This is a genomic window from Cylindrospermopsis sp. CR12, assembly GCF_001432185.1.
GTDB lineage: Bacteria > Cyanobacteriota > Cyanobacteriia > Cyanobacteriales > Nostocaceae > Raphidiopsis > Raphidiopsis raciborskii.
In genome coordinates this window covers 1-57,671 of the sequence record NZ_LMVE01000043.1, presented here as the reverse complement: position 1 = coordinate 57,671, position 57,671 = coordinate 1, and the positions used below count along the sequence as shown (strand labels likewise).

Annotated in this window: 50 protein-coding genes, 1 tRNA gene and 1 pseudogene (1 of these 52 running past the window's edge); 18 read left to right on the top strand and 34 right to left on the bottom strand. The window is 40.0% G+C overall.

Translation table 11 applies throughout. The features are described 5' to 3' along the window. The 3 genes in view from ASL19_RS06060 to ASL19_RS06050 are tightly spaced (at most 46 nt apart) and all read right to left on the bottom strand, a layout consistent with a single transcriptional unit that may run on beyond the window. Positions 1–807, bottom strand: partial view of a beta-ketoacyl-ACP synthase gene (locus ASL19_RS06060; protein ID WP_057177647.1) — the 5' portion only. The gene continues 345 nt to the left of window position 1, outside the view; 807 of the gene's 1,152 nt are visible here — the first part of the coding sequence; it begins with the start codon at positions 805–807; its stop codon lies off the left edge, out of view. A 16-nt stretch (positions 808–823) separates the two neighbouring features. Then, positions 824–1,531: a peptidylprolyl isomerase gene (locus ASL19_RS06055; protein WP_057177646.1), complete on the bottom strand. Its 708-nt coding sequence runs from the start codon at positions 1,529–1,531 to the stop codon at positions 824–826. A gap of 46 nt (positions 1,532–1,577) precedes the next feature. Beyond that, positions 1,578–2,147, bottom strand: a complete 570-nt coding sequence (locus ASL19_RS06050) for a photosystem I assembly protein Ycf4 (RefSeq protein ID WP_057177645.1) — start codon at positions 2,145–2,147, stop codon at positions 1,578–1,580. A 386-nt stretch (positions 2,148–2,533) separates the two neighbouring features. On the opposite strand from ASL19_RS06050, the gene psbD reads away from it, so the two are divergent. Together psbD and psbC are read left to right on the top strand one after the other, a co-directional pair. Beyond that, positions 2,534–3,589, top strand: a complete 1,056-nt coding sequence (gene psbD / locus ASL19_RS06040; protein WP_006276274.1) for a photosystem II D2 protein (photosystem q(a) protein) — start codon at positions 2,534–2,536, stop codon at positions 3,587–3,589. Next, positions 3,573–4,958, top strand: coding sequence for a photosystem II reaction center protein CP43 (gene psbC / locus ASL19_RS06035; RefSeq protein WP_057177643.1), 1,386 nt, complete (start codon positions 3,573–3,575; stop codon positions 4,956–4,958). Before psbD ends, psbC begins: the two co-directional genes overlap by 17 nt. 99 nt (positions 4,959–5,057) lie before the next feature. On the opposite strand, the gene ASL19_RS06030 is transcribed toward psbC, so the two are convergent. Both ASL19_RS06030 and ASL19_RS06025 read right to left on the bottom strand, forming a co-directional pair. Beyond that, a complete protein-coding gene (locus ASL19_RS06030; protein WP_057177642.1) occupies positions 5,058–6,227 on the bottom strand; it encodes a cysteine desulfurase family protein in 1,170 nt (389 codons plus the stop codon). 46 nt (positions 6,228–6,273) lie between these two features. Further along, positions 6,274–6,747, bottom strand: coding sequence for a peroxiredoxin (locus tag ASL19_RS06025; RefSeq protein ID WP_057177641.1), 474 nt, complete (start codon positions 6,745–6,747; stop codon positions 6,274–6,276). Positions 6,748–6,782: 35 nt separating this feature from the next. Here ASL19_RS06025 and ASL19_RS06020 point away from each other — a divergent pair, with 35 nt between their 5' ends. Beyond that, positions 6,783–7,577 (top strand): FAD-binding domain-containing protein, encoded by a 795-nt coding sequence (locus ASL19_RS06020; RefSeq protein WP_057177640.1) that lies wholly within the window; start codon positions 6,783–6,785, stop codon positions 7,575–7,577. Between the two features lie 13 nt (positions 7,578–7,590). On the opposite strand, the gene ASL19_RS06015 is transcribed toward ASL19_RS06020, so the two are convergent. Together ASL19_RS06015 and ruvB are read right to left on the bottom strand one after the other, a co-directional pair. After that, on the bottom strand, positions 7,591–8,415 hold the full coding sequence (locus tag ASL19_RS06015) for a tetratricopeptide repeat protein (RefSeq protein WP_369806387.1): 825 nt from the start codon (positions 8,413–8,415) through the stop codon (positions 7,591–7,593). A 175-nt stretch (positions 8,416–8,590) separates the two neighbouring features. Then, positions 8,591–9,706 carry a Holliday junction branch migration DNA helicase RuvB gene (ruvB, locus tag ASL19_RS06010; protein WP_057177639.1) on the bottom strand — a complete coding sequence of 372 codons (1,116 nt, stop codon included), beginning with the start codon at positions 9,704–9,706 and terminating at the stop codon, positions 8,591–8,593. 532 nt (positions 9,707–10,238) lie between these two features. Here ruvB and hisF point away from each other — a divergent pair. Both hisF and ASL19_RS06000 read left to right on the top strand, forming a co-directional pair. Next, positions 10,239–11,012, top strand: a complete 774-nt coding sequence (gene hisF, locus ASL19_RS06005; protein ID WP_057177638.1) for an imidazole glycerol phosphate synthase subunit HisF — start codon at positions 10,239–10,241, stop codon at positions 11,010–11,012. A gap of 101 nt (positions 11,013–11,113) precedes the next feature. Next, positions 11,114–11,305, top strand: a complete 192-nt coding sequence (locus ASL19_RS06000) for a hypothetical protein (RefSeq protein ID WP_057177637.1) — start codon at positions 11,114–11,116, stop codon at positions 11,303–11,305. A 31-nt stretch (positions 11,306–11,336) separates the two neighbouring features. Here the strand turns inward: ASL19_RS06000 and ASL19_RS16655 are convergent, their stop codons facing one another. Next, positions 11,337–11,711, bottom strand: a complete 375-nt coding sequence (locus ASL19_RS16655; RefSeq protein WP_072149096.1) for a hypothetical protein — start codon at positions 11,709–11,711, stop codon at positions 11,337–11,339. A gap of 76 nt (positions 11,712–11,787) precedes the next feature. Here ASL19_RS16655 and ASL19_RS05995 point away from each other — a divergent pair, with 76 nt between their 5' ends. From ASL19_RS05995 to ASL19_RS05985, 3 genes are read left to right on the top strand one after another with little or no spacing between them, the layout of a single operon-like run. After that, positions 11,788–12,210: a DUF29 domain-containing protein gene (locus tag ASL19_RS05995; protein WP_006278230.1), complete on the top strand. Its 423-nt coding sequence runs from the start codon at positions 11,788–11,790 to the stop codon at positions 12,208–12,210. Between the two features lie 54 nt (positions 12,211–12,264). Then, positions 12,265–13,101, top strand: a complete 837-nt coding sequence (gene dapB, locus ASL19_RS05990; protein WP_057177636.1) for a 4-hydroxy-tetrahydrodipicolinate reductase — start codon at positions 12,265–12,267, stop codon at positions 13,099–13,101. A 41-nt stretch (positions 13,102–13,142) separates the two neighbouring features. Further along, a complete protein-coding gene (locus ASL19_RS05985) occupies positions 13,143–13,853 on the top strand; it encodes a hypothetical protein (RefSeq protein WP_057177635.1) in 711 nt (236 codons plus the stop codon). A gap of 286 nt (positions 13,854–14,139) precedes the next feature. Here the strand turns inward: ASL19_RS05985 and ASL19_RS05980 are convergent, their stop codons facing one another. From ASL19_RS05980 to ASL19_RS05970, 3 genes are read right to left on the bottom strand one after another with little or no spacing between them, the layout of a single operon-like run. Then, positions 14,140–14,916 carry an ABC transporter ATP-binding protein gene (locus ASL19_RS05980; protein WP_057177634.1) on the bottom strand — a complete coding sequence of 259 codons (777 nt, stop codon included), beginning with the start codon at positions 14,914–14,916 and terminating at the stop codon, positions 14,140–14,142. A gap of 24 nt (positions 14,917–14,940) precedes the next feature. Continuing rightward, the gene (locus ASL19_RS05975; protein WP_057177633.1) at positions 14,941–16,158 is read right to left on the bottom strand and encodes an ABC transporter permease; all 1,218 of its coding nucleotides are present in this window, start codon (positions 16,156–16,158) and stop codon (positions 14,941–14,943) included. 17 nt (positions 16,159–16,175) lie between these two features. Beyond that, on the bottom strand, positions 16,176–17,642 hold the full coding sequence (locus ASL19_RS05970; protein ID WP_057177632.1) for an efflux RND transporter periplasmic adaptor subunit: 1,467 nt from the start codon (positions 17,640–17,642) through the stop codon (positions 16,176–16,178). A 313-nt stretch (positions 17,643–17,955) separates the two neighbouring features. On the opposite strand from ASL19_RS05970, the gene ASL19_RS05960 reads away from it, so the two are divergent. Then, entirely contained in the window at positions 17,956–18,834 is an 879-nt protein-coding gene (locus ASL19_RS05960; RefSeq protein ID WP_057177630.1) for a tetratricopeptide repeat protein, read from the top strand. 7 nt (positions 18,835–18,841) lie between these two features. Here ASL19_RS05960 and ASL19_RS05955 read toward each other — a convergent pair whose 3' ends face one another. Further along, entirely contained in the window at positions 18,842–19,252 is a 411-nt protein-coding gene (locus ASL19_RS05955) for a response regulator (RefSeq protein WP_057177629.1), read from the bottom strand. A gap of 337 nt (positions 19,253–19,589) precedes the next feature. Between ASL19_RS05955 and gyrA the strand changes: the two genes are divergently transcribed. From gyrA to ASL19_RS05940, 3 genes are all read left to right on the top strand, one after another. Continuing rightward, positions 19,590–22,106, top strand: coding sequence for a DNA gyrase subunit A (gyrA, locus tag ASL19_RS05950; protein ID WP_057177628.1), 2,517 nt, complete (start codon positions 19,590–19,592; stop codon positions 22,104–22,106). A gap of 210 nt (positions 22,107–22,316) precedes the next feature. Continuing rightward, positions 22,317–22,496, top strand: a complete 180-nt coding sequence (locus ASL19_RS05945) for a chlorophyll a/b-binding protein (RefSeq protein ID WP_057177627.1) — start codon at positions 22,317–22,319, stop codon at positions 22,494–22,496. Between the two features lie 327 nt (positions 22,497–22,823). Continuing rightward, positions 22,824–23,243 carry a DUF29 domain-containing protein gene (locus tag ASL19_RS05940; RefSeq protein WP_057177626.1) on the top strand — a complete coding sequence of 140 codons (420 nt, stop codon included), beginning with the start codon at positions 22,824–22,826 and terminating at the stop codon, positions 23,241–23,243. A gap of 176 nt (positions 23,244–23,419) precedes the next feature. Here ASL19_RS05940 and ASL19_RS05935 read toward each other — a convergent pair whose 3' ends face one another. The 11 genes from ASL19_RS05935 to ASL19_RS05885 all read right to left on the bottom strand — a co-directional run bounded on the left by ASL19_RS05935 (position 23,420) and on the right by ASL19_RS05885 (position 36,939). Then, positions 23,420–25,951 (bottom strand): type I secretion system permease/ATPase, encoded by a 2,532-nt coding sequence (locus tag ASL19_RS05935; protein WP_057177625.1) that lies wholly within the window; start codon positions 25,949–25,951, stop codon positions 23,420–23,422. A 115-nt stretch (positions 25,952–26,066) separates the two neighbouring features. After that, complete coding sequence (locus tag ASL19_RS05930; protein WP_057177624.1) at positions 26,067–26,825, bottom strand: peptidylprolyl isomerase; 759 nt, start codon at positions 26,823–26,825, stop codon at positions 26,067–26,069. A 178-nt stretch (positions 26,826–27,003) separates the two neighbouring features. Further along, positions 27,004–27,762: a TIGR00297 family protein gene (locus tag ASL19_RS05925; protein WP_057177623.1), complete on the bottom strand. Its 759-nt coding sequence runs from the start codon at positions 27,760–27,762 to the stop codon at positions 27,004–27,006. A 36-nt stretch (positions 27,763–27,798) separates the two neighbouring features. Beyond that, positions 27,799–28,842 (bottom strand): agmatinase family protein, encoded by a 1,044-nt coding sequence (locus ASL19_RS05920; protein ID WP_057177622.1) that lies wholly within the window; start codon positions 28,840–28,842, stop codon positions 27,799–27,801. A gap of 198 nt (positions 28,843–29,040) precedes the next feature. Further along, positions 29,041–29,523 (bottom strand): hypothetical protein, encoded by a 483-nt coding sequence (locus tag ASL19_RS05915; protein WP_057177621.1) that lies wholly within the window; start codon positions 29,521–29,523, stop codon positions 29,041–29,043. Between the two features lie 86 nt (positions 29,524–29,609). Further along, a complete protein-coding gene (gene alaS / locus ASL19_RS05910; protein WP_057177620.1) occupies positions 29,610–32,246 on the bottom strand; it encodes an alanine--tRNA ligase in 2,637 nt (878 codons plus the stop codon). A gap of 198 nt (positions 32,247–32,444) precedes the next feature. After that, positions 32,445–33,113: a hypothetical protein gene (locus tag ASL19_RS05905; RefSeq protein ID WP_057177619.1), complete on the bottom strand. Its 669-nt coding sequence runs from the start codon at positions 33,111–33,113 to the stop codon at positions 32,445–32,447. Positions 33,114–33,304: 191 nt separating this feature from the next. Further along, on the bottom strand, positions 33,305–34,093 hold the full coding sequence (locus ASL19_RS05900; protein WP_057177618.1) for a Nif3-like dinuclear metal center hexameric protein: 789 nt from the start codon (positions 34,091–34,093) through the stop codon (positions 33,305–33,307). A 143-nt stretch (positions 34,094–34,236) separates the two neighbouring features. Then, complete coding sequence (locus ASL19_RS05895; protein ID WP_057177617.1) at positions 34,237–34,650, bottom strand: secondary thiamine-phosphate synthase enzyme YjbQ; 414 nt, start codon at positions 34,648–34,650, stop codon at positions 34,237–34,239. After that, on the bottom strand, positions 34,647–35,735 hold the full coding sequence (locus tag ASL19_RS05890; protein WP_057177616.1) for a glycosyl transferase: 1,089 nt from the start codon (positions 35,733–35,735) through the stop codon (positions 34,647–34,649). The genes ASL19_RS05895 and ASL19_RS05890 overlap by 4 nt, the downstream gene beginning before the upstream one ends. Before the next feature lie 10 nt (positions 35,736–35,745). Beyond that, positions 35,746–36,939 (bottom strand): aminotransferase class V-fold PLP-dependent enzyme, encoded by a 1,194-nt coding sequence (locus ASL19_RS05885; RefSeq protein WP_057177615.1) that lies wholly within the window; start codon positions 36,937–36,939, stop codon positions 35,746–35,748. Between the two features lie 69 nt (positions 36,940–37,008). Here ASL19_RS05885 and ASL19_RS05880 point away from each other — a divergent pair, with 69 nt between their 5' ends. Beyond that, positions 37,009–38,457 carry a TM0106 family RecB-like putative nuclease gene (locus ASL19_RS05880; RefSeq protein WP_040008294.1) on the top strand — a complete coding sequence of 483 codons (1,449 nt, stop codon included), beginning with the start codon at positions 37,009–37,011 and terminating at the stop codon, positions 38,455–38,457. On the opposite strand, the gene ASL19_RS05875 is transcribed toward ASL19_RS05880, so the two are convergent. The 3 genes and pseudogenes from ASL19_RS05875 to ASL19_RS05865 form a co-directional block, all read right to left on the bottom strand. Next, a complete protein-coding gene (locus ASL19_RS05875; RefSeq protein ID WP_057177614.1) occupies positions 38,425–41,199 on the bottom strand; it encodes a KGGVGR-motif variant AAA ATPase in 2,775 nt (924 codons plus the stop codon). The two genes, ASL19_RS05880 and ASL19_RS05875, sit on opposite strands and share 33 nt — an antisense overlap. A 16-nt stretch (positions 41,200–41,215) precedes the next feature. Continuing rightward, the gene (locus ASL19_RS05870) at positions 41,216–41,683 is read right to left on the bottom strand and encodes a hypothetical protein (protein ID WP_057177613.1); all 468 of its coding nucleotides are present in this window, start codon (positions 41,681–41,683) and stop codon (positions 41,216–41,218) included. 126 nt (positions 41,684–41,809) lie between these two features. Then, positions 41,810–42,013: pseudogene (locus ASL19_RS05865) on the bottom strand (IS4 family transposase); the annotation flags it as partial. A 152-nt stretch (positions 42,014–42,165) separates the two neighbouring features. Between ASL19_RS05865 and ASL19_RS05860 the strand changes: the two are divergent. Further along, entirely contained in the window at positions 42,166–43,185 is a 1,020-nt protein-coding gene (locus ASL19_RS05860) for a hypothetical protein (protein WP_057177611.1), read from the top strand. Further along, on the top strand, positions 43,185–44,453 hold the full coding sequence (locus ASL19_RS05855; protein WP_057177610.1) for a DNA cytosine methyltransferase: 1,269 nt from the start codon (positions 43,185–43,187) through the stop codon (positions 44,451–44,453). Before ASL19_RS05860 ends, ASL19_RS05855 begins: the two co-directional genes overlap by 1 nt. Before the next feature lie 125 nt (positions 44,454–44,578). Here ASL19_RS05855 and ftsH read toward each other — a convergent pair whose 3' ends face one another. Both ftsH and ASL19_RS05845 read right to left on the bottom strand, forming a co-directional pair. Then, positions 44,579–46,516, bottom strand: coding sequence for an ATP-dependent zinc metalloprotease FtsH (gene ftsH, locus ASL19_RS05850; RefSeq protein ID WP_006276244.1), 1,938 nt, complete (start codon positions 46,514–46,516; stop codon positions 44,579–44,581). Positions 46,517–46,586: 70 nt separating this feature from the next. Beyond that, positions 46,587–47,255: a DUF1614 domain-containing protein gene (locus ASL19_RS05845; RefSeq protein ID WP_006276245.1), complete on the bottom strand. Its 669-nt coding sequence runs from the start codon at positions 47,253–47,255 to the stop codon at positions 46,587–46,589. Positions 47,256–47,581: 326 nt separating this feature from the next. Here ASL19_RS05845 and ASL19_RS05840 point away from each other — a divergent pair, with 326 nt between their 5' ends. Beyond that, a complete protein-coding gene (locus ASL19_RS05840) occupies positions 47,582–48,661 on the top strand; it encodes an AI-2E family transporter (protein WP_057177609.1) in 1,080 nt (359 codons plus the stop codon). A 19-nt stretch (positions 48,662–48,680) separates the two neighbouring features. Here ASL19_RS05840 and ASL19_RS05835 read toward each other — a convergent pair whose 3' ends face one another. Next, positions 48,681–49,778, bottom strand: coding sequence for a peptidylprolyl isomerase (locus tag ASL19_RS05835; RefSeq protein ID WP_006276248.1), 1,098 nt, complete (start codon positions 49,776–49,778; stop codon positions 48,681–48,683). Between the two features lie 153 nt (positions 49,779–49,931). Between ASL19_RS05835 and efp the strand changes: the two genes are divergently transcribed. Further along, positions 49,932–50,504, top strand: a complete 573-nt coding sequence (gene efp, locus ASL19_RS05830; protein ID WP_006276249.1) for an elongation factor P — start codon at positions 49,932–49,934, stop codon at positions 50,502–50,504. A gap of 280 nt (positions 50,505–50,784) precedes the next feature. Further along, positions 50,785–51,267 carry an acetyl-CoA carboxylase biotin carboxyl carrier protein gene (gene accB, locus ASL19_RS05825; RefSeq protein ID WP_006276250.1) on the top strand — a complete coding sequence of 161 codons (483 nt, stop codon included), beginning with the start codon at positions 50,785–50,787 and terminating at the stop codon, positions 51,265–51,267. A 54-nt stretch (positions 51,268–51,321) separates the two neighbouring features. On the opposite strand, the gene ASL19_RS05820 is transcribed toward accB, so the two are convergent. From ASL19_RS05820 to glyQ, 5 genes are all read right to left on the bottom strand, one after another. Continuing rightward, positions 51,322–51,933 carry a GerMN domain-containing protein gene (locus ASL19_RS05820; RefSeq protein WP_006276251.1) on the bottom strand — a complete coding sequence of 204 codons (612 nt, stop codon included), beginning with the start codon at positions 51,931–51,933 and terminating at the stop codon, positions 51,322–51,324. A gap of 226 nt (positions 51,934–52,159) precedes the next feature. Next, positions 52,160–53,971: a proline--tRNA ligase gene (proS, locus tag ASL19_RS05815; protein WP_057177608.1), complete on the bottom strand. Its 1,812-nt coding sequence runs from the start codon at positions 53,969–53,971 to the stop codon at positions 52,160–52,162. 30 nt (positions 53,972–54,001) lie between these two features. Next, positions 54,002–54,086, bottom strand: a tRNA-Ser gene (locus ASL19_RS05810). Positions 54,087–54,232: 146 nt separating this feature from the next. Next, entirely contained in the window at positions 54,233–56,572 is a 2,340-nt protein-coding gene (locus ASL19_RS05805) for a ComEC/Rec2 family competence protein (protein WP_057177607.1), read from the bottom strand. Then, on the bottom strand, positions 56,569–57,456 hold the full coding sequence (glyQ, locus tag ASL19_RS05800; RefSeq protein WP_057177606.1) for a glycine--tRNA ligase subunit alpha: 888 nt from the start codon (positions 57,454–57,456) through the stop codon (positions 56,569–56,571). Before glyQ ends, ASL19_RS05805 begins: the two co-directional genes overlap by 4 nt. Between the last annotated feature and the right edge of the window lie 215 nt (positions 57,457–57,671).

The following is a 57,671-nucleotide window of genomic DNA, read 5'->3' as shown; positions in this document are numbered from 1 at the left end:
CAAATTACTACGTTCTAAACATTGCTTGATGGCTAACATCCCACTCTGAGCTTGTGGTTCTGGTTTGTTACCATGAAAAGCATCTGCTGTCAAGCCAAAACCTAGGATTTCTCCGTAAATATTTTCTGGGGTTAACTGACGCTGTTCTATTGACTCTTGAGATTCCAAGACAAACACTGCTCCCCCTTCGCCTAAAACTAAACCCTCTCGATTAATATCAAAGGGGTAAGCACCCGTCTTAGCCAAAGCTCCCATTTGCTGAAATCCACAAATAGTCAAAGGTGTAATTGGACACTCAATAGCACCGGCGATCGCCTGATGACATTGACCACTTTGAATCAACATTACAGCTTGAGCGATCGCCCAAATACCGGTAGAGCAGGCTGCCATTGGGGCTAAAACAGTTCCCAGACAGGAAATTTGTCTAGCAACTGTGATAGCATTCATCACTGGCAAACTATCCAACCAATGTTCCAGATTTGACCATGGCGGAGTGTCATTCATTTGTTGTGCCAACTTTTCCCAAGATGCTTGGTAACTGCGACTAGAACCGATAACCACCGCACAATCAGGTAAAGGGGGGGACAATTTAGCATCCTTGAGGGCCTGATCTACAACTTGGGGGGTCAAAATATTCAAAGATAGTGGTTGGTGATGGATTAAACCCAAGGGAACAGGTGCCAATTCTGGGAAGAGCTGGTGTAATTGAATGCCACTTTTACCCAAGAGTAGATTCTGCCAGCTTTCTTGCAAACTCATACCCAGAGAGGAAACTAAACCAATACCGGTAACAAAAACCCTAAGCAATTTGAGATATTAATAACTACTGTGGAAGTTTTAAATTTGCCAATCCCTTTGTAACCTCAGCCTGGTCAATTCTATCGCCTTGCTGAATTTGATTAACCACCTCAATACCATCAGTGACATAACCGAAAACTGCATAGGCACCATCTAAAAATCCTAAATCAGCCAAAGCAAAGTAGAATTGAGATGAAGCAGAATTAGGAGTTTGAGATCTAGCCATAGCTATGGCACCCAGTTTATGGGTCAAAACAGGTTTTTCGGAAATTGTTTTGCCATAGACTGGCTCTTTTTGGCCTCGGGGCTTAATTTCCAGGGGGATGAGACGTTCAATGTTCAGTTGGGGATCCATATACCCACCAGTTCCCAATCTAGCTTGGGGAAAGTTGGGATCTTTGCTTTGAGGATCACCACCTTGAGCTACAAAGGGTTGGGGGTCACGCACAACGCGATGAAACATTAGTCCATTGTAAACACCCTTTTGAACCAGGTCTAGGAAATTCCCAGCAGTAATAGGAGCGTTATCACCATCCACTTCAATAGTAATAGGTGAACCCTTAACCGTCATTACCACAGTGGCCTTACCCACCAAGCGAGGTAAATTTGTATAGTTTGGGGAAGCACTAGAAGCTATTTGACTGGGGGAACAACCCGTAAATAAGACACTGCTAAGGATGAGTGCTAACCACAGAAACTTGAAAGATTTAAATTGGGGGATTTGAAAGTGCATTGACACTAACTCAACTATATATAAGGTATGAGTATAGGACGAATAATTAGAGTCCTTCCAAGGGAACGCCCAGAAAACGAGCCAATTGAGCCCCTTGAGTTTCCAACTCTGATAAGGATAGGGGTTGACCAACACGAGTCAAGGGAATATCCCTTCTCGCCTTGACCTTGAGATAAAGTGCTCGTTGAGGATTGAGACCTTCTTTAATAGAAATGCGAACAGACTGTATATCTCGTATAGAGCTTTCAATGGCAATTTGGCGGTCTTTGCCAGGAAACCCCCAACGAAAGATTTTGAACTTACCAGTTTCCTGATTAAATTCATTATAACCACCACCTACATCCCACAAAATTACTAGCCATAAATATAAGGCTAAAAGTATACCCGCTATTCCATATATTCCCATCACTAGTCCTTGAGGGACAAATATTAGCTCAGTTGCATCAGTGACAATCAGTAGATTAACTTTTAAATAGCTAGAAATGCTGGCTAATGAAAAGCCGGATGCTCCTAAAGTAACAATAGTTGCCCAGGAGTAATTACTCAATCGTCGGGAACCGAGAACGTTTTGATGTAGGGAAATTTCACCTTTGTCAGTCACTGTTGATGATGTCATTTGAAATACTTAAAGCTAGTTGCTCACGTAGGTGCTCAGTTTCCAGAACTCACCAACAAAACATCTTAACACAACGACTGACAATAATTATGTATGTCCCACCTATTGCTCCAATATCAAAAACAAAATTTTCAACCCAAAATTTTCCATAATGTGATAAGTTAAGAATCATTAAGTTGTCATCACCTAAATAACCAGGTAGTGGCAACAGTCCTGGCATAATTTATGAGAAACACCCAAATTGAATGGTTCAATCTCATAATTTCTACCGTATACTGGTAGAGTCAAGACTCTAAAAAAACGTTTAATTCACCATGCTGAGGAAATAACCCTTCCCACAGCATCCTTAAAAACGTAGCAATTTTAGTAAACAAGAGGATTTTTCCATGACCATCGCAGTTGGACGCGCCCCCTCTAGAGGGTGGTTTGACGTACTAGACGACTGGTTAAAACGCGATCGCTTTGTATTTGTAGGTTGGTCAGGAGTATTACTATTTCCTTGTGCCTTCCTAGCATTAGGCGGTTGGTTAACCGGTACTACTTTTGTTACATCTTGGTACACCCATGGTTTAGCCTCCTCCTACTTAGAAGGAGCTAACTTCTTGACAGTAGCAGTATCCACCCCTGCAGACAGTATGGGACACTCCCTATTATTCCTGTGGGGTCCAGAAGCTCAGGGTGATTTTACCCGCTGGTGTCAACTAGGTGGTTTGTGGCCCTTTGTTGCTTTACATGGTGCCTTTGGATTAATTGGCTTCATGTTGCGTCAATTTGAAATTGCTAGACTAGTAGGTATTCGTCCTTATAACGCCCTGGCATTTTCCGGTCCGATTGCCGTATTTGTCAGCGTTTTCTTGATGTACCCATTGGGACAATCCAGCTGGTTCTTTGCACCCAGTTTTGGCGTAGCAGCCATATTCCGGTTCCTATTATTCCTCCAAGGTTTCCACAACTGGACCTTAAATCCCTTCCACATGATGGGTGTAGCAGGAATTTTAGGTGGAGCTTTACTATGTGCTATCCATGGTGCAACAGTAGAAAACACCCTATTTGAAGATGGCGAAGGTTCCAACACCTTCCCCGCATTCAATCCTACCCAATCGGAAGAAACCTACTCCATGGTGACAGCAAACCGTTTCTGGTCACAGATTTTCGGGATTGCTTTTTCCAACAAGCGCTGGTTACACTTCTTCATGTTGTTTGTACCCGTTACCGGATTGTGGATGAGTGCTGTAGGGATTGTAGGTTTAGCATTAAACCTGCGAGCTTATGACTTCGTATCCCAAGAACTACGGGCAGCAGAAGATCCAGAGTTTGAAACATTCTATACCAAGAACATTTTATTAAACGAGGGTATCCGAGCTTGGATGGCGCCTCAAGACCAACCCCACGAACAGTTCGTATTCCCAGAGGAGGTACTACCACGTGGTAACGCTCTCTAATAGATCCGTTGTAGGTGCTGGCCGTGACCAAGAAAGCAGCGGCTTTGCTTGGTGGTCAGGTAATGCACGTTTAATCAACCTTTCCGGTAAACTACTTGGTGCCCATGTGGCCCATGCTGGTTTGATTGTATTCTGGGCCGGAGCAATGACCTTATTTGAGGTTGCTCACTTTGTCCCAGAAAAGCCCATGTATGAACAAGGGCTAATTCTGTTACCTCACCTAGCTACCCTGGGTTGGGGTGTGACCACCGGTGGTGAAGTTATAGATACCTTCCCCTACTTTGTAGCTGGGGTATTGCACCTAATTTCTTCTGCTGTTTTGGGTTTTGGCGGTATTTACCACGCTGTACGCGGTCCTGAAACCTTAGAGGAGTATTCCTCCTTCTTTGGTTATGACTGGAAAGACAAGAACAAAATGACCAACATCATTGGTTTCCACCTGATCATCCTCGGATGTGGAGCGTTGTTGTTGGTACTGAAAGCCATGTTCTTTGGTGGAGTCTATGATACTTGGGCTCCCGGTGGTGGAGATGTACGCATAATTACTAACCCTACCCTTAATCCAGCGGTGATCTTTGGTTATTTAATCAAAGCTCCCTTTGGTGGTGAAGGTTGGATTATCAGCGTAGATAACATGGAAGATATCATTGGTGGTCATATCTGGATTGCCTTCATTTGTATTTCCGGTGGTATCTGGCACATTTTCACCAAACCTTTTGCCTGGGCACGTCGTGCTTTTATTTGGTCTGGTGAAGCTTACCTGTCTTACAGTTTGGGTGCTTTATCCATGATGGGCTTTATTGCTTCCGTTATGGTTTGGTATAACAACACTGCGTACCCCAGTGAGTTCTTCGGTCCTACAGGTCCTGAAGCTTCTCAAGCACAAGCTTTAACATTTCTAATTCGTGACCAACGGTTAGGTGCTAACGTAGGTTCTGCTCAAGGTCCTACAGGTTTAGGTAAGTACCTGATGCGTTCTCCCACTGGTGAAATCATCTTTGGTGGTGAAACCATGCGTTTCTGGGATTTCCGTGGTCCTTGGTTAGAACCCCTTCGTGGTCCCAATGGTCTTGACCTAGAGAAGATCAAGAATGATATTCAGCCTTGGCAAGCTCGTCGTGCTGCTGAATACATGACTCATGCTCCCCTGGGTTCTTTGAACTCTGTAGGTGGTGTAGCTACTGAAATCAACTCTTTTAACTATGTATCTCCTCGTGCATGGTTGGCTACTTCTCACTTTGTATTAGGTTTCTTCTTCCTCATTGGTCACCTGTGGCACGCAGGACGCGCTCGTGCAGCTGCTGGTGGTTTTGAGAAAGGACTGGACCGTGAAAACGAACCAGCATACTACATGAATGATCTTGACTAGAATTTCCTAGTTTTGTATTTGAAGTGTCAGCTGAAGTGTTAGCCCTTGTTGAAAAACAGGGGCTTTTATAATTTATGGGTCTACCCACCCACTTAAGTCTTAGCAAGTTACTACTGAGTTAAATCTTAAACTTTCCACAGTTTTCAAAAAATGAGCTGCTACTTCATCTATCTGTTCTGCCGTATTAAATCTACCAATACCAAATCGCACTGAAGCATGGGCTAATTCTTCCGGGTATCCTAAAGCGGTAAGAACATAAGAAGGTGCAACATGATGGGAAGAACAAGCAGAACCGGAAGAGACAGCTACTACTGGTTGGAGTCCTAAGGACAGTGCTGCTCCATCAATACCTTCCACACTAATATTCAAATTTCCTGCTAGTCTTTTGCTGGGGTGTCCATTCAGGTGAATTCCCCCCACTTTAGATATCTGTTTCCATAGTCTTTCTCTAAGGGTTTCCAGGCGAAAATTCTCTGTTTCCTGTTCTTCCAGGGCAATTTCTATAGCCTTGCCAAAACCCACTATTTGGGGTGTATAGAGGGTTCCTGAACGCATCCCCCTTTCATGACCTCCACCGTGCTGTTGGGGTGCTAGTTTTACCCTAGGATTCTTTCTGCGGACATATAAAGCTCCAATTCCCTTGGGACCATAAACCTTATGAGCGGTTAAAGACATTAAATCAATATTCAATGCTTCCACATCTAAGGAAATCTTGCCAATGGCTTGTGCAGCATCAGTATGAAATATCACTCCCTGTTGGTGACAAATCCTCCCAATCTCACTTAATGGTTGTAAAACCCCAATTTCATTATTGGCAGCCATAACAGACACTAATATAGTATCGGCACGTAAAGACTTTTCTAATTTTTCTAAATCAATTAGTCCATCTTTTTCGACGGGAAGAATAGTTAGTTCAAAACCTATGGTTTTTAAATATTCACAAGTGTCTAATACTGCTTTATGCTCTGTAGCAACGGTAACTATATGTTGACCTTTAGAAAAGTATGCTTCTGCTACACCCTTAATCGCTAAATTATTGGCTTCCGTTGCACCACTGGTGAAGACTATTTCTTCAGGAGTGCAGTTAATTGCGGTAGACAAAACTTCTCTGGTCCTTTTTACTGCTGCTTGACCTTCCCAACCGTAAACATGACTATTACTAGCAGGATTACCAAACTTTTCTGTAAAGTACGGAATCATAGCATTTAATACTCTTTCATCTAGGGGAGTAGTAGCATGGGAATCCAGGTAAATGGGACGAATGGACATATTTTCTCTCAACGATTAATTAAATCAAACTACATCAAATTGGGTCTTAGTTTTTGAGTTCTTGCAATTTTTTTAATACTGTTTGGGCATGACCCTTGCTCTTAGCATTTGGCCAGGAATAGGCAATGATTTTATCGGGTGCGATTAAGAAGGTGGAACGAGCAACCCCCATATATTCTTTTCCCATGAATTTCTTCATTCTCCACGCACCGTAGGTTTCTATTAACTGATGTTCAGGATCTGTTAACAGGGTAATTGCCAGGTTATGCTTGGTGATGAATTTACAATGGGACTTACTGGAGTCTGGACTGACTCCTATAACTTTCCCATCCAAATCAATAAATTCTGATGCCAATTCGGTAAACTCCTTGGCTTCCATAGTACATCCCGGGGTGTCATCTTTCGGGTAAAAATATAGAACCACCCACTGATTGATCTGGTATAAGCTAACTAGGTTCTCATCTTGGTCTAGCTTAGCAAAATCAGGTGCGGGTTTTCCAATTTGAGGAATATCACTCATGGTGGATAATTAAGCAAAATGAGTAGGCAAAAACTATGTTACGGGACTTCGCTAATCGAGAAGAGTTAGTAACTTATATACGGGAACAATTCCCTCAAGCTGCACAAACAGGCGATTATATCAGTGGAACTTCTGGGGGTAGAAAAGCAGCAGTGGAACAACTAGAAAAGGTAAATGCCGTATTGTACGCAAAAACACGCAATTACTTGACTGGAGCAGTAACTAGGTTATCACCCTATATTCGTCATGGTGTTTTGAGTTTGCGAGAAGTGAGGGAGTATATTCTTAACACAGTGGAAAATTCAGAAGATGGAAGCAAGTTAATTAATGAACTGGGATGGCGGGACTACTGGCAAAGATTATACATGAAGTTAGGCAAGGGTATTTGGGAAAATCAAGAAGAATACAAAACGGGTTATCACAGGGGAGATTACTCCCATACCCTCCCGGAAGATATTCAGGAAGGTAAAACTGGACTGGTCTGTATTGATAGTTTTAGTCAAGAATTACGAGTGACAGGTTATCTCCACAATCATATCAGAATGTGGTTGGCAAGTTATATTATTCACTGGAGAAAAATTCAATGGCAAGCGGGAGCTAAATGGTTTTTGCAGCATTTGTTAGATGGAGACCCAGCAAGTAATAATATGTCTTGGCAATGGGTGGCTAGTACTTTCAGTCACAAGCCCTATTTCTTTAATCGAGAAAATCTAGAACGCTATACAAAAGGAGTATATTGTTCTCGATGTCCATTATATGGTAAGTGCGTATTTGAAGGCAGTTATGAGGATTTGCAATCAACCCTTTTTCCCCATTCCCCCCTAACTTAAACTTAATCCAGCCCTAATCCAGTTTTAAAAACCTGTCCAACGCTGCTACTAAACTTGGTGGCCATCTGCGGATATTTCTCACCCAGTTAATATCCTTATATCTGGTGTCTAATCCGTAAGCTGCTACCCAGTTACTTTCTGCTTCCCCTTTTTTACCCCCTACCCAATAGGTGGCGGTTAAAGCGGCACGCATATCAGCAAATCGGGGATATTTACGAACTATATTTCTCATTTCTCTTTCCGCTTGCTCTTTTTTCCCAATTTCATACATGGCTAAAGCATAGTTTGCACGAGCAAAGGCAAAATTAGGTGCTATTTGTGTGGCTTTTTGATAATCGGCGATCGCCTCTTGCCATTTTCCTAGTCCTGTTTTAGCATTACCGCGATTATTATATGCCATAGCATCTTGGGGGTCTAATTCTAAAACATGATTATAATCAGCGATCGCCTCTTGCCATTTGCCCAATCCTTCTAAAGCTGTACCTCTATTTAGGTAAGGATCTGTCACATTGGGAGCTAATTTAATGGCCTGATTATAATCAGTTAATGCTGCTTCTAATTTATTTTGACTAACCCGGGAATTACCCCGATTACTCCATGCACCCGCATTGGTGGGGAATCTCTCAATAATTTCAGTCCAATATTTTTCAGCGGTGGCAAAATCACCCTTGTCAGTTGCAGCAAATGCTTGGGTTGCTAACTCATCTCCCAACTCTAACTCTTGTGCTGTAATGTGACTTGTTTCTGCTACTACTGGTAAGCAATTACTTAGAGTTAGTAATAAGCTTACCAACAAAATTGTTAACAGACTCAAAATAGTATTCTTTTTCTTAGTCATTTAATTTTCTGTCATATACAACACTGCCAATAAATCAATAATATGTTGACCGGGATCTAAGTGGGTGGGTGGAATTAAATATAAGATCAACGCAGGTTGAGTTTAATATGAAACCCAACGCCCCCATGGGTTACCCTACCCTCAACCCATCCTACAAATAATTGTGCCTCCCTAGTTATAAAAATGATAACTGTTCACTATTCAGCTGAAAACCAAGATGTTGATATGCAGCACTTGTAACCACCCTCCCCCGTGGTGTGCGACTTAAATACCCTATTTGCATTAAATATGGTTCATAAACCTCTTCTATAGTCTGTGTATCTTCCCCCGTAGCAGCGGCCAAGGTTTCTAAACCCACAGGACCACCATGGAAATTTTCAATAATTACAGTGAGCATTTTTCTATCGGTCCAGTCCAAACCACAGGGATCTACTTGAAATAGGGTTAATGCTTCTGCAGCAGTAGGTTGATCAATTTGAGGACGGGATTTAACTATAGCATAATCACGCACTCGCTTGAGTAATCTATTGGCTATTCTCGGTGTACCCCGGGAGCGTTTAGCAATTTCCGTGGCCCCTTCTAAATTCACTATAGTTTGTAAAACCTCTGCACTACGCAAAACAATTTGACTCAGTTCTTCTACCTGATAAAAGCGCAGTTTTTGCACCAGTCCAAACCGATCTCGCAGGGGAGAAGTTAAAGCTCCCACGCGAGTTGTGGCTCCCACCAAGGTAAATTTTGATAGCGGTATGGTTCGTACTTTGGCTCCGGATCCTTTACCAATGGTCACGTCTAAACGATAATCCTCCATGGCTGGGTACAAAATTTCTTCAGTCATACGAGAAAGTCTATGTATTTCGTCAATAAACAACACATCCCCTGCTTTCAGGTTCACCAATAACCCCACTATATCTCTGGGACGCTCTAAAGCTGGCGCACTAGTAATTTTATAGTTTACCCCCATCTCTGAAGCCAAAATCATAGCCATAGTGGTCTTACCTAAACCCGCAGGACCATACAATAGCAAGTGATCCATCACATCACCCCTAGATTTAGCCGCTTTAATGGCAATATCTAGTACATCTTTTAAATCCTGCTGTCCAATGTAATCTGCAAAACGTCGGGGACGAATGCTATCCTCCTGTTTATCATCTTCACCCACGGTTGCTTCCTGTTGCAGAATCTTTTCCTCGGAGGAAACTTTTTCTACCCTCGGTTTCGCTACTCCTCGGTGCTTTTTCGGCTTTCCCCCAGATTCGGAGGGCTCCTTTTTTGACGAGATTATGGCCATAATTAAGCTGTCTTAAGCTAGGGACTGGAATTTGGAAATTTAGCTTTCCTAAAGATTGCTTTTTCCTCTATAATAACTCAGTTGATTTTTTCACCTAAACAGTGGTCTCAAAGTTTAAACTAAAACGAGTAACCAATCAATATGGCATGACGAGCATAATTGGCTGGACTACCCACCCAAGCTCCTTCCTATTGGAAGGCTTTGTCTGTTTTTATACGAGGTTGTTGAGATGTATCTGTAAATAGCTAAGTATAAGCAGGCATTGTATTATTGTGATTTGTTTAAATTACAAATTTCCACTCTTGGTCAGGCAATAGTTCATTAGATCAAGGTAAATAGAACTAAAAATAAGCGACTAGCCAACCAGCATACAGGTGGGAAAATCTTTGTGAAGAATTGGTTTTTTACGTGAACTAGTACTACCAGTTAGCATTTACCGAAAAAATGGATACAGTAGAATGTCCAGTTTATAACCCAACAACAATTTTGCCAACGACTAGGCCAACAGTTATCAAAAGACAGAGAAATTACTATGCTATCTAAAAGAATTTTACCTTGTTTAGATGTCAAGGCTGGACGAGTTGTGAAAGGTGTCAATTTTGTTGACTTGAAGGATGCTGGAGATCCAGTAGAGCTGGCTAGGATTTACGATGAAGCTGGTGCTGATGAATTAGTATTTTTAGATATTACAGCTACTCACGAAGACCGTGATACTATTATTGATGTAGTTTACCGAACTGCTGACCAGGTTTTTATTCCCTTGACTGTGGGAGGAGGTGTTCAAACATTAGAAAATGTTAAAGATTTGTTACGAGCGGGAGCTGATAAAGTTAGTATTAATTCAGCAGCTGTCCGCAATCCACACTTGATTAATGAGGCGAGCGATCGCTTTGGAAATCAGTGTATTGTGGTAGCCATTGATGCGCGAAGGAGAGTTGAACCTAACTCTACGGGTTGGGATGTGTACGTGCGAGGTGGTAGGGAAAATACAGGCATAGATGCTTTATCCTGGGCACAGGAAGTTGAAAAAAGGGGGGCTGGTGAACTGTTAGTAACTAGTATGGATGCGGATGGTACTCAAGCTGGCTATGACCTGGAATTAACCAGAGCGATCGCCCAAGCTGTGGAAATTCCCGTCATTGCTTCTGGTGGAGCTGGCAATTGTCAGCATATTCACCAAGCTCTAACTCTAGGACAAGCCGAAGCCGCCTTATTAGCATCCATACTGCATTATGGACATTTAAGCATTGCGCAAATTAAAAATTATTTGCAAGAACAATCTGTTCCCATCCGCTTACCGTGTTAATCCCGCTCTTGGCAACCAGGTATATCTCTGACCAAAGTCAGACACAGTTCTCAAAAACAGTGTTAATATTAGTTGACTAGTATTAAGAAATATTAAGAATTATGTTGATTCCTATTCTAATTTTTGATGTAGCACTGGTAGCTTGGTCGCTCCACCTAATGGAGAAGGCCATAGAGAACAAGGAATTTTCCCTGATGTTAGCGGGTGCATTGGTTGCTGTAGCAGCAGCAGCCATGTTAGTGGTATATTTCCTCATGGGGAACTGTATGTCCTACCTGTTAAAAATCGGTTGATAGGGATCAACCGAATAGGGGAAAACATAGTTTAAAGCGGTCCAGGAGCTAATCCATGTAACTGACGTATAGCTCGAATACAAACGGGACAATCACAGCCAAATAGCTGAATAGCTTCATCACTTTCTGCATCAGTCAGAACAAACTCATCCGTTGCTGATTGGTCAGGCTGTGAGATGGCTATTACTATTGATTCAGACTTTGGAGGAGAGGTAGCTTCCGGGATCTGTATACATATTTGTTTGCCAGTAGTAGGTGAATGAGGCGATCGCACGCAGGAGAGACGAGTTTTACCGGAGGTGATAGTAGGACTAGCATGAACTGGTTGAGCGATCATCACCGTAGTGATAACAGATGTAAACAAGACTGGGCTAGACAGCAAAGTCAACAGGAATTTTTTGTTCATGAAGTTGAAAGAAAGTGAATAGAATTAAGATACTATTTTAGACTAGGAGTAAGGAACTGGAAACAGAAAAGCCGATATGCTGTATGAAACAGACTTTTATACATGGACTCAGGAACAGTCCCAAGCTCTATTAAATCGCCAAATCAATAGTTTAGATTGGCAACATCTAGCAGAGGAGATTGGCGATTTGGGAAACCGCCATTATGACCAACTAAGTTCCCGGTTGAGCATTCTGATCGGTCATTTGCTGAAATGGAAATATCAACCCGCTAATAGGAGCAACAGCTGGAAAGCCACCATTCGGGAACAGAGACGGAAAATCGACCGTTTACTGGAGCGAAATCCCGGTTTGAAAAATAAATGGAATGAAGCCTTAGAAGAAGCTTGGTTAGATGGTAAAGACCTAGCCATTAGAGAAACAGGATTAGACGACCAAGACTTTCCCGAGGAGTGTCCCTTCAGCAGTTTCCAAATCCAAGATTCCAATTATTGGGCATAATTGTAGAATGTGGAATGAGCAAAAACCAATTTTTGGAGACAAGATCAAAAAAATATGACCAATCAATCAACCATCCCAGTTATCGTCAATGGTGCTGGAGGAAAAATGGGTAGGGAAGTGATCAAAGCCATATCCCAAGCATCAGATATGACCCTGATGGGTGCTATTGATACCTCCCCAGAACACCAAGGAAAAGACGCTGGAGAATTAGCAGGTCTAAACATAGCCCTAGAAGTTCCCATCACCAATCAATTAGAGCCCATATTGGGCTATGTTGCAGGAGAAAGACAACTACAACCACCAGTAATGGTTGATTTTACCCATCCTGATGCAGTTTATGATAACGTTCGCAGTGCGATCGCCTATGGGATTCGTCCCGTGGTGGGAACCACCGGTTTAAGTCCCCAACAACTGGAAAATTTAGCTGACTTTGCCGAAAAAGCTAGTACAGGTTGTCTAATAATTCCCAACTTCTCCATAGGTATAGTATTGCTACAACAAGCAGCAATTACCGCATCCCAATACTTTGACCATGTAGAAATTATTGAACTTCACCACAATCAAAAAGCTGATGCACCCAGTGGTACAGCGATTCAAACTGCCCAATTATTAGCAGATATGGGTAAAACCTTCAACCCACCCCAGGTAACAGAAACGGAAAAAATTGCCGGTGCGAGGGGTTGTTTAGCAGATGAAGGAATAAGGATTCACAGCGTGCGTTTACCTGGACTTATTGCCCATCAGGAAGTAATTTTTGGTGCAGCTGGTCAAATTTACACCCTACGTCATGATACCAGTGATCGCTCTTGTTATATGCCAGGAGTTTTATTAGCCATTCGTAAGATTAATCAGTTAAAATCATTGGTATATGGATTAGAAAAAATCCTGTGATTGCGGATGGGGAATCAAGGTTTAGGGAGCAAGATTAGATTATGATTATTCCACTGACTCGGCAAAAACTAGAACAGATTATTCCTTTGATTGGTAGTGGCGACCAGTATAAATACTACTGGGGAAAATTCAATAATTTTCTCCAAAGACTGTTAATTTCTGTGGTGACAGTGGTGGTGATTTTGCTGATTAAAAACCTCCTGCAATTGGACTTTGGTTTGGTATTTGTTTTTGGTGTTTTCGGTGGTTTTTTTTGGTTATGGTATCCCGTTTATCAAGCGAGTATTCGTAATTTTAAATATCGTAGTTATAAATATGGTGGTTTTTTTCGAGGAAGGATTGTAGACTGGTGGATTACAGAAAAAGTAATTGGCAAACAGGAGACAGTCAATAATCGCGGAGAATTGGTCATTATCGAAAATCGGGAAAAGCGGATCAATTTAGAAATTGGCGATAACACAGGGTTCAGCATTGAATTTGATGCTCCCTTACGTTCCACCCATAAGGCGATCGCCCGTGGTCAGGTGGCAGAAATGTTAGTAATGTCTAACAGTGCTGATTTAAGCACAATTGAAGAGTTTAGCAATATTTACATCCCCAGTCGTAATTTGTGGGTAAGTGACTATCCTTATGTGCGGGAGGACTTATTTAATGAGGTCAGTCGTCGCATTAGAAGCTCCCCTCGTGGTCGCTCCCAAACACCAAAATATAGAGCAAAACCCCAAGATGATTACTATGATGATGAATCGTGACATACTCCACACACTCCCTTACAGGTGAGTGTGGGCTTCTCAACGACTCTTCTATGAAGACATTGATTGAGCTTTGAGGGCGTGTATCCCACGCGCCTTTATATTTATAGCCGTATTTAGATACCGGCACAAGCTAAGTTGGGTGGGTGGAATTAAATATATTAAATATAAGATGAATGTAGGTTGGGTTGAAGTATGAAACCCAACGCCCCCATGGGTTACCCTACCGCTAACCCCTCCATACCTAGAACCATAAAATGGTTTTTAAAAACAAAAGAAGAATAAATCAACTGCTCACCAAATGATGTAGTTCCTCGGGTGTGAGATGGGAATGAACCACTTCACCATCCCGAAACCAAACAATACGTTTAGTTTGACTAGCTACTTCCGTTTCATGAGTTACCATAATTACAGTAATTCCCGTACTATTTAACTCAGTAAAAATATCTAACACCTCTTGAGTAGTGCGAGAATCTAAAGCACCAGTTGGTTCATCTGCTAAAAGTACCACTGGAGCATTGACAATTGCACGAGCGATCGCCACTCGTTGTTGTTGTCCTCCCGATAGTTGATTGGGTTTATTGTGCAGGCGTTTTTCCAAACCCACTCTAATCAGAGCTTCTATAGCTCTGGCTTTTCTTTCTCCAGGTTTAACACCAGCATAAACCATGGGTAGCATGACGTTTTCTAGAGCTGTCAATTGAGTTAATAAATGAAATTGTTGAAAAACAAAACCCAATTTGAGATTGCGAATTTGTGCCAACTGTTGATCATTCATATCAGCAACATTCACATTATCTAAATAATAATTACCACCACTGGGGCGGTCTAAACAACCAATAATATTCATGGCGGTAGATTTACCGGAACCAGAAGGACCCATGATGGCACAATATTCTCCTTGATTAATTACTAGGTTAATATTATTCAGGGCCTTCACTTCTGTTTCCCCAGTTCCATAGACTTTAAATATGTTCTCCAAGCGGATAATCTCTGGTTGAGAGCAAGAATTACCATCCAGAGATTCATTTACCAAGTCACTAATCATCAAGGTTGTAGACATAAAAGTTTATCCTATATTCTTTTTCTAAGCACTTCTTAAAGCCACGATAGGATCTAGTTGAGCAGCACGACGAGCGGGGAAAACGCCGAAAAATAGACCGATTGCGCCAGAAATACCTACGGTCATAAAAATGGAACTAAGGGAAGTAGTAGCATCTATTATCCCTAGGGAAGACACTAAACTTAATCCACCAATTCCTATACCTGTACCAGCTAATCCACCAATTACGGAAACAATAATGGCTTCAATAATAAACTGAAGTAAAATGTCTTGTTGGGTAGCACCTATGGCCTTTCTCAAACCAATTTCTTGGGTTCTTTCAGTTACCGAAACCAACATGATATTCATGATTCCAATACCACCAACAAACAGAGAAATGCCAGCAATTCCCACCAACATCAAACTCAGAGCATTGGAAATTTGACCCACTATTTGTAAAGCATCCTTTTGGGTACGAATAGTAAAGTCATTTTCTCCCACCAGTTTATGGCGTCGTCTGAGTAAATTAGTAATTTGGAATTTTGCCGCATCTACGCTATCAGCATCTTGAGCAGAAGCGGTTATATAGGTGACCTCTAATCCATAGGGAGATGTTTTGCCAACTATACGATTTGCTGAGGTCATGATGGGAACCAGCGCAGATGAATCATAGTCAACACCTAAATTAGATCCCTTTTCTGTCAACACACCAATTATTTGAAAACTGGAGTTTTTTATTTTAATCTGTTGACTAATGGGATTTTGATTGCCAAACATCTTTTGTTTTAACTTACTCCCAATAACTACTACCTGGTTACTCCGTTTCATATCCAAATCATTAAAGAATCTACCTGTAGCTACTTCAAAGTTACGCACCTGCAAAAAATTGGGAGTTGTACCAATGATGTTGATATTAGTATTTTTGTTTTTATAGGTAACTACTTGCCTACTGTTTAGTTCTGCTGCAGTTGCTTTAATAGTAGGAACTTGAGTTTCAATAGCTTCAGCATCTGCATATACTAAAGTCTTAATCACATCCCGAGAGACCCTTTGAGTTTCTTCGTTCCCCGGAATTACAAACAACACATTGGGACCTAGGGAATTTAACTGTTGGGCTACATATCTTTGTCCCCCTTCTCCTAAACCAACCATCATAATAACTGAGCTGTTGCCAATAATAATGCCTAGCATTGTTAAGGCACTTCTTAGTTTATTTGCTAGCAGGGTTTTACCAGCCATTTGTAAGGTTTCTACAAAGTTCATAGGTTTTAATATTTCATTTAGTTTGGTTTTTTGCTTTTGTAGTCTTTGGGGGGATTAATAAATATTAAATCTCCCGTTTGTATTCCTGTTAAAACCTGGGTCTCATTTTTTATTTGCGCTCCAATGCTAATTTCCCTAAACTCCGGTTTATTGTCACTATCCGGTACTAATACCCCCGTCTTACCATCTTCAGTGAGAATAGCAACTGTGGGAATGGTTATAGCATCTTCCAAGCGATCGCCTAAAAAGGTTACGTCCACATTTAAACCTGATCGTAACTTATCTCCACCATTGACGATGAAAATCCTCACCTGGAAGGAGGTCACACCTTGTTCTATTACTGCTTCGGGTGCTATTAGGCGAACACGTCCTGTAAAAACCTGATTTGGATAAGCATCACTGATGATTTCTACTTGCTGTCCCTGTTTTATTCTAGCAATATCCGCTTCTGGAATTAGCGCTAACACTTCTAAACCTCTTGCTAAGGCCACAATTGAGCTGGAGGTGGCTGATGTACTACTAGAAGCGGAAGTTGTGGGGGTAACAAAAGCACCGATATTGGCGTATTTTTGAGTAATGATTCCCGCGAAGGGAGCGCGAATAATGGTATCTTCCAATTGAACCTGTTGTCGTTTTAATTGGGCTTTTGCTGCTTCCACCACTGCTGTGAGTCTGGCTATTTCCTGGGGACGACTGCCATTTTGTAATTTTCTCAGTCCTTCTGTCTCCTGGGTAACCACTGCTTGCTGTCTTCTAATCTCCTGTTCACGATTGCCAGCTTCCTGTAGGGACAATCGTTTTTCCGCTTCTCGTAAGTTGGATTTTGCCCTTTTATTTTCTGCGATGTACTGGTCTAAGGTGTCTTGGGAAATTGCCCCCTCCTTAGCCAATTTTTGATATCGGTTGAGTCTTGCTTGGGTTAGTTCTAACTGAGACCTAGCACCTTCTACACTCGCTTTTGCCTGTTCAATCTCTTGGGAACGACTACCTGAACTAATTATTTCTAATTGGGCTTTTGCCTGGTTCACTCTGGCCTTAGCTTGGGCTATGTCTTCAACACGACTACCTGCTTCAGCATCTGCTAACTGCGCTTTTGCTTGTTCTAAATTGGCCTGGAATTGCAAAATTCCCATTCTGATCTCTGAATCATCCATACGGGCTATTATCTGTCCCTCTTCTACTTTTTCTCCCTGCTCTACGTTTAATTCTGCCAATAACCCAGCGTTTTTGGGACTCACATTGACACTTTGTATTGGTTGTACCTTACCGCTAGCTGTAATTCTCACGGTGAGATCTTTGGCTTCTACTGGAACCGTTAGTTTGGTAATATCTGGTTTACGATTTTCAGAATTGCCAGCTTTTATGATGGTTGTTGCTCCCAATATTAACACCCCAGATGCCACGATCCCTATTATCCAACGCCAGGAATACTGGCCTTTTTTACCTATTAGGGGAATCTCAACGTGTTTACTTATGCTAACCATTTGTCCTCACCTCTTTGTAGTTTTAATTAAATTAATGTCTGATTTAATAGGTCCTTTGGGTTTCAGTGATTTTTATTTACTTGTTTTGCCTAAGCTAGTACGAGTATTAACTTCTCCTTGGGAACTGATTTTTGATAAATGGGTGTCTATTTATAATCATAGTTCATAATTCGTAATATTTCTTTAAGGAAGTGAAAATTTCCCACCCTGTGATTTTTTTACATCTAGGAGTAGAATTTTTGATGTTGTTTCAGGTAAAAATCGTCTAAGCTATGGTAAAGAAGATTTAATTTATGACTTAAGAGGCGGTAGTGTGCCGAAATACCTTGGTTTAATCTCTGTTTTAGTTGTCTGTGGTTTATCCAGTCTACCCGATCCTGTTCAAGCACAGGCACTTCTCCCGTATGCTATACAACTCAATAGGGCAAATTTAGAAAAGCAAGGGTTAAGACTAGCCCAGGAAGCAGCCCAACTGGCTCGACTTGATCAGTTTGAGCTGGCCATACCCAGAGCTAAAATGGCCGTGCAATTGGCACCAACAAATGACAAAGTATGGTTTTTGTTAAGTCAGTTACATGTACAAAGAAAGGATTTCCCAGAAGCGATCGCCTCTTTGACACAAGCCCAAAAACTCAACCCCAATAATCCCGATATTTTATTTGCCCTGGGATCAGCTAATTTCCAACAGAAAAATTATCAACTTTCAGTAAAATACTATCAATCAGGGTTAAAATTAAGACCAAATGATCCGGAAGGATTATTTAATTTGGGTAATACCTATTACATATTGGGTAGATTACCAGAAGCGATCGCCCAACTTAACCAAGCTGCTAATCAAGACAAGAAGTTCTGGCCAGCAATTAATAACATTGGTCTAATTAAATACGAACAGGGAGACGTAAAGGGTGCCATTAAAGAATGGGAAAAAGCAATTGCCATAGACCAGAGAGCAGCGGAAGCTCTCTTAGCGTTAGCAGTAGCTCTTTACACCCGGGGTGAAAGTCAACAGGGGTTAACCAAGGGAGAACAGGCCCTAAAAATAGATCAAAGGTATGCGGATCTTGACTTTCTCAAAGAAAATCTCTGGGGAACAAAGTTACTGTTAGATGCTAAAAAGTTTTTAGAACTACCTGAGATTAGATCAGCTCTAGAACCGAAAGAAGAGACACCTAGCCCAACAGACAATCAGTAGCAATGGATCAAGACGATTCCCGGTTACCATTGAGGAGATTCATAACTTGAGCAATAAATTGCTGGTGATCAACAACTGGCTTAGAAATATAGTCATCAGCACCACTTTGTTTGAGAAAATTCTCGCGATCGCCCTCCATAGCGTGAGCGGTGACAAGAATTACAGGTAGTCTTGCTGTTTGGGGGTGAGATTTTAACAGTTGTGTAATTTTGATTCCATCCACAGACTCACCTTGATAAAGACTATGTGACAGAGAAACATCCATTAAAATCAAATCAGCTCCCCCTGATTGGGCGATGGTGATAACTTCTGCCACATTTTCCGTGTGTTTTACCGCTAAACCAGCACGTTTGGTTAAAATCTTGGCAAAGACACGAGCATTAATCAGGTCATCTTCCACAATCAAAACTGTCTTCATGAAAAATTCCATCCAATTAGGTAGGTTTAGGTAGGTGAGGTAAAATAACCAAAGACTGTAGATAAATTCATAGGGATATGTATTAATGAAAATAATTTACATTAGTTTGAATTTCCTAAGTTTTAACCATAAAACAGCAGCAGCTATGGATTTCAGCCTAATAATCAATAATCTAGGGAGTGGAATCAATATCAGGGACAATATGAGAGTTCTTTTTGCAAAAGAACTGTAAAAATTAGTTAGGAGATCCCATCTCCCATATATTTCAGTGGTGCAGCAGTTGTTAAAGTGTTCAATTACAACGAGTTTTATATAGCTAGAATTCAGGGAAGAACTCATGGCAGAACAGTTAAACCTTCTCAATACGGGACAGGTAGTTTCTACGGCCCTACACACAGAAATGCAAAGGTCTTATTTAGAATATGCCATGAGTGTGATTGTAGGGCGAGCATTACCAGACGTACGGGACGGACTAAAGCCAGTACATAGACGAATTTTATATGCCATGCACGAATTGGGTTTAACACCAGATAGACCCTATCGAAAATGTGCCCGCGTAGTTGGTGATGTGTTGGGTAAATACCATCCCCATGGCGACCAAGCTGTATATGACGCTCTAGTGAGATTAGTACAGGATTTTTCCAGTCGTTATCCTCTATTGGGGGGACATGGTAATTTTGGCAGTGTGGATAATGATCCACCAGCAGCAATGCGGTATACGGAAACCCGCTTGGCACCAATTGGTCATGAAGCAATGCTCCGGGAAATTGGCGAAGAAACAGTAGAATTCGTGGGTAACTTTGACAATTCCCAGCAGGAACCCACGGTTTTACCAGCTCAGTTGCCATTTTTGTTAATCAATGGTTGTGCTGGGATTGCTGTGGGAATGGCCACTAATATTCCTCCCCATAATTTAGGGGAAATAGTCGATGGTTTAATCGCTTTAATTGACCATCCTGACCTAACGGAGGAAAAACTACTGGAATTAATTCCAGGTCCGGATTTTCCCACCGGTGGACAAATTGTTGGTAGTGGGGGAATCAAGGAAGCATACAATACGGGTAAAGGTGGCATTATCTTACGTGGTGTCGTTTCTCTAGAAGATATTGTCTCCACCCGAGGTGGAAGGCGTCGCACGGCAATTATCGTCACCGAATTACCCTATCAGGTCAATAAAGCAGGTTGGATTGAAAAGGTAGCTGATCTAGTTAATCAAGGTCGCTTACACGGAATTTCGGATTTGCGTGATGAGAGCGATCGCCAGGGAATGCGGGTAGTAATTGAACTCAAACGGGATGCTAACCCGGAGGAGGTAATTGGGCAGCTGTATCACCAAACGGCATTACAAACTACCTTTGGAGCCATTCTGCTAGCTTTAGTAGAAGGACAACCCCGTCAGTTAAGCCTGCGACAAATGTTACAGGAGTTCCTGCGTTTTCGGGAAGACACTCTTAACCGTCGTTACAGTTATGAGTTGGGCAAAGCTGAAAACCGAGCAAGTATAGTCGCTGGTTTATTGAAAGCTCTTTTTGCTGTGGATGAGGTAATTACAATCCTACGACAGTCCCCTGATGGTAGTACAGCCAAAATGGTCCTTTGTCAGCAATTGGATCTGACGGAAACTCAAGCTGATGCTATTTTGGCTATGCCATTACGTCGTTTAACCAGTTTAGAACGGCAAAATTTACAGGAAGAATTTGATCAGCTCAATGAGCAGATTACTTCCCTGCGCAGACTCTTAGAAGACCGACGCGAATTACTCAAATCCTTGAAAAAGGATTTACGAACTCTCAAACGTAAATATGGGGATACCAGAAGAACTAAACTAATACCTGGGCAGATAGCTGTTAAAGCAGATAAAGTCAATAATCAGCCATCCTCTCCGGGAGAAAAGGAAAAATCCAAAATTTCCCAGGAGGAACAACCACCAGAACCCGCCATTTTGGAATTTACCCACCGTGGCTACGTACGTAGTCTTGCTCCTGGTAGCAAAAAAGCTAAAGCTGAAACTATCATGGGAGACAATGATTTTCTCATTCAAACTGAAATAACTAATACCCACCAAGATCTATTGATTCTCAATACTAGTGGCAAAGTTTATCCTGCGAAAGTGGGAGATATTTCCCCTATTAGTCCCCGTTCTCCCAGGGGAATACCATTAATTACCCTGCTCACTAACACAGCTCAAGGCAATGTGGAGGGGATTTTGGGTCGTTTTATTCTCCCGGAAACCAAAGATACTCATGACATGGTTATAGTAACCAAACAAGGAAGAATTAAGCGGCTTTCCTTAGAAGAATTAACCAATGTTAGCAAGCGAGGAATAACCATATTAAAAGTAAAAGATGATGACCAATTGTGTTTTGCCCAGTTAACTAATCCTAATCACAATCTGATTTTAGCCAGTTCGGGAGGTCGTTGTTTACGTTTTGCCATTAACGATGACCAATTACCAGTTATGGGACGTGGCGCCATGGGTTTACAATCCTTCCGTATTCTTAAAAGTCAGCAAATTATAGGGTGTGTCGCGATTGGACAAGAAGAAAATTTATTGTTAGTGACCCAGGAGGGATATGCCAAGAAAATATCTAGTAGTAGTTTAAGAGCGGGTAATCGAGGTGATTTGGGTACACAGATGTTGAAGTTCCATAACAAAACCGATAACCTGGTGGCCATAACTAGGACTAATAGCAGTCAGGAAGTAGCACTGGTTACTAATAAAGATCGCGTGATCAAAACATCTATAGAATCCATACCCATCCTAGATAGGGACGCTAGGGGGGAGAACATCCTCCCCATGACTAGGGATGAAATAATTACATCAGTAGTTTTAGTCCTAGAAACCGGAAGTTAAGTGGAATTAAATATAAGATCAACGCAGGTTGGGTTGAAGTATGAAACCCAACACCCGCGTGGGTTAAACCCATCCTACAAATAATTGTGCCTCCCTAATTAACATTTCCAGAGAAATAGTTAAACAGGAATGTTGCATTTTTGAAAATATTTGTTATATTAGTTTACATAAGACAATAAAACTTAGTAAACTCAAACTGGAGTGCGAACCATGAGTAATGCAGCAAAAACCACTAGCTCCGTACCAGAAGACCGCAATGCATGGCGTTGGGGGTTCACTCCCCAAGCTGAGATCTGGAATGGTCGCTTGGCCATGATTGGTTTTGTATCAGCAACCTTAATTGAGTTGTTTTCTGGTCAAGGCTTCCTACATTTTTGGGGTATTTTGTAGATTTTGAGACTTAGAGTTTTTCTCTGAGAACCTGGTAGTTACTAGCTACCAGGTTGATTTCATATCCAACATCATCTCTAGGTAAACAGAGCGACCTACATTTTATGAAATGTCAGTGCTTCGCCAGATCCCTCCCGATCGCCCTTTATTGTGTCCTAGACCCAGGATCTCGTAGGTTGGGTTGAGTTTAATACGAAACCCAACGGACCCACAGGATATAAAGAATTACTCCTAACCGAGAAGCATCTTTTAACTGTGACTTACCAAACAGCGTGCTTTAAAATTAGGAATAGTCCAAACTAACCGCAGGATAAGTAAGGTAATAGAATGGAAACCAAATCATCACAGGTGCAACCCACCTTATATGACAGTGATTACCATCTCTGGATACTCAAAACTGTAAAACAACTGGAGAGTCGTGACTTTAACAGACGGGAGAAAAGACGCATGCAAAGTTTGCTCACCCTGTTAATAGAACACCTGTTGAAAAGCACTTACTGGGAGTCAGAAAAACCGACAAATTTAGCGCATTGGCAAGCCGAAATCACTAACTTTCGTAAACAGATCAAAAGAGAATTAAAAGCGAGTCCTAGCCTCAATACCTATCTAAAAGAGATATTCATAGAATGTTATCAAGACGCAAGGGAAATTGCTGCCAGGCGATCGCAATTACCGCTCACCACTTTCCCCGTCGAACCTATTACTAACCTGGAGACAATTTTAAATGAGAATTGGTTTCCGATTTAAAATTATGGATCTTTACTCAGCAAGTAGGGAGGCACAATTATTTGTAGGATGGGTCTCGTTCCTCGACCCATTTCGCAATCGCTCTTTTCATTATAATTACCACATTTTTTGAGTTATGCATCATATTTGTTGTGTTTTAATCCACAAATGAAATATTGTTCCTGATTTTTCCAAAATTAAACACTCATTTGCTGTCTTTGATAGAGTGACCAGTATAGACCTTTTTGTTGTAGTAAACTTGGGTGATTGCCTTGTTCTGCGATAATCCCCTTTTCCATAACCAAAATTAGATCTGCACGCTTTAAAGGAGCAAATCTATGGGCAATTAAAAACACCGTGCGGTGAGCGGAAATTTTTTGTAAATTGGATAAAACCTGCTGTTCAGTTTCACTATCTAAAGCGCTAGTTGCTTCGTCTAGGATTAGAATTGGCGCAGGAGAAAGAAACATTCTAGCTAGGGCTATTCTTTGTCTTTGTCCACCAGATAAAGCTGTACCCCTTTCACCCACATTAGTTTCATAACCAAATGGTAATTGACTGATAAAATCGTGTGCAACTGCTAATTTAGCCGCCTCTACTACCTGTTTAGCTGTAATATCTGGATTACCTAAACTAATGTTTTCTAAAATTGATCCATTAAATAAAAAGTCCTCTTGTAACACCACTGCAATCTGTCCTCTTAAAGATGCTAGGTCACAACTTTTGAGATCAAAGCCATCTATTAAAATACGTCCCGATTCAATTTGATATAGTCTTTGTAGAAGTTTAGATAGGGTACTTTTACCAGAACCACTACGTCCCACAATCCCTATAAACTGACCTGGTTGGACTTGGAAAGAAATTCCCTTTAACACCGGTTCGGTGTGGGGACTGTAACGGAAAAAAACCTGTTGAAAACTAACTTCTCCTTTTAGTGGTGGTAGAACTAATCCCGTTCCCATTTCCGCTTCTGGTGCAGCATTAAGAATATCGCCAATTCTATCTACAGATAGTAAAACCTGTTGGAGATTTTGCCATAGTTGCACCAATCGTAATAAAGGTCCTGTTACTCTTGCTGATAACATTTGAAAAGCAATTAATTGACCTACAGTGATTTGGTGGTCAATCACTAATCTTGCTCCCACCCAAAGTATTAATAAGTTAGAAAAATTAGTGAAAAAATTGCCAATATTGCTACTGATATTGGAAGTTGTAGAAGCTTTAAATCCCGTACGGATAAACTTAGCAAATAGTCCTTCCCATCTTTCCCTAGCTACTGGTTCTGCTGCATGTGCTTTTACAGAATGAATAGCTGTAATTGTCTCTACCAAAAATGCCTGACTATCCGCACTACGGTTAAAAGTCTGATTTAACCAATTTCTTAAAATGGGGGTAGAAATAATTGTTAAAGCTGCAAATAGTGGTAAAACTGCTAGGGATACAAAAGTAAGAGTTATGTTATAGTAAGACATCAATGCCAAATATACTATGGCAAAAATACTATCCAGAATTACCGTTAAAGCTGTACCGGTTAAAAACTGTCGAATCTGTTCTAATTCTTGAACCCTAGCAACCGTATCTCCCACTCGACGAGCTTCAAAATATGCCAAGGGTAGACGCATTAAATGGCGAAAAAGTTGAGCAGATAAACTTAAATCTAACCTTCTTGCTGTATGGGTGAAAATGAAGACCCTTAAAATTCCTAAAACCGATTCAAAAACACTAACCAATAATAGAGCGATCGCCATGACATCGAGAGTTGCTAAACTCTCCTGTACCATAACTTTATCAATAATTACCTGGGTAATCAATGGTGTTGTTAAACCCAATAATTGTAAAGTAAGGGATGCTAATAAGACCTCACTCAATAACTTACGGTATTTCCAAATTGCGGGTGCGAACCAGGAGAGATTGAATTTTTCCTGTTCAGTAATTAATTCAGTTTGCCATAATATACCATCCCAGGATGATTCCACTACAGATTGTGTTAAACATTCACATTCAACACTCAGGGGGTTAGCAATAATTAAGTCTTCACCTTTGATTCCATAAACTACTACCCAGGTATGGGAGGATTTCCACTGTAAGAGAGCGGGGAAAGTTAATTGTTTTAAATCATTCCAGCTTACTTGAATTTTCCGGACTATTAAACCGATTTTTCCCCCAGTTTCTATTAAATTTTTGGGGGTTTCTCCTCCTAGTTGACGTTGCACCCAGTCTAGAGCTACGGGATTGTTTAAATATTGCATCACCATTGTTAGACAAGCGGATGCAGTGTTACCACTGGCTATAAAAGGATAGTTAGCGATGGTGGACTTAGTGGTTGATGTGCTCAGATTTGAAGACTCAATTAAGGTGGGTTGGTTTTGTTCTTCCTGATCAGACCAAAATTGATCGATTTGGGGGTGGTTGAACTCTTTCCATAAGGATGTCTCCCAATAAATAATTTTTACTTCTCTACTAGCAGCTACTGCTTTACAGTTTTTAAAAACTGGCTGCAAGTTGCCAAACCAGTCTCCATCCCCTAAAGTGACCACGGGTTTATTCATCTCGTCCCGCAATCGCACTTTACCACTAATAATAAAAAACTGATATCTCCCTGTTTCTTGTGACCAAATTTTTTCGCCCATTTGGTATTGACGAATTTCCGATTTACATTTTAATTCTGTTTGCTGATCAGCGTTTAACCAACAAAAAGGCAATTTTTTCCACTCTATAGCATCTAACACATTTAGTCTGACAATTTTTCAAGTTTGATGTTTGGTTTTATAATTGAGAATATTCACAAATATTCTCAATCATTCCGAATTATTTCCTAGAATTGACGGATACTTAATAAATCTCTTAACTGACTTGTAATTTTACGGTCACATTTTGAATCTTCTCTCCCAACCATTTTTCAAATAGCTCATTCTGTAATGATTGTTTTAATTGCACGTTTTCTAGGGAAGATAATAAGATATTCTCCAGTCTGAATAGGTTAAAAGTACCCTCTATTTCTATAGGTCCAATCAATTCTCCCATATTCGCTCCATCTACGGAAGCACGCAGTATATCTGGTAAACTACCACGACTAATAGGACCCATCATACCATTAAAGGTTTTTTCATCTGCTAAAGAATATTCTTTTGCCAGTTGTTCAAAACTACCTCCTTCTTGTATCTGTGTGTGCAACTCCTCCGCTAATTCTCGCGTACTCACCATAATTCGAGAAAGCACAACCCGATCTAAATAAATCTTCCTTTCGATAAAATATTCCGGTATTTTTGGCTCGGTAATTACTACCTTGAGTTTTTCTAGTTTGAAACTAAAACTCACGGATTCATAAAATGTTCCATAATCCGTACCATTGTTGGTTAACCAATTTTGAAACTGCTCTTGGTCTGTCAGTTGATTTTTTAACCTAAAATCAATTATTGCTTGCTCGATTAATGCTGTGCTAATATCTACATCATTTCTATTTTTTATCTCTTTTTCTAGTATATATTGCCTCACTACATCATTAATAAACTGATTGAGTCTACCAGAAACTTGTAAATAATTAACTACCTGAGAAAGTTCAATTTGTTCGTCATTGATTGTAAAAAATGATGAGGATTCCATAAAATTAATATGATGAAAATGTGACCAATCTATAGCTGGGTCTTTTCTTTAAATAATAGATAACTATTGGGGAAAATAAGGTTCATTATGATAAAGATTTTATAAATTAGTAATCAAGAAAATTTCTTATCTCTCCCCGCTCTCTTACATCTTCCTCTTTGTATTTATTTCAAACTGATTAAATTAATACTCTTTGAAAAACTACTGCTAATATCATTGCCACAATTGCCCCTATTAATGTATTGAAAATATTCACCACTTCATTAGTTAGCCACGTATATTTAGATTGCAATGTTGCACCAATTACACTTTCTAAATTAGTCGCAATAAATGAGGCGATCGCACACCAAAAAATTCCTGGCATATCTATTAAATTTACACTCCATCCCACAATGGCCACTAAAATTGAACCGACCATACCAGCTAGAGTTCCTTCTAAGCTAATTGCACCTTCTGTACCTCTGGGTACTGGTTGTAGGGTAGTGATTAAAAATGTACGTTTTCCGTATGCTTTACCTATTTCACTAGCAGTTGTATCAGATAATTTGGTGCTAAAACTGGCTACATAACCTAAGCATAGCAAATAACTCCAAGCGGGTAGTAATAATACTCCCAGGGAACATAAAGCTCCAATTAAAGCAGACCCCCAAACGTTTTCTGGACCTCGAGCACCAGAGCGTTTTTCCGCAATTCCCTGAACTTGTTTCTGTTTAATCCCAATGCGAGTCACTCCCGAACCAACAATAAAATAAAATCCCACTACTAAATATCCTGGCCATCCTAATGTTCCCCAGATGATCACACCCAATAACCAAGCATGACGAATACCCGCGGGGGTCAATAGTTTATTGGGGATCCTATCAACCAATGTCAGTAAAGCAGCGTTTAATGCTCCACCTGCTAACCAGGGATTAATGGTGTTGAATAGTTCTAACATGGTAAATCAGTTATAAATTATGGCTATCTAGGGTATTTAACCACAATCAGTATAGGTTAAGTGTAATAAATTCGCTAACTTATAAACAATTCTCGCACCTACGTTACCATCCCACTCCCCGTCACCAACCTCACACACATCAAAACCAATAATCTTTCTACCAGTTTTGACCACTTTCCTGAATAAACCATAAGCTTGCTCCAATTCCAATCCACCAGGTACGGGGGTTCCAGTGTGAGGACAAAGTTTGGGATCTAAACCATCAACATCAAAGCTGATGTAAACATGGTGGGGTAAATTAGCCACTATTTCTTCACATAGGTCATTCCAGGTTTTACCAGCATATTGCTGCTGTTTAATGATTGGGTCATAATAAGCCACAATGCGATTATTTGAACCTTTGATAATTTCTACTTCGTCAATACAAATATCCCGTAAACCAACCTGGACTAATTTGGATATCTGGGGTATTCCCAGTGCATTGAACATAATTGACCCATGGGAAAATTCAAATCCTTCATAAGCAGGTCTTAGATCTGCATGTGCATCTATATGTAAAATACCAAAATCAGAGTATTGACTCCCTAGAGCTTGTAAATAACCCAGGGGTGAACTGTGGTCACCACCAATAACCCCTACTTTTTTCCCCTGGGAGATTGTCTGTTGACACTGGTCAAATAACCACTTGTTCAAGTCTCTCCCTGCTTGGTTTACTTCCGCTAGTATACCGGTTAAGTCTGGCTCTGCTTTTAGAGCTTTACCCTCTGCTTGTCTTTGAATAATTTTGGCAGCTTGTTGACGATAATAATGATTTTTATCTAGAATATCTTGGGAGATTTCCATGAGAAAAATCCCTTGTTTCCAACCGTCAGGGTTATCAAGGTCAAATAAATCTATTTGGTAGGAACCATCCAAAATCCGCTGTGGTCCATTCCCAGTTCCAGTCCTGTATGAAACGGTTACTTCCCAGGGAACGGGGAAGATTATTAAATTAGCAGAATCATAAGTGTCTGGTAACCCTAACAGATTACCATTGATTTGTGCTATACCACTGGGATCGTAGTCTTGAATATTGCTCATGGTTATAGTTCATAGTTTTATGGTTTATTTTGCACGACTACTTAATACAACTCCTATACTACCATAAAGCAAAAAAAAGGTTTGGACCCTAGCCAAACCTCCAAAATTGCTGTGCTTAACAACGTACTCAACTAATTTATTCCCAGTTCTATGACAAATCAACTTTCTGGAGTATCTTGCTAAATCTATAGGAGTACGCTACTCACCAGAGCTTACCCAGCGTGCCACAGCCCGCCAATATGCTGCTAAAGGGGTCTGATAAATTTCTATAAATACCCAGATCACAATGGCTAAATGTAGCACAAAGGTCAACAAGGTCCAAATATAAGGTATCCAAAACAGCATGGGACTTGAGGGCAAATAATAAGCACTTATACCAATCAAGAATGTAGGAACCATGACAAAAGCTATCCCAGCTACAGCATAACCCCACCCCAACTCCATACCTTCTATTTGTCCTTGATTCCAATTATAACCATTCCAATGCCATATTAGGGGAGGTTGTCGGGAAGGCATTTTGACCTGCTGTGATTGTAAGTTGACCGTAAAAATTTCTTGACAAAAGTCACAAAACATTGCTTCCATTAAAGGCATATTTTCAATTTTACCAACGTGACAGGATGGACATGGGTATCTTTGATTAAAATTTAAAGGTCTAGAGACAATTGGTAAATCCTTCATCATACGTCCTCACAAATTATTAACCGCCCTATAAAGATCCCAATCCAACCAGGTCAATAGGAAATGCGATCGCCTGAAATCCTCAACTATTTCAAGGCCCTTAACAAATTATCTTTAGCACTTTCTAAAGCTTGTGGTAACTTACTAGCATCCCTACCTCCAGCTTGAGCAAGATTGGGTTTTCCACCACCTCCCCCACCACAGAGTTTTGCTATATTACCAACAAACTTACCAGCTTGCAAACCTTTTTCATTAACATCAGAACTAAATGCAGCAACTATACTGACCTTTCCAGGTTCGGGAATGGAAGCTAAAACCACTGCTCCATTGAGAATTTTTTGCAATAGTCTTTCAGCAGCATCCTTGAGGGATTCTGGATCAATATCGGTCATTTGTGCCACAATAATTTTATGTTCCCCTACTACCTGGGCGGTTTGTAGTAAACTGTCAGATTTAACTATAGCTAACTGGGACTTGAGATTTTGAATTACCTTCTCATTGTGGCGAAGTTCAGTTTGTAAAATGGTGATTCTATCGGGAATTTCTTCCGGTTTGACCTTAAATCGGTCACTTAGGTCCTTGACCACCTTATCGCGGACATTTAAATAGTCCAAAACTGCTGCACCTGATACTGCTTCTATTCTTCTGATTCCTGCAGAAACTCCCACTTGAGAAATAATTTTGAAAACCCCAATTTCTCCAGTGTTATTCACATGAGTTCCTCCACATAACTCCATAGAAACACCAGGGAAATCTATTACCCGCACCTGGTCACCATATTTCTCCCCAAACATGGCCACCGCACCTCTAGCTTTCGCTTCCGGTAATGGTAATATCTCTACCTGAGCTGGATGTGCTTGAGAAATCCAAGCATTTACCAGATCCTCCACCTGTTGAACCTCATCTTCAGTTAAGGATCTAGGACAGTTAAAATCAAATCGCAATCTGTCAAATGAAACTAGGGAACCTGCTTGAGAAATTCCTTCATCTACAACTTTCTTTAGTGCAGCTTGTAATAAATGAGTTGCGGTGTGATTAGATTGGGCGCGACGACGATTAGCACTGTCAACCTGAGCAGTTACAATATCGCCCACTCTCACCGTACCCCTTTCTATTTTGCCAAAATGAATAAAGAAGTCGGATTCCTTTTTCACATCTTCAATTCTGATTAAAACCCCGTCACCGGAAATATAACCTTGGTCTCCAACTTGTCCACCAGATTCTGCATAAAATGGGGTTTTATCCAGGACAATTTGTACGTTAGTTCCCGCTGGTGCTGCTGCTTGAGCAATACCTTCCACTAACAAAACGGCAATTTTAGCTGTTATAGCCAATTTTTCATAACCGATAAACTCGGTAGAGTGAATATGTTCTGCTAGTTTGTCTAGGGAACCCTGGACTGTTAAATCAATGGTTTCGTGTGCAGCTTTGGCACGTTCTATTTGCTTGTGCATTTCTGTATTGAACCCTTCAACATCCACCCTTAGATTTTGCTCTTGGGCAATTTCTTGGGTTAGTTCTAGGGGAAAACCGTAGGTATCATATAGGGTAAAAGCACTTTCCCCAGAAATGACAGTTAAACCCTGTTTTTTTACCTCCTGAATAATTTCCCCCAGTAGTTTTTCTCCCCTGTCCAAGGTTTTTAAAAAGTTACCTTCTTCCCGTTCTAATTCAGCTTTAATAACCGCTTCCCTTTGGCGTAAATGGGGATACACAGACTGGGAAAGGGAAATTGCCGTTTCTGCAACTTGATTGATAAATTCTCCAGGAATTCCTATTAATCTTCCATGTCTAACAACGCGACGAATCAAGCGACGTAAAATGTACCCCCTACCAACATTGGATGCACGAATGTCATCGGCAATCATGTGTACTACAGCCCGCACATGGTCACCAATAACTTTTAGGGAAACTTTGGTATTTTCGTCACTGTCATGATAGTTAATTTTGGCGATTTTCGCCGCAGTTTCAATAATGGGAAAAATCAGATCTGTTTCATAATTATTGGGAACTTTTTGGAGAATTTGTGCCATTCTCTCCAAACCCATGCCAGTATCAATATTTTTATTTTGCAAGGGTGTGAGGTTACCGGAAACATCCCGATTATATTGCATAAATACCAAGTTATAAAACTCGATAAATCTACTGTCGTCTTCTAAATCAATGTGATCATCTCCCAATTCTGGGTGAAAATCATAATAAATTTCTGAACAAGGACCACAAGGACCTGTCGGACCAGAAACCCAAAAGTTATCGTCAGCACCCATCCGCTTAATGCGTTTTTCTGGGACACCTACTTGTTGTTTCCAAATATTAAAGGCCTCGTCGTCATCTTCAAATACACTAACTACTAATCTTTCTGGAGGGAGTTCAAAAACCTGTGTGGATATTTCCCACCCCCAAGCAATTGCTTGTTCTTTGAAATAGTCACCAAAACTAAAATTGCCTAACATTTCAAAAAATGTGTGATGGCGTTTTGTCCTTCCCACATTTTCAATGTCATTAGTACGAATACATTTTTGCGATGTAGTAGCTCGTTTAAATTCTGCTGCGCGCTGTCCTAAGAATATGGGTTTAAACGGCAACATACCCGCAATTGTCAGCAGCACTGTGGGATCTTCTGGTACTAGGGAAGCGCTGGGGAGGGGTTGGTGTTGTCTTTGGGTGTAAAAGTCAAGGAATAGTTGACGAATATGGTTACCGCTAAGATACTTTGATGGCATGAGGTTTGATAAAATCTATTTCAGTTGATGGGGCCAATATGACTAAGTGGGTGGGTGGAATTAAATATAAGATTAACGTAGGTTGGGTTGAAGTATGAAACCCAACACCCGCACGGGTCTCGTTACTCGACCCGTCCTATAAATAATTGTGCCTCCCTACTTATCCTATGTTAATCTTATTTGATTGGTTAGTGGTGCTCAAGCAATCAATTTTTTGCACTCTTCCACATCCAATCTATTTCTCATAGCTTGAACTAGATTTTGGTAGGTCTGCCAATTTTGTTCCAGCAAGTTTTTCGCTTGTAATAAATGAAATCTTTGTTTCTGTTCAAAAAGTGTTTCTTGAAAACCTAGGACTGTCAAAAATTGATTTAATTTGGCTTTATCATCACCACCACCTTCTGCGGATTTAAAAACCAACAGTTCTGCTGCTATCCCGGCCATCCAGATAGTACAATATTTTTCCACCATAGAAACTCCTATTTTTCCTCGCTCTAATTGGGGAGCAATCTCATCGTCTCCTAAAATTATCCCTCCTTGTCCTGGTTGTCCAATTTTCCATGCTTCCCATGCGCTTAGGGTGTATCCTGTAACAGTGATTCCTGATAGATGGGCGACTAAAAAGTGTCCCGCTTCATGATAGATAATTCGCTCTTGATAGGTGGGGGAAAATCTCGCTAACCAATCTAAAAATATGGTTCCTCCCCTTCCCTCAAATCCAAAATTATCTAGGGTGGCAATTCCTAGGAATCCTAATATGGTTAGTGCAGGAATGGTGGGTGACAGGTGGATTAGTGGACCTAATAGGGTAGACAGGGTCATCAAAAAAACACAGATGGCTATTAGATTAATGGCGGTTTGATTCATGGTGCTAACACAATGGTTTATAAAAAAGAGTTTATAAAAAAGGGTTTAAGTGGGGAGGCACAATTATTTGTAGGATGGGTTAGGGTAACCCATGCGGGTGTTGGGTTTCATACTTCAACCCAACCTACGTTCATCTTATATTTAATTCCACTGACTCACTTAAACAGTTTATCAGAAATCTATTTAACTGGTCAATTCCAAAACTGCCGAAAATCTTCATCTTCATCGCTTAACTTGACCCATTCCAAATTCAAGGATTCTAATTTCTTCACTAAATAATCACAAGCTGGACGCTCTGTTGCATAATGACCAGCATCAATTAAAATTAACCCCTGATCTCTACTCTCTTGAAATTGATGGAACTTACAGTCAGCAGTTAAGTAGACTTGAGCTTTTGTTTTTACTACTGCGGAAATAAATCCAGCTCCGGATCCCCCCAAAACTGCTACTCTCCATATTTCTTCCCCAAGATTACCATGGGGTAAAAAAATTAGTCTTGGTGGTTTTAGTTTGGCTTGAATTATTTTCAGTAGTTCTTCTAGTTTTATAGCTGGATCTAATTTGCCTACTCTACCATAGCCTAAACCTAATTGTGTAGGGACTATGGGTAATACCTCTTTTAAATCTAAAATCTTACTTAAAACATCCGCCGTTCCATCCCCTACTTGATCAAAGTTTGTATGGGCACTATATATACCTATATTGTGGGTAAAAGCCAGCTTGAGGATTTCTCCTACTGGTTCCCCAACCTGTATGGATTTGAGTGGATGAAAAATCAGCGGATGATGGGCAAATACCAAGTTCGCTTTTAAGGCGATCGCTTCTTTTATTACTGCCAAGGTAGGGGTCAAACAGACTAATACTCGTGCCTTTTGTTCTAAAATTCCTGGTTGGATTTGCCAACCACAATTGTCCCAACTTTCGCTCCAAGCTGGATTTGCCCATTCTTCAAACCAGGTAATTAAATCCGCAATTTTCATCTATTAGGTTGAGGTTGATATAAGTAGGTGAGTGGAATTAAATATAAGATTAACGCAGGTTGGGTTGAAGCATGAAACCCAACACCCCCATGGGTCTCGTTACTCGACCCATCCTACAAATAATTGTGCCTCCCTACTTAGCTTTAACCGGAAATGTGAACCACTAACTCCCTATTATGATTATACTGACGGTGTTCCCAAATGTAAATAGCTTGCCATGTGCCCAAAACTAAATTCCCATTGTTAATGGGAATACTTTCACTAGTACGGGTTAAGACTGTTCTTATGTGTCCTGGCATATCATCTGGTCCTTCCGCATCATGTATGTAGTATTTACCTTCCGGGACTAGTTTCGACATGAAATTTGCCAGATCTGTCAACACATCAGGATCGGCATTTTCTTGAATAATTAGACTTGCTGAGGTGTGTCTCAAAAATAAGGTACAAAGTCCAGTTTTCACCCCGGATTCGGTCACAAGGGCTGCTATGTTTGCTGTAATATTCTGAAATGATTTACCTGTGGTAGCTATTCTTAGTAATTTTTGATAATGTGTCATAGACTGCTCTCTTGCAAATAATTGACTACTGCTTTGGCCAGGGTCTCATTACCATTCTTGTCTATGGGTTGTGATTGTTTCGGTGGTTGAGGTGATTCATACAGAAAATCCCAGTGTGCACCAAACAATTCTGGGGGTGCAATAATTTGATGGTGATGATAATTTTCAATTCCCTCTAATAAAAAGACCCCTTCAGCAAATTCATCACGAGGTATGGTGACAATGGGTACTCCTGAAAGTATGGATTCAGCAAAGGTACTATATCCCGGTTTAGACACTACCTTACCACAAATTGGCATGAAATCCACAGGACGATATTGGCTATTGCTCGTTTTAATTAAGTTGGGTAGATCCGGTGCTTTAGCGTCAGCAGTGATAAATTGCCAATCGGGAAATTTACTAATGTTGTGATATGGTATAGCTTGTATACCTAAACCTCCAAATGTTAATAAAATGGTTTTTTCTGGTGGGGTGTTTATTCCCCAATAGCTGCGTATTTCTTCTGGACTGAATTTGGGAGACCCCCCAGTTAAACCTATATCTATCACCTGGGGAAAAGCTGACATTGGTTCATGAAATGGCAATCGCCACAATAAGTTACTCTCATGATACCAATCTCTAATCCAGTGAGCAATTTCCGTGAATTCTCCCCCCCAGTCTTCATAAATAAAGTCCCAGCCAAAGTTACTAATCATCCAACAGGGAATATTCGCCGCTTTAGCAAATCCCGCTGCTAGAAAGGGAACATCTGCTAATATTAAATCAACCCGATTTTGCCTCAGAAAATTCACTTCCCTGGCAATTAGTGAGTTTTGCTGCTTTTTAATTTCCCTCAGCTTTTCTAAGGTTGCTGTTTTATCCATTGTTAAACTGTCAGCTTGAATCACACCTACATCAAATGCTACTTGTCTCCAGATAAAATCTCCCGAAATATAGGACTCTAACAACCATCTGGGTGCATTCGTAGCTAGAATTAGGAGCACATCAGGACACAATTTTTGAATTGTTGCTGCGATTGATGCACTACGAGTAGCATGACCAAATCCATGATTAGTAATACTTATATATACAATTGGTCTTTTCATATTAGTTAGTTTATGCTTGTGTAAACTTTTGGATGGCTACTATTAATTCATCCATTTCTGATTCTAAGGTCAAGTAATGAATACTCACCCGAATGCAGTTGGGGTTAGCAATTGTCCGGGTCAGAATTTTTGCCCCTGGGAAGGAAGATTCCAGATATTGGACTAATTTGCTACTAGGCTGATTATTGGTCATTTGAAAGGAAACTAAACCACTTGCAGGTGGGGAATCTTTTAAGCATTTGATGTGAGGTAATTCTGTTAGTTTTTGCCATAGATAGGCGCTTTTATGACAAATTTGTTCATACCTTTCTTCTCCTGTTCCCCATTCATTATGTGTGGCGATCGCCTCTCTTAAACCACTATACAATGGTACTGACAGGGTGGAAACTTCATATCTTCTACCATCCGGTTGCCAACCTATGGGTTGTGCTTGTGAATTGGTAATTACTCCATCTAAACCAATAAAAGTCGGATGTAATTGTTCCCTAGCTTGGGGATGGACATACAAACCTCCCACACCTGCAGGACCGCATAACCATTTATGTCCAGTAAAAGCATAGAAATCTACCCCCAGTTCTGTTAAATTTGTTAGATTATTTAAAGGGAGAACTCCCACAGACTGGGCTCCATCCACCAACAACAAGCAATTATTTCCCCTACTGGGTTCCTTACACAACTTGACTATTTTGTCAAGAGGTAAAACTTGACCAGTATTCCATAAAACATGACTTAAAACCACCAATCTGGTACGAGGTCTTAGATTTTCGCTAATAACACTTACAGCGTCTCCCATGTTTAAAGTCTCCATTAAAGGACAGGTGGAAACCTCTACCCCAAATCTCCGACTAATTTCTTTAGCACTCCCAATTACTCCCGGGTGCTCACAGTCGGAAATTAGTAAGTGGTCTCCCACTTGCCAATTGATTCCCCACATACTAATGTTACAGCCAACCGTGACATTCCCCGTGAGAGTAATAGTATCTTTTGTTACTCCTAAAATAGAGGCGATCGCTTCTCTGGTAGACTGCATTTGAGGTGATATCCAGCTATAAACCTCAGCTCCAAAAGGTCCCATTTCCTGGATATATTCTTGGGTGCGGGTGACAGCATCTATTGCGCTTTGAGGCATTGGTCCTTGTCCCCCATAATTGAAGTAAATCTTGTTTGTGAGAGCTGGAAACTTTTGGCGATGGTGATGCAACATAAAAGTACCCGTTAAAACGGTTCTAGGAAAGGTTAGGGAAAAAGTTAATTTAAGTCTAATTTTAATTTAATGATCATTAATGCTGAACTTCTCCTTCAATATCAACGGTGTAAACGAAGATCTTTCTTAGATGTTCACGGCGATTATCAGCAACGTGATACTCCCCATGAGCTGTTGGTAAAAATGCAGCAAGACAAGATTACACACAGGTCAAACGTGTTAGAACACTTGACCTACAATCAACCTGACTATCCCCCTCGGAACTGGGAAATGGGAGCAGCAGCAACTATTAAGTTAATGCAGCAGGGGGTTAATATGATTTACCGAGGAGTGTTGTTAGCAACTTACGAGGATAAGTATACCTTACTCAGTTGTCCGGATCTACTGGTTAAACAACCAGGGAAATCTAGTTTGGGAGATTGGTTGTATGTACCCGTGGATATTCAACTAGGTAAACGTCCTAAACAAGAATATCAAGTGGTAGCTGCTTTTCACGCGGAAATTGCGGGAGCTTTACAGGAGGTAATGCTAGCAGAATGTTGGTTGGTGTTACGCAGCAAGGAAACAACTTATGCGGTGGATTTGTATAAGTGGAGACCACAAATGTTAGATATTTTGGCGGACTATGTTCAAGTAATGAGTTCACCAGAAGCACCTGAAGTATTTATAGCTAGGCAAAAATGTAATCTTTGTCACTGGTATAACCAGTGTTATAGTATTGCTCGAGAGCAGCAGCATCTTTCCCTATTACCGGGAGTGACACCAGTTCGTTATAATTATTTACGAAGTAAAGCTATTAATAGTTTAGATTTGCTTGCAAAAACCCAACCTAGTAGTTTAGAAAATGTAACTGGGTTTGATTCTAAGATAGCGTGGAAGTTAGTAGTACAGGCCCAGTCCGCATTAAGACAAACCGCTTTAATGTTACCCGAAACAGTGGTAAGAGGAAATCTAATATCTAATGTGGGCATTGAGCTGTATTTTGATATTGAAGCTCAACCGGATTTAAATTTGAATTATTTATTAGGGGTTTTAGTAGTTGATATAGAAAATAAGCAAGAAACCTTTTATTCATTTTTAGCCACAAAACCCGAAGAAGAGGAATTAATTTGGCAGCAATTTGTGGATCTAGTTTGCCAATATCCCCACTCTCCTATTTATCACTTTTGTAATTATGAAGTAGAAACAGTAAATAAATTGGGGAAACTTTATGGCACACCTGATTCTATAACTAGGATGATTCTCACTCGGTTTGTGGATATTTATGAACTATTAATTGAAACCGTGGCCTTGCCAATAGAAAGTTATGCACTCAAGGCGATCGCCAATTGGTTAGGATTTACATGGCGAGATCCCAAAGCAAATGGTGCCAAATGTATTTATTGGTATGATCAATGGTTAGAAACAGGCGATCGGGAGTTTTTAAAAATGATTCAGGTTTACAATGAGGATGATTGTTATGCTACCCGTCGGGTAAAAGATTGGTTAGTTACCTTTACCAAAGATTTTTTGCTTTAAAGCTAAAGTGCGAGGGCGTCCGGTTGTCCCTGAAAAACCTAAACCTTCGCGGAATATTTCTGGAATATAAAATCTGGCAATTTCATCCTTATCCTTATCTTCATAAATTACACCTATTTCTTCCAATACTCTGATAGTATCCTGGTCAGCTTTTAAGTCTTGCACATCAAAAGGAATTTTCCTTTCTGTTAATGAAGATAGTTTTGTGTCTACCCAGGTTTTGAACCGGGGATATTCTTCCTTCACTTCTTCGACTTTCTGCTGACTACAAGGTCGAAGTGCTTGACGAATTGCTTGGGGTGGTAGCAATCGGGTAGAAAACCATTTTTTTGAGGTTTCCTTTGAGGTATCCAATGTACGACTGGTGGCAAAATATAAAAAGCGAATTATATCTCTAGCTTGCAGATTGCCCTTAAAATCAGTTAACGCAGCAAATATCCAGGAAGCTGTATTGGCCTCCTTTGATTTATCAGAACCTAGCTTCTGTCCCCATAATTTTTGTAATTCTCCCTTTAAATCTTCTGTACTTAAATCATAAATCCTGTTTTTGTCTGCATTTATGACTCCAGATTCGCTACAAATCCAATAGACCAGACGGAGAAATGAATCTCTATCCCAAGATAAATCATAGGAAGAATAGCGATTTTCAAACTGTGCTAAATTTTGAGTAATAGTATGCTTGAGAAAGTCCCGGCGCAAGAATATAATGACCCCTATATTTGCTTTTCTAATTTCTGAAATCTTTGTGGGTATGTCATCAATTAAAGCTTTTAGAGCTTTCCTTTGTTGAGTATGGGTATAAATATCTGGAAAAATATTTTCCAAACCATCGAAAAGAAATACAATATTTAATTTTCTTTCTTTTAATTCTCGGTCTATGGCCATGAGAGTATTATGACCACTATCCAAATTAATATCAATTGACTTGGCAATAATCTTACTAATCCAAAATTCTGTCCACTTTGATTCATTCCAGTTTTCTTCTAGGGACCTTTGAATTTCATCAGTGTAGTTTGAGTGGCTAAATTCTAACGTAGTTTTCAAAGCTGATCGAACTTCCTTCCTGGCCTCGTCAATAATATTTTGAGCATCAGGTTCAACATACTGACTTTGAAGCAAAGGAAATATATAAGTTTTGTTTCTCGGTTCTTCATGATTTTGACTACCATCTACACGATGTAAAAAACTTTCCCAATTCCTAAGCCGTGATAGATGTATATAATTAAAAGTCTTTCCCGATCCTTTAGCACCAATACATAAAACATTCGGTAATTTATCCGAGAAGTCAGTTGCCAAATTTCGTAGAGGTTCTATAATCAATAAATTTTCTCCTTTGCCAGTTTCTGCATATCGATATTTCTCACATAAGTCTCTGATTTTTTTCAAATCATCTAACTTTTTATTGAACAAATCTTCAGATAAAACCTCTTGATTATTAGCATTATCAGCAGTTATCAACTTTGTTTCTGCCCATTTTCTAGCATTCTTCATTAATGTAGTCGCTGATAGTCTTGATCGAGCTTCTTCCCAACTATTAACATAGAGTAGTTCTTCTGCAAAGAAAGCCTCAATAATTTCCAACCTTTTGCTATAAACATCTTCTGTATCTTCCGGTTGAATATAATTTTGGTAAAATCCATCCACGGCATTTTTATAACGGGGTGAATCTATAACTTCCTGCTTCAACATATTAATCAATAGCCATGGATCATAATATTTCTCATGTTGTATATCCGATTGTGATGGTGCTACTTTACCGATTTGTTGTAAAACTAGATTAGTACCACGAATAGACTGTTCGCTAATGGTGGTAACAATAAACCTTTCAACTCTAGGATCAAAGATTATTGGGCTAGATATCTCACTTAGTCCAGCTCTTAAATCAATAAATACATAATTTATGTCAAGCTCTTGACCTAAAAGATTGATAGCATTACTGTACTCCCAAACTCCACCAGCACCCCTAACTAAATGTTCTGGTAAGATTGGTTTATCTAACAACTGCTGGTCATTTAAACAAGCAGGCAAAAAATACACTTTTGATCTGTCTTCATTTATATGACTACTTAAATTTTTTTTCAGTTTTTTAGCAAATAATGATAGTGTCTGTTCTATGGGTAGGTGAGAATAATGATAAACTTCTAAAAAGTCCAGGAAACAAACTTCTGGATTCTTGACACCATTCCAATAGGTCAAACCTGGTGCTTCTAAGTCAGCATCAATAACCAAGATATTTATTGGTTGATTTAATTCCTTAGATCTCTCCAGTAACGCCAAAACATAGGCTACCAGATTTAAGGTTCTACCTACACCACCTTTAAAAGAATAGAAAGCTAATAATTCGGTTTTATTTGTTTTTGTTTGAGTATATGGTTCTGGTAGATTAATTCCACTCCTTTGTAAAGTCTCTATTTCCGGTAAGTAGGCAATCTCTTCCCAAAAGGGACGGATCTCAATAGGATTAATCTCTATTTCCTCCGGTCCAGTAAATTCTACCGGTAACTTATCATCTCCCATATCCAGTTGAATTACTGATTCTTCTTCTAAATACCAATCGCCAAACCACTGTTTGACAGTACTTTTGGCACTTTTGGCGGATTCTTTATCATCAGTAATTCCTATTTCTACAGCGTCAGAAAAGCAGTTAACTCTGACTATACCTTTATTTATCAGTTCCCTGTCACGTCTAGTTTCCTGACGAATCCTTCTTCTCACATCCAACCATGTTAAAAATCTGTTCATAGTTTTGCTAATCTTTTTAATCTTTCAATTCATTTTGAATCCATTTTGATATTTTCAACAACCTATCTTCAATATCTTTATCTGTGGCAACTTGAATTCTATTAGCTTCTACTATTCTAATTACTTCTGCACCATATCGCCACACTTGGTTGATTTGTCCACTATTTATTTTTCGGTCAATAGGATTCCCCTTGGTATCTACTATTTCGCTGATTGATATTTTTGGTAACTTTAATAGTTCACCAGACCACACCTTGTCTAATAACTTATTAATGTCATGCTGGCATTCTGTGATATCCTGACAGAGATCAGTACGATTTTGTCTTTGCCTTTTCATTAGGACTGCTTTAAGTCCACATTCAACGGCATAAAACAAATTTAACCGGTGAGCATTATTTTTGTGTATGAAAGTGGCCTTTTGATAAGCGAAAAAGTGATCACGCCAAGCCTTCTGCATCTCACGCTGCGTGAAAATTATTGCCATTGAGAATTGGTTGGTTAAAATTCCAGTGTTGATCCTACCATGGTAGGATCCATAAATGTTAAATGTCGTTACAAAACTTTACATAGTTAGATATATTACTCCTATCAAAGGTCAAAGGTGAAAATGTCAACATTTCATAATATCTTCCATCCAATGAACATAACTAATTTGTTGACACATATAAACTTGAAGATAGCGAAACTTATCTAACATTTTTTCACCCCATTCCTTAGGAACAGATACAAGTTGTAAAATTACATAAGCGATGAGACTGGCATAAATTTGTATGCCAATTTTTGGCAACGGTCTGAGGATGTCCTTGACAATCTTGGGAAATGAACTTATAATCATTATCGATTAATTTATTTTGATCCTTCGCCCAGAATTTACCATATTTTGGCCCGTTTCTATCAACTCTTTCTTAACATTCAACATTTCTGGAATAGAGTATAAAACTTCCTACAAAATACTATATACACCATATGCAAAATTACGCCAGAGATATCAATTCTTTAAAATCTCATGCCACAATGTGGTGGCCTCAAAATTTAAGGGATAAAAATGCGACAACAAGTATTATTCCCAGATTACTGGAAACACAAGACGATTTTATTTCAATTTTACAATTGAGCAAAAATAATCCCACTCAAGTCTTTGAGCTTGCGGAAGCAGCAAACTTTCCTGCAAACCTATTCCTCAAGCACTTGGTTGTTATTTCAGACTATGGAGGTGAACTTATGAAAAGGCTAGGAGAAAGTTTCACAACTATTTTTACTAAAAGAGATAAAACAAATAAACTAGTAATGGATTATGTCTGGAAAGGAAAAAATCACCAATATGTCTTTGAGTCAATGCCCATCCAAAGCAAATTAGATAATAAAAAGCTTAATATTGATGGCAAGGGACTACAATTTGAGGAACCATTCGATGGATTAAAACGTGACATAACTATGATTTTACTTTATGCAAGTACATCTGATGTTTCACATTGTGCTGCATTAGATCTCTGTACTCTTGGCTCTATACTTGGTGATAAAGTTGCATTAGAGCATCACATAAAACAAAAATATATACTTGTTAGTCGCATAACAGGAGGTGCCAACGCCAACTCTCTAGGACAATTAGCACAAAGTTATATTCTCAAGTACTTAAAAGAAAAATTGGGAACTGAATTTTATATTAGTAGTAATGAGCGAATTCCTTTACAGGGCACTGAAATATCTTTTGATATAGTTGTCACAAAAGCAGACAAAAAGGTGGGAATTGAAATTAGTTTTCAAGTCACAACCAATAGTACCATAGAAAGAAAAGCAGCACAAGCGTCTGAAAGACAAGCTCTTATGACAAAAGCTGGCTACAAAACAGCCTATGTGATTGATGGAGCTGGGAATTTTGAACGTTTTGCCGCTATCTCTAAAATTTGTCAGCATAGTGATTGTACGGTTGCATTTTCTGATAGTGAGTTTAATATTTTAGTTGACTTTTTACGTGAGAACTTGTGATGATTCGTTTTATTGATCTTTTTGCAGGTATTGGTGGGATGAGACTTGGTTTTCAGCAAGCGTGTGATGTTTTAGGAGTCGAATATGAATGTGTACTTAGCTCTGAAATTGATAAGAAAGCTGTTGAAACTTATAAAATAAACTTTGATGATCAACCTAGAGGAGACATCCGAGAAATTGACATTATGCCTGAATTTGATTTTATGCTTGCTGGTTTTCCCTGTCAACCTTTCTCTTATGCTGGTAAACAACAGGGTTTTGGAGATACAAGAGGAACGCTATTTTTTGAAATTGAAAGACTTCTCACAAGTTACCAACCAGAAGCTTTTCTATTGGAAAATGTTCGAGGTTTAACAACACACGATCATGGTAGGACATTTAACACAATTATTAATTCACTAGAAAAACTTGGCTATGGTATTCATTACCTTCTACTCAACAGTAGTAACTTTGGTGTACCTCAAAATCGTGTTCGTATATATATATTAGGACTACTTGGGAAAAACCCCAGACTTACTATTAATTCAGATAAAGGTGCGACTGATTCCCATAGTTTTAAGGAACAATTCTATCAACTCAGTCTCTTTCCTGATTCTTATTCAGTAGTTAAGGTTAAAAATATTCTGGAACAAAAAGTGTCTGAAAATTATTATCTGTCTAAAAGATTTCAGCAACAGATTTTCGATGCTGTTGATGGTAAATTTGAGAAACTTCATGGTGTGCGTTTAATTGATTTTCGTGGTGGCAATTCTATCCATTCTTGGGATTTAGGTATAAAGGGTAAGTGTTCAAAAAATGAACGGGACTTTATGAATGCTTTAATATCTCATAGAAGGCATAAAGAATTTGGTAACCACCAAGATGGTAAAAGTTTAACTATAGAACAAATTAAAACGTTTTTTGATCATGAAGATATGGAAAATATTATTTATTCACTCATTCAGAAAAAATATCTTAAAGAAATCAATGGAAGATACAATCCTGTGTGTGGAAATATGTCTTTTGAAGTTTTTAAGTTTCTCGATCCTGAGAGTATTTCCATAACTCTGACATCATCAGATGCCAATAAATTGGGTATAGTCCAAAATGGAAAGCCTCGAAGAATAACCCCTCGTGAATGTGCAAGATTACAAGGTTTTCCAGATTCTTATATTGTTCATCAAGATGATAATGCAGCATACAAGCAATTTGGTAATGCTGTAACAGTGCCAGTAATTCAAGCAATTGTGGAAGATTTAATTAAATATAATAATCTACATAGTACGTAAAAAAAAGTTGTGCGATCGCATTTTAATTCTACCATAAGTAGGGAGGCACAATTATTTGTAGGTTGGGTTGAAGTATGAAACCCATCCTACACTGTACCTGGTGAGAATTTAGGTTCTGAGCTAATCTAACCCAAAACAGTTTGTAGTAATGGCTGATCACCATTTAACTTACCAGTTCTTAACCACTCATCCATTTCATCTGGTCGGTTAGATCGGGTTAATTTTTCTCGTAAATAACCACCTTCCAAAATTTCCCTTTGTAATAATTCCTGAGCAATTTCCTCCAATAAATCCCTATTACATTGCAAAATACTCAATGCAATATGATGAGCATTATCAACTATCTCCTTCACTTCCCGATCAATTTCTTCAGCAACATGGGGACTAATAGCACGACGGGGATTACTATAACCTTCTAAAAACTGCTGTTGACTTTTCTCAAAAGCTACTGGTCCAAGCTTATCACTCATACCATACAAAGTCACATATCTTTCCGCCAAATCTGTGGCTTTTTGAATATCATCAGATGCACCAGTAGAAACCTTCCCAAACACAATTTCCTCCGATGAACGTCCACCCAATAAAGTAGCAATCCGTCCACGAATTTCATCTTCTACCATAAGAAATCTATCTTCCTCTGGCATTTGAATTGTGTAACCCAATGCTCCCACACCCCGGGGAACAACAGAAATTTTCTCTATCTTACCCGCTCCTGGCATTAACGCCCCAATAATGGCATGACCAACTTCATGATAAGCAACCGTTTTCTTCTCCAATTCATTTAACACACGGGAGCGTTTTTCTAATCCGGCAATTAATCTTTCAATAGCCTCGTTAAAATCCGCCATCAGAACAGCTTGACGATTATTTCTCGCTGCTAATAATGCAGCTTCATTAACTAGGTTCGCTAAATCCGCACCAGCAAAACCTGGGGTGCGAGTTGCAATAATTTCTAAGTTCACATCTTCTGCTAACTTGACATTTCTAGCATGAACTTTAAGAATTGCCTCTCGACCTATTTTATCTGGTCTGTCTACCACAATTTGACGGTCAAAACGCCCGGGACGACGTAGTGCAGGATCTAAAACCTCAGGACGGTTGGTAGCAGCAATAATAATCACGCCTGTATTGGCATCAAAACCATCCATTTCTGTCAGTAATTGATTTAAGGTTTGTTCCCTTTCATCATTACCACCTACAAAACCACTAGCTCCACCACGGGATTTGCCTAGAGCATCTAATTCATCAATAAACACTATACAGGGAGCTTGTTGTTTGGCTTGTTCAAATAAATCTCTTACCCTAGCAGCACCTACACCCACAAATAATTCAATAAATTCCGACCCGGAAATACTAAAAAACGGTACTCCTGCTTCACCTGCAATAGCTTTTGCCAATAGGGTCTTACCGGTTCCCGGTGGTCCTACTAATAATACACCTTTGGGAATTTTTGCTCCTAGGTTTGTGTACTTACTGGCATTTTTTAAAAAGTCAACTATTTCCTCTAGTTCAGCTTTGGCTTCGTCAACACCCGCAACATCGGGAAATTTTACACCGGTGCTACCTTCGGAATAAATTCGAGCTTTACTTTTTCCCACAGTTAATGCAGCAGGTCCCCCTCCCTGACGACTCATGAGAAAAGCCCAAATACCAAAGAAGATTAAGGGAGGTGCAACCCAACCTAAAACTGTACCAATCCAGGCATTTTCATTGGGGGGTGGGGCGGCAAATTCCACGTTGTTTTCTCGCAGAATTTTCGGTAGGTCTAAGTCTATGGCCACTGGTGTGGTTCTAAAAACCTGCTCCACAATTTTTCCTTCGGGAGTTTGGGTTTTAATCGCATATTCAATCCGGTCTCCTCCTACAATTGCTTTATCTACTTTACCAGCTTTTACCTGATCAATAAAATCACTATAAGGTACTTGTTGCAACCTAGGTCCTAAAATGCTAGGAACTATTAAATTGAGTAGTAATAAAATGGTTATTAAAATCAAGAAACTTCCGCCAAACTGTCGCAGTTTTGGCTTTTGCATCTGGTTCTTATTGTTAGTTTCTACAGGCATGATAATTTACCTCAAAAGTTTGATAATTGATTACTTTATTACTTTATGGTTGACCCAGTTATGAACTTAATTAACTTAATAATAAAGCAAATAGTCCACATAAAGCAATACCGTCAAATACTCCCGCACCGCCAATACTTAAAACTCCCTCACTCATGAATTGAATATCTTTAAGATGTAATAAGTCAGCACCAATAACAGTGCCTAGAATACCTCCCGCAAATGCTACGGGGGCTCCTGCATGGGGGGCTATTATCATGGCTGATATAACCGCAGTTAAAGGAGCTAATAAGGGATTCATTTGAATTCCAATTCCGGGAACTATCCGAGCTGCAAAATAACCAACCACTGATACAATGGTGGTTACCAGGGTAATTGCTAACAAGTTTCCTCGGGAAATTTGGTATAACGCTAAAATTACGGGTATTAAACCACCCCCTACGTTTAGTGCTACAACTGTAGACCGCTCTAGTCTTCTTAGCGGGATTCCCCAAAATTCCCTTAGCCACAGGGTGGCAAATTCGTCTACTACTTCTATGGTGTTTTCCAGTCGGTATAAGGGAATGTTGATTGTGCTAGTAATTATTACTAGCAAAAAGAGGAAGAAGGCAATTTGGGGAGAAAAACCTAACTTGGCTACGGCAATTTCTACTATGTCTACTGCTAGAGCAAACCAAATAAAGGGCAAAAGTAACAGCAAGACCAGAAATAACAGTATTGAAACTGGTAGATAGATCATATCTTAATTGTTTCCCTCTTTTTCTCTTCTATTATAGAGACTACACAGTGAACTTCTAATTCGTATCTACCCAACCCCAAAATGGGTATCACCACACCCCTATGAATAATCAACTCTTTTTCCTGGTCAAGCTACTTCTGCTTTCAACTTTGATTTCAGCTTTGATTAAATATGTAGGTCCTATATTCTTGTTCCCACCTACAGCAGTAAATGCGCTCATGATGGTGTTGCTTCCGACCATATTCATGATATCCTTTCTTGTTTTACCCATGGTCTCAAAAAGACAAAGTTAAAGCTACAGTTCAACAAACTTGGGGAGTGTATCCGTGAAACTTGGTCAATGGATTGGTTTAATTGCTTTAGTTGTATCTCTGTACATATTATGGCAACTACGTGAAGTATTACTATTGATATTTGCTGCTGTGGTCTTAGCTACGACCCTAAATAGATTGGCCAGAACCTGTCAAAATCTGGGAATTAAACGTGGACTAGCTGTCTTTTTATCCGTGATGTTTTTTCTGGTGGGTATAGTTGCTTTTTTTTGGGTAATTGTGCCACCCTTTGTTCACCAATTCCAAGAACTGACTTTACGAGTACCTCAAGGTTTTGAACGGGTTAATACCTGGGTAGATGAACAAAGAAGTCATATTCCCCAGGAATTGGAACCTGTCATCCCTGATCTTAATCGTTTGATCGCGGAAGCTCAACCCTTAATTAATCGGGTTTTGGGTAATTCTTTTGCTTTTGTTTCTGGTTCTTTAGTACTTGTTCTCAATATTTTATTGGTTTTAGTTTTAACCGCAATGTTTCTAACTAATCCTGCAGCTTATCAAAAGTTATTTGTTAGACTCTTTCCTTCCTTTTATCGACGACGAGTAGAGGGAATTTTGAATCAGTGTGAGGATTCGCTAGAAAGATGGCTGACAGGAGCTTTTATCGCTGTTTGTCTGGTGGGATTGATGAGCTTAATTGGTCTGTCAATTTTAGGTGTCAAAGCAGCTTTGGCTTTGGGTGTTTTGGCAGGATTGATGAATTTAATTCCCAATTTGGGCCCCACTATGAGTGTGGTTCCAGCTATGGCGATCGCTCTTTTAGATTCTCCTTGGAAACCAATTTTTGTCCTAATTCTTTACTTTTTTATCCAACAGCTTGAAAGCAGTTTTATTACTCCTATGGTGATGGCACACCAGGTTTCTCTATTACCAGCTGTTACCCTAATTTCTCAGTTATTTTTTGTCACCTTTTTTGGATTTTTAGGCTTATTTCTAGCATTACCTCTGACGGTGGTAGCAAAAATTTGGATTCAGGAAGTATTGGTTAAGGACGTATTAGATTGCTGGGAACACCATGGTCATGATGAAGTTGACTTAGTAATTCTTACTGATGATGATTCCCAAGGGGAGTAGTCAACTCCCCTCCCTCCTCTTATGCTGGTGGCTCAACTAAATTTTCAATTCCTTGAATAACTTGAGCTGACTGGATTATATCACCTGCTTTCAGCTTATCCAAAATCTCTTTACCTTCAACCAGATAACCAAATACGGCGTAGCGTCCATCCAAAAGATTACGCCCTGCTGGGGTTAATTCTGGTTCAAATAAAAAGAAGAAAATTTGGGAAGAACCACCATCCGGATCACCCTCAGGACGCGCCATCGCTAATGCTCCAAAGGAAGAAAATGGTAATACTGGCATATCTAGATAACGTCCCGCATCTTCTAGGGTAATACCGTAAGTTGGTTGTTTATCCCCTTCGGCTAAAATCTCTAGGGGAATAGCTCGATATTTACCCGTTACAGGGTCAATAAAACCAACTTCTTTGCCTTCTGGATCTCCCGTTTGTAAAACATAGGACTCTTCAGAACGGGTGAATTTTAATCCGTTATAAAAGCCTCTTTGTACCAGATCTACAAAATTACCAGCTGTCACTGGAGCACTGTAACCATCTACTACTACAGTTAGATCTCCCTTGTTTGTTTTTATGGCAATAGTAGCACGACCTTTGAGTTGAGGTAGGTTACTAAATTCAGCAGGAACTTCAAAGGGAAACCCCTTAACCATGGATTCTTCTAATAAACTCACAAGATTGAGTAACTTGGCTCTCCCTTCCAAAACGGGGGCTTTTTGTCTAGTTTTCACTACTTCTTGCAGTTCTCCTATGCCAGATTTTAACTCCCCAATCCAAAATTCAGCTTGGGGTTGGCGTTCTGGGGGAATGCTGGTTAAGATTTGGGAGGGTCTGTCAAGAATTCGCGATGCTTGACTCAGATCCCTGGAAATCGCACCCCATCGCTTATTAGCACGTAGTTGGTTGGAAATATCCTCTAAACTGGCTTGCAGTTTGCGTACTGGTTGATTTTCTATGGGAAGTGCATATCTCAACAAAGCCTTACCATCTGTAATAGCATTCCCAGACGGTAGAGCTGCGTAGGAAGTCCACCCGGTGGTGCTGGTTCCTAAAAATATCATTCCCAGCAGTATGACTTTTAGGCTATATATTAGCCCAGACCTGATAAACTTAAACATGGAGTTTCTCAAATGCAGGAAGTAACCAACTATCCATCTTCCCATATTGGGGCTCTATATCTTCTTATGTCTTTACCGCATCCTTGTTTATTCACCAGGTCCTAATTTACGGTTACAATAAATCCCGATTGTCTTCTAATATTTGTAAGTTTCATGATCTCCAGTAATGATTTTCGACCCGGCGTTTCTATCGTGTTAGACCAGTCCGTTTGGCGAGTAGTTGAATTTCTTCACGTTAAACCCGGTAAGGGTTCCGCCTTTGTCAGAACTAAATTAAAAAATGTCCAAAATGGTAACGTGGTGGAAAAAACTTTCCGCGCTGGGGAAACCGTACCTCAAGCAAGTTTAGAGAAAATTACCATGCAACATACTTATAAGGAAGGTGATGAATTTGTCTTTATGGATATGGAAACATATGAGGAAGATAGATTAAAGGCCACCCAAATTGGTGATGGTGTTAAGTACCTGAAAGAAGGTATGGAAGTTAATGTCACCTTTTGGTCAAAAGAAGAGAATATAAAACAGGTTCTAGAAGTTGAACTCCCTAATTCTGTAGTTCTGGAGGTGGTAGAAACTGACCCAGGTGTCAAGGGTGATACCGCTACCGGGGGCACTAAGCCAGCAAAATTGGAAACTAATGCAATTGTCATGGTTCCTTTGTTTATTACTACAGGTGAACGGATCAAGATAGACACTAGAGAAGATAAATACTTAGGGCGAGAATAGGCCTTGTTGGTGAATATTACCTCCTAAAATGGGCAAGATTAACAAAATTTGTCGGTAATATTCAGCAAGCCCTAATTATCAACAATATACGTTAATAAATGTTAGCACTTACTATTAACGTCTACAATTATTTAAGTGTTTTGATTATTTCCTGTTGTCTAGTATTGACTAGCGAATAATTGTTTAGCGTCGTAATAGCGTCATAATTAATACCAATTTATCTGGTGATTGTGATGGATGGAAAAAAGAAATTTACGGTTAGGTCGAGGTAAAAAATACTGTGCCATTAGATTTTAATGAAATCCGCCAATTGTTAGCTACTATTGCACAAACTGATATTACTGAGGTGTCACTCAAAAGCGATGATTTTGAGCTGAGAGTCTCTAAAGGGGGAAATAATTTCCCTGTGTCAGCACCGGTTGTACCAACGGTGACTCAAACCGCACCGGTTCAGCTACCAGAGTCAGTTAGTCACCGAGATAGTCCTACCGGGGGACACCTAACTAATGCAGCTGCTTCTAAATTTATGGAGGTCCAGTCTCCTATGGTGGGAACTTTTTATCGCGCTCCTGCTCCCGGTGAAGCACCTTTTGTAGAGGTGGGAGACCGGGTTCGGGTAGGTCAGTCCGTCTGCATTATTGAGGCCATGAAATTAATGAATGAAATTGAAGCTGAGGTTTCTGGACAGGTGATGGAAATTCTGGTGCAAAATGGTCAACCCGTAGAATATGGTCAACCTTTAATGCGAGTTAATCCTGATTAGTCGGATTTGCCTAATTTCGGAAAGTTTCACCACACTTCGTTTGGTGAATACCCGCTAAAGAGGATAGTTTTCCTGGAAGGTTTTACGGGTTAGTGGTTGTTCTATTTCTACTCCTTCACCACCCAATACTTCTAAGGGTTTACCATTAATTTCTAGGTAAACTTTAGCATTGGGATCTAGGGTTGTAGCAGTGTAGACAACCTGACCCACCCGACCCACCATAGAAGCGCTACCACCTCCACCAGTAAAATTTTCTGACAGGTTTACATGAATTTCATTGTTCTCTATTTTCAGACTCAGCAATTTTGTACCTGGGGGAATAGTTGTTGAGTCTTTGGTTTCTTTTGGACCCTCTAACAATGTGTTTAAAGCACTTTCTAATGCTTGACCTGGTTGGTCACTAGCAATTTTTACGGGTTGAGCAACTAACTGAAAACTTTTTGCTGTTGGTTTTAGCCAATATATATTAGCCGTTTGTTCTTGACCTGTTTGGCTTGTTAATGGTTTTTGCTTTTCTATACTTTGGTTGGGGTTACCTTGTATGGGAGCATTGGGTGTTTGAGAACTCAACCACGCAACACCACCGCTTATTGCTACTACTGTAGCTGAAACAGCGGCTATTACTCCTGAAGAAATATTACGATTTGTTCTTGGTTGGTCGTTCATATATAAAACCTGCTTAACATAAAACTCAAATGGTTTATTACCAGACTTATCTCTAATTTTAGGTTGATATTTTTCATCTGCAACATGTAAGTGGGTGGGTGAAATTAAATATAAGATGAACCTAGGTTGGGTTGAAGTGTGAAATTCAACGCCCGTACGGGTTTCGTTCCTCGATCCATCCTACAAATAATTGTGTCTCCCTACTTATAGGTTAATATGAGGTAATTTAGGTTGTTACATCTCTTTGACTAATCCAGCTTTCTAGTGTGTCTACTAGGTTCTCAATGGCAATTTCCTGAGATTCACGAGTTGCTCTTGTAACTACTTCTACCTTACCATGGCTGATGGAACGACCAGTCACTATTCTGTAGGGAATGCCAATTAGGTCTGCATCCTTGAATTTTACCCCTGCTCTTTCGTTTCGGTCATCTAATAAGGTCTCTATACCTACTTTGTTCAGCTCTGTATAGATTTTTTCGGCAATCTCTACCTGGTGAGTATCTTTTATATTGGGAATGCTAATAATGGCATGATAAGGAGCGATCGCCACTGGCCAAATTATTCCATCCCCATCATAAGATTGTTCAACTGCTGACTGGGCCAGTCTGGATACACCTACACCATAACAACCCATGACTAAGGGCTTTTCTTCTCCTTGTTCGTTGGTATAAGTTGCACCCATGGCTAGGGAATATTTTGTTCCTAGTTGGAAAATATGACCCGCTTCTATACCCCTGGCCGTTTCTAAGGTTTGACTGGGATCGTGCACCGAGCGATCGCCTGGTTTTGCTTTCCGAATATCTACTACTAGTTCGGGTAGTTTAAACTGCTCTTGCCAGTTGGCCCCAACTAGATGAAATCCGGATTCATTTGCTCCTGTCACAAAGTGATTTAATTCTACCGCTGTTTGATCAATCAGACGGATGAATTTTGGATGTACCTGTTCACGGGTAGCAATATAATCATCACTCAAATCAGGAGCAATGTAACCCAAGGGTAAGCTCTTGGTTGCCCAACTGGCGATCGCTTCCTGATTAGGCACTGTGAGACTAATTATCGTTTTGGCATGAAATTGGGGAGCTAATTTGGTCAGTTCGTTTTGTAATTTGACTTCGTTAATTTCCTGGTCTCCCCGAATGTTCACCAACACTAAAACTGTTAACCCCTGATCATAAACAGTTTGATATAAAACATTTTTCACTACTTGGGTAGGGGAACATTTCAAGTAATCACATACTTTTTCGATTGTCTCTGTTGCTGCTGTTGGCACTTTTTCACAAGTTTTAAAATTAGATGGTTCCGCATCAGCAGGTAAGGAAACTGCCTTTTCCACATTTGCTGCATATTTGCCATCCTGAGTATAGAGGACTTCATCTTCCCCAGCATCCGCTAGAACCATAAATTCTGTTGACCCAGAACCACCAATTGCACCAGAGTCAGCTTCTACTGCTCTAAAAGCCAATCCGCAACGCCGCAATATGTTACTGTAGGCTTGGTACATATCCTGGTAGGTTTTCTTTAAACTTTCCTCATCAGTATGGAAAGAATAACCATCCTTCATGATAAACTCTCTACCTCTCATCAAACCGAAGCGGGGGCGGATTTCGTCTCGAAACTTAGTTTGAATTTGATATAAATGTACTGGAAGTTGGCGATAGGAGCGAATCATGTCACGGCCAATAGTAGTAATCACCTCTTCATGGGTGGGACCTAGGCCTAGATGTTGTTCCCTTCTATCAATTAAGGAGAACATAATTCCTTCCGCCTTGGTGTAAGTATCCCACCTTCCTGACTCCTTCCATAACTCAGCTGGTTGTAGTTGTGGTAGCAAACATTCTTCTGCACCTGTGGCGTTCATTTCCTCCCTGACTATCTGGGAGATTTTCTGTAAAACTCGCCACATTAATGGCAAATAGGCATAGACCCCACTACCAATACGACGGATATAACCTGCACGCAACAACAATTTATGACTGGGAATTTCCGCATCCGCTGGATCGTCCCTAAGCGTAACAAATAACTTCTGTGATAAGCGCATCATTTTTCCTTTTTGTGGAGCCTTTCAAAACGGAGAGGGGGGGATTCGAACCCCCGTTGAGTTGCCCCAAAACACATTTCGAGTGTGCCGCATTCAACCACTCTGCCACCTCTCCCCATGTTAACCTACTAAGACTTACTAAGTTAATTACTGAATACCAACTCGAGTTGTAATTGTAAACCATACCTGTTATTTTTGTCAAGGGGATAGTGCCCAACCTCGTAGGTTGGCCAATGATAATTAACCGATCTTGGGTAAAGACTACAAATTGGAAGATTCATTTTCCGACACTTGGATGAAAGACTGAAAATTTTGTTGAGGATCCCACTGAATAGCTCCATCCCTACCTGTAAAAAAAAGTTTCGTTTTCCCTTGTAGTATTTGATCTGAACTATTCTTATTAACCTTATTGGTAGGTGCGATCGCCACTTGTGGTTTTAAAGCAGTTGTTAAATCTTCTAAAGACTCTGATGGGGACCATACCACTTGAGGAGATAACAGGTTGCCATCTTGTGCCAGTTGAGCAATTTGTTGAGACTTAACACTGCCAATTAGTAACCAATTTTGTCCAAAAACTTGTAATTGGAGAATTGGTAGTTTATCATTATTAAAATTTGCCATCACTGAACCCGTATTAACCGATTGACCCGATGATAAAGGTTGATAGTTAGTTTGTTCTTGTCGTAAGAGTTCTCGAAGTGCCTGGGTAGTTACCGGATTAATTTGGGGGGAGGTATAATCCAAGAAGTTTTTAATGTGTAAATCATTGATAACCTCAGACCAGGAATTATTTGCATCTCCAGAAAAATTAGTAGATATTGCCCAATCAATATGATTAATTCCCTGCTGACGAAGAAAAGGTAAAATAGTGAAACGTCCTGTGCCAGGATCACCACTATTAATGAGAGTAACTTGGCCCCGATCTTGAATTACCAAAACAGGCTCACTATTGGTTGCCAGGAGGGTTATTTTTAATAAATTGCTGGTGTAGTACCAAATAGGAACAACTGCCAAAATAGTAGCAATCAAACCAGCCAACCACCATCTTTTTTGCCACCAAGGTACTAAACAAGTAGCAACAATTAAGCCATAGATAATCAACATCTGCCAAATTGATATACTACCAATATTTAGAGAATTTCCCGGCAAATTATCAAAAAATTCTGCCATTTTAATTAATATATGAGCAGGATAATATAATAAAGTTGCCACATAGCCACCTAAATCTGACAGGGGTAAACTTACCAACCCACTAATCATTCCTCCCATACTAAGAATAGAAATCAGAGGGGTGGCAAAAATATTGAGGGGGACACTGTAAATAGCCACAGTGCTAAAAATATGTAGCAGTAAGGGGAGAGTCCAAATTGTAGCTGCAAGGGGAACGGAAATCAAAGTAGCAAATAGGGGAGGTAACCAATCCAGGCGTTGAGTAATAGGGGTTGCGGTAACCATCAAACCCAAAGTAGCTAAAAAGCTCAATTGAAAACCTAAATCCCAAATCCACACCGGGTTAAATAATAGTAAAAGTGTAGCTGCTAAGAGCAAAGATCTCAATTGTTGAACCTTTCTGTCTAAAGCCAAACCAATTAAAGCAGCAAATCCCATAATTACTGCTCGCAGGATAGATGGTTGTAACCCAGCCAAACCCAGAAAAATTATCAACCCCAAAGCTCCACAAAAAAGTTGCACTTTTTTATTGGCGGACTTGGTTAACTGTAAAACCACCGCCAGAATGAGAGAAGTTTGAAAACCAGAAGCAGCTAGAGCATGAGCCAAACCCACATTAACAAATAAATCTCGAACATTATAGGGTAAATCAACCGCCTTATTACCCAGAACCATAGCACTGACTAAAGGACCTTCAGGTACACCTAAAAAACGAACTTGAGAGCGGACAATTTGTTGGCGAATTTGCCACCATCCCCAAGGGATATCCTCATCAATCAGATTAACCTGTTTACCAATCAAACCAGCAAAACTACCCTCCTGACGGAGGTATTTTTGAAAATCAAAACCCCCAGGGTTATCAGCTGGTTTAGGTTTATATAACATTCCGGTAACAGTGATTTGTTGACCAGGATATAAACCCGTAGCTTGTAGTATAGGTACTGTTACATATAATTTACCAGTTACTACCCTAGGTAAACCAGCAGGACCGCGATCATTTTTCACCTCATCCAGTTGTTTAGCTTGGAACCAAAATTGTCCTCGCTGACTACGAGTTAACCGGGGGGTATTTACAACTTCACCGCGAACAACCACCAACTGGGCCTGATTAGTATTATTTTCACTGGAGATAAATGAACTAATGTCTTGGGATCCCGGTTGAGGAGTGCGAAATTGACAATAAAAACTGGCTATTAAACCTACTAAACCAGCTATTAACCATACTCGCGGATGAGGTAGAGTTAAGGGAGCGTTTATCCCTTTTTGTCCTTGAGTAATAGATTTGATGTGATAGGGAAAAAACCTTTTCACAGCGAGGAAAACTCTCCGCAAAGAAATTGCCGCCAGCACACCGAATGCTAAGATAAAAAATCCCCCCCAGGGAAAAATACTCAGTAGTAGACCCAAAATATAAGCAAGACAAATAATCAACCTTCCCTACCTCCATTATTTTTCAGCAGGGGGAACCCCAGTTTTTGGCGTTGCTCCACATATAAATGGGCTACTTTCCTGGCTAGGTGGCGAATTCGGGCAATATATCGGGTTCGTTCCGTTACAGAAATCACACCCCTAGCATCAAGCAGGTTAAAGGTGTGGGAGCATTTGATAACATAATCCAAAGTAGGTAAAACTAAACCCTTTTCTGAAAGCTGAGATGCTTCTTGCTCATATATATGAAAGAGATTGAGCAACATTTCGGGATTGGAGGCCTCAAAGTTATAGACACACTGTTCAATTTCACCTTGAAGATGAACATCACCATAAGTGATGTGGTCTGTCCAATGAATTTTGGTGATAGCTTCCACTTGTTGGAGGTACATTGCTAATCTTTCCAGTCCATAAGTAATCTCAATAGAAACTGGACGACAATCAATCCCCCCACATTGTTGGAAGTAGGTAAACTGGGTAATTTCCATACCATCCAACCAAACTTCCCAACCGGTGCCCCACGCACCAACTGTTGCATCTTCCCAATTGTCCTCCACAAACCGAATATCGTGATCTTCTGGAAGAATACCCAAAACCCTTAAAGAATCAAGATAAATCTCTTGGATATTATCCGGTGAAGGTTTAATTAAAACTTGATACTGATAGTAGTGTTGAAACCGATTAGGATTTTCACCATAGCGTCCATCGGTAGGACGACGACAGGGTTCAACATAAGCTACTGACCAGGGTTCAGGACCTAAAGCCCTTAAAAAGGTGTGGGGGTTTTTAGTTCCCGCACCTTTTTCCATGTCATAGGGTTGAGCAATTAAACAACCACGCTGTCCCCAAAATTGATGTAGAGCTGCTATTACCGACTGAAAATTCACTGTAACCTCCACGCCTAGAAATTTTTTATCTTGATTAAAGGAGTCTTAGCACCTATAAGCCCATAAATGTAGCTAAAATGTGACTATCCTTATTTTTATAATGGTTTTGGTGGCGACTGCCAAACCATTATTGCCCAAAGACGGTATTCTAGGGAGGATTCAGCCCCTAAAATTTTGGTAAAAAACTTTTTTGAAAAAAAGTGAAAAAAGTAGTT

What these genes read in the sequence shown, in the direction of transcription:
- ASL19_RS05905 (WP_057177619.1), bottom strand. Translation starts at nt 33,113, where the DNA reads ATGAATCAAACCGCCATTAATCTAATAGCCATCTGTGTTTTTTTGATG.
- ASL19_RS06025 (WP_057177641.1), bottom strand. Translation starts at nt 6,747, where the DNA reads ATGAGTGATATTCCTCAAATTGGAAAACCCGCACCTGATTTTGCTAAG.
- ASL19_RS16655 (WP_072149096.1), bottom strand. Translation starts at nt 11,711, where the DNA reads ATGAACAAAAAATTCCTGTTGACTTTGCTGTCTAGCCCAGTCTTGTTT.
- ASL19_RS05880 (WP_040008294.1), top strand. Translation starts at nt 37,009, where the DNA reads ATGATCATTAATGCTGAACTTCTCCTTCAATATCAACGGTGTAAACGA.
- psbD (WP_006276274.1), top strand. Translation starts at nt 2,534, where the DNA reads ATGACCATCGCAGTTGGACGCGCCCCCTCTAGAGGGTGGTTTGACGTA.
- proS (WP_057177608.1), bottom strand. Translation starts at nt 53,971, where the DNA reads ATGCGCTTATCACAGAAGTTATTTGTTACGCTTAGGGACGATCCAGCG.
- ftsH (WP_006276244.1), bottom strand. Translation starts at nt 46,516, where the DNA reads ATGCCTGTAGAAACTAACAATAAGAACCAGATGCAAAAGCCAAAACTG.
- ruvB (WP_057177639.1), bottom strand. Translation starts at nt 9,706, where the DNA reads ATGGCCATAATCTCGTCAAAAAAGGAGCCCTCCGAATCTGGGGGAAAG.
- ASL19_RS06015 (WP_369806387.1), bottom strand. Translation starts at nt 8,415, where the DNA reads ATGACTAAGAAAAAGAATACTATTTTGAGTCTGTTAACAATTTTGTTG.
- ASL19_RS05930 (WP_057177624.1), bottom strand. Translation starts at nt 26,825, where the DNA reads ATGGAATCCTCATCATTTTTTACAATCAATGACGAACAAATTGAACTT.
- ASL19_RS05895 (WP_057177617.1), bottom strand. Translation starts at nt 34,650, where the DNA reads ATGACACATTATCAAAAATTACTAAGAATAGCTACCACAGGTAAATCA.
- ASL19_RS05820 (WP_006276251.1), bottom strand. Translation starts at nt 51,933, where the DNA reads ATGAACGACCAACCAAGAACAAATCGTAATATTTCTTCAGGAGTAATA.
- ASL19_RS05915 (WP_057177621.1), bottom strand. Translation starts at nt 29,523, where the DNA reads ATGAAGGATTTACCAATTGTCTCTAGACCTTTAAATTTTAATCAAAGA.
- ASL19_RS05875 (WP_057177614.1), bottom strand. Translation starts at nt 41,199, where the DNA reads ATGAACAGATTTTTAACATGGTTGGATGTGAGAAGAAGGATTCGTCAG.
- ASL19_RS05845 (WP_006276245.1), bottom strand. Translation starts at nt 47,255, where the DNA reads ATGATCTATCTACCAGTTTCAATACTGTTATTTCTGGTCTTGCTGTTA.
- ASL19_RS05920 (WP_057177622.1), bottom strand. Translation starts at nt 28,842, where the DNA reads ATGAGCAATATTCAAGACTACGATCCCAGTGGTATAGCACAAATCAAT.
- ASL19_RS05855 (WP_057177610.1), top strand. Translation starts at nt 43,185, where the DNA reads ATGATTCGTTTTATTGATCTTTTTGCAGGTATTGGTGGGATGAGACTT.
- ASL19_RS06000 (WP_057177637.1), top strand. Translation starts at nt 11,114, where the DNA reads ATGTTGATTCCTATTCTAATTTTTGATGTAGCACTGGTAGCTTGGTCG.
- hisF (WP_057177638.1), top strand. Translation starts at nt 10,239, where the DNA reads ATGCTATCTAAAAGAATTTTACCTTGTTTAGATGTCAAGGCTGGACGA.
- efp (WP_006276249.1), top strand. Translation starts at nt 49,932, where the DNA reads ATGATCTCCAGTAATGATTTTCGACCCGGCGTTTCTATCGTGTTAGAC.
- ASL19_RS06055 (WP_057177646.1), bottom strand. Translation starts at nt 1,531, where the DNA reads ATGCACTTTCAAATCCCCCAATTTAAATCTTTCAAGTTTCTGTGGTTA.
- ASL19_RS05970 (WP_057177632.1), bottom strand. Translation starts at nt 17,642, where the DNA reads ATGGTTAGCATAAGTAAACACGTTGAGATTCCCCTAATAGGTAAAAAA.
- ASL19_RS06020 (WP_057177640.1), top strand. Translation starts at nt 6,783, where the DNA reads ATGTTACGGGACTTCGCTAATCGAGAAGAGTTAGTAACTTATATACGG.
- dapB (WP_057177636.1), top strand. Translation starts at nt 12,265, where the DNA reads ATGACCAATCAATCAACCATCCCAGTTATCGTCAATGGTGCTGGAGGA.
- ASL19_RS05860 (WP_057177611.1), top strand. Translation starts at nt 42,166, where the DNA reads ATGCAAAATTACGCCAGAGATATCAATTCTTTAAAATCTCATGCCACA.
- ASL19_RS05900 (WP_057177618.1), bottom strand. Translation starts at nt 34,093, where the DNA reads ATGAAAATTGCGGATTTAATTACCTGGTTTGAAGAATGGGCAAATCCA.
- ASL19_RS05980 (WP_057177634.1), bottom strand. Translation starts at nt 14,916, where the DNA reads ATGTCTACAACCTTGATGATTAGTGACTTGGTAAATGAATCTCTGGAT.
- ASL19_RS05985 (WP_057177635.1), top strand. Translation starts at nt 13,143, where the DNA reads ATGATTATTCCACTGACTCGGCAAAAACTAGAACAGATTATTCCTTTG.
- ASL19_RS05940 (WP_057177626.1), top strand. Translation starts at nt 22,824, where the DNA reads ATGGAAACCAAATCATCACAGGTGCAACCCACCTTATATGACAGTGAT.
- ASL19_RS05955 (WP_057177629.1), bottom strand. Translation starts at nt 19,252, where the DNA reads ATGAAGACAGTTTTGATTGTGGAAGATGACCTGATTAATGCTCGTGTC.
- ASL19_RS05995 (WP_006278230.1), top strand. Translation starts at nt 11,788, where the DNA reads ATGCTGTATGAAACAGACTTTTATACATGGACTCAGGAACAGTCCCAA.
- ASL19_RS05975 (WP_057177633.1), bottom strand. Translation starts at nt 16,158, where the DNA reads ATGAACTTTGTAGAAACCTTACAAATGGCTGGTAAAACCCTGCTAGCA.
- ASL19_RS06050 (WP_057177645.1), bottom strand. Translation starts at nt 2,147, where the DNA reads ATGACATCATCAACAGTGACTGACAAAGGTGAAATTTCCCTACATCAA.
- ASL19_RS05870 (WP_057177613.1), bottom strand. Translation starts at nt 41,683, where the DNA reads ATGGCAATAATTTTCACGCAGCGTGAGATGCAGAAGGCTTGGCGTGAT.
- alaS (WP_057177620.1), bottom strand. Translation starts at nt 32,246, where the DNA reads ATGCCATCAAAGTATCTTAGCGGTAACCATATTCGTCAACTATTCCTT.
- ASL19_RS05945 (WP_057177627.1), top strand. Translation starts at nt 22,317, where the DNA reads ATGAGTAATGCAGCAAAAACCACTAGCTCCGTACCAGAAGACCGCAAT.
- ASL19_RS05925 (WP_057177623.1), bottom strand. Translation starts at nt 27,762, where the DNA reads ATGTTAGAACTATTCAACACCATTAATCCCTGGTTAGCAGGTGGAGCA.
- ASL19_RS06030 (WP_057177642.1), bottom strand. Translation starts at nt 6,227, where the DNA reads ATGTCCATTCGTCCCATTTACCTGGATTCCCATGCTACTACTCCCCTA.
- ASL19_RS05835 (WP_006276248.1), bottom strand. Translation starts at nt 49,778, where the DNA reads ATGTTTAAGTTTATCAGGTCTGGGCTAATATATAGCCTAAAAGTCATA.
- ASL19_RS05890 (WP_057177616.1), bottom strand. Translation starts at nt 35,735, where the DNA reads ATGAAAAGACCAATTGTATATATAAGTATTACTAATCATGGATTTGGT.
- gyrA (WP_057177628.1), top strand. Translation starts at nt 19,590, where the DNA reads ATGGCAGAACAGTTAAACCTTCTCAATACGGGACAGGTAGTTTCTACG.
- ASL19_RS05885 (WP_057177615.1), bottom strand. Translation starts at nt 36,939, where the DNA reads ATGTTGCATCACCATCGCCAAAAGTTTCCAGCTCTCACAAACAAGATT.